The sequence below is a fragment of the Hungatella sp. SL.1.14 genome (assembly GCF_024460495.1).
Taxonomy (GTDB): Bacteria; Bacillota; Clostridia; order Lachnospirales; family Lachnospiraceae; genus Hungatella; species Hungatella hathewayi.
In genome coordinates this window covers 1-57671 of record NZ_JANFYJ010000023.1, presented here as the reverse complement: position 1 = coordinate 57671, position 57671 = coordinate 1, and the positions used below count along the sequence as shown (strand labels likewise).

The window sequence follows — 57671 nt, the reverse complement described above, 5'->3', positions numbered from 1 at the left end:
AATCAGCCAACAAGGCGAAAGCCGTAATTCACGCCATCGAGGCGGCAAGCGAGGTGAATGACTGATGATATTACTGATCGATAACTATGACAGCTTTTCTTACAATCTGGTCCAGCTTTTCGGCACGCTCTGTCTGGAGAACAGGATAAGTCTTACCCCCTCTCGTCCGGGGGAATCTGCCGGATCCGAGGCGGCCGGGCTGGAACCGGATATCAGGGTAATCCGAAACGACGCGATGACCACAGAAGATATCCGGAACCTTCATCCGGACCACATCATCCTCTCTCCCGGACCCGGATATCCAAAAGATGCCGGTGTCTGTGAGGATGTGGTCCGCCAGATGAAGGGAGAGGTTCCGATCCTGGGCGTGTGTCTCGGTCATCAGGGCATCTGTGAGGTATTCGGCGCCGAGATCGTTCATGCGGCTAAGCTGATGCACGGCAAGCAGAGCACCATCACCATTGACAACAGCGACCCCATTTTCCAGGATCTTCCGGAAAGGATTCCTGCGGCCAGATACCACTCTCTCATCGCCAGACGCAGTTCTCTCCCTGATTCTTTAAAAGTAATCGGTGAGGATGATATGGGAGAAATCATGGCGGTCCGCCATACCGATTATCCGGTCTACGGTCTCCAGTTTCATCCGGAATCGATACTGACTCCGGACGGCATGACGATACTCAGGAATTTTCTCAACATATAACAGGCAAACGAAAAACGAACAGCATTCATTCTTATAAATGGAGGTAACAGACTATGATACAGCAGGCAATTCACGATGTAATTGAAGGACAGGATTTAAGCTTTGAAGCGGCAAAAGAGGTGATGAACGAAATCATGAGCGGCGAGACGACTCCCGCACAGATGGCTGCATTTTTAACAGGACTTCGGATGAAAGGAGAGACCATCGATGAAATCACGGCATGTGCGACGGTCATGAGAGAAAAAGGGCTTAAGCTGGAACCGGATTTCGCAGTAATCGATATTGTAGGCACCGGCGGCGACGAGGCCGGCACCTTTAACATCTCCACCACCAGCGCATTCGTGGTAGCGGCAGGCGGGGTTCCGGTGGCAAAGCACGGAAACCGCAGCGTCTCCAGCAAGAGCGGAGCCGCCGATGTACTGGAAAACCTGGGTGTAAACTTAAAGCTTACGGTGGAACAGTCAGAACAGATTTTAAAAGACACGGGCATGTGCTTCATGTTCGCACAGTCCTACCACTCTTCCATGAAATATGCAGGGCCGGTCCGCAAGGAACTGGGAGTCCGCACCATTTTCAACATTCTGGGGCCTCTGGCCAATCCGGCCGGAGCCACCATGCAGCTTTTGGGCGTCTATGATGAGAAGCTGGTGGAGCCGCTGGCAAAAGTGCTCAGCAATCTGGGTGTCAACCGGGGACTGGTGGTCTGCGGCAACGACGGACTGGATGAAGCTACCGTCACCGGACCGACCCATGTATGCGAAATCCGTTTCGGAGAGCTGACCATGTACGAAATCACCCCGGAACAGTTCGGTTTCTCCCGCTGTGACTTATCAGAACTGGTAGGCGGAAATCCAGAAGAAAACGCCCGGATTACCAGGGATATCTTAACCGGAAAGCTCACCGGACCCAAGCGCGATATCGTGGTATTCAACTCCGCCTTAAGCCTCTATCTCGGAATTGACGACTGCACCATCGAAGACTGCATTGTTCTGGCAAACGATTTAATCGATTCCGGAAAGGCAGCCGCCAAGCTGGAGGAATTTGCAAAAGCAACAAATCAATACAACATTTCGTCTGCTGCCGGCGAAACCGGGAAGTCCCCCTCCCAGCCGTTTGGCGGAATGTAACAGGAGGCCGCCATGATTTTAGATACACTGGCTGCTTCCACCAGGAAACGGGTGGAGGCTGCAAAAGAAAAAATCCCCCTGGGGACCATGATGAACCTGGCCTCCCAGGCGTCAGAAGCCCGGCAAAATGGTGCGAAGGAAAGCGTATTTTCCTTTGAAAAGGCGTTAAAGGAGCCGGGAATGTCCTTCATCTGCGAGGTAAAGAAGGCATCCCCTTCCAAAGGCCTGATCGCCCCGGATTTCCCCTATGTCGATATCGCCAGGGATTACGAGGCCGCCGGAGCCGCCGCCATCTCCGTTCTCACCGAACCCGAGTATTTTCTGGGCAGCAGCGACTATCTGAGGGAAATCCGAGGGCACGTCTCTGTGCCCCTGCTTCGCAAGGATTTTACCATTGATCCCTACCAGATTTTCGAGGCAAAGGTCATCGGGGCTTCCGCAGTCCTGTTGATCTGCGCCCTCCTCGACACAGAGACGCTTCGCACCGGAATTCATTTGTGCGACAGCCTGGGAATGAGCGCACTGGTCGAAGCACACGATGAAGAGGAGATCAAATCCGCACTCCGGGCAGGCGCCCGGATCATCGGCGTCAACAACCGGAATTTAAAGACCTTTGAGGTGGATTTCTCCAACTCCATCCGCTTAAGGAACCTTGTGCCGGAAGGCGTACTCTTTATAGCGGAGAGCGGAGTAAAATCAGCGGAGGATATCCGGCTTCTCCATAACGCCGGGGTGGATGGCGTACTGATCGGTGAAACGCTGATGCGTTCCAGCAGCAAGAAACTCATTCTTGATTCCTGGAAACAGGCGTGTGAGTAATGTAAGAAATGCAGAAGGAGTCTGAATGATGAAGATAAAGATTTGCGGCCTGTCACGGCCGGAAGATATCGCGGCAGTAAATGAGTACCGACCCGACTACATCGGTTTCGTCTTTGCGCCCAGCAGGCGGAACGTGAGCGAGATGAGGGCCGCCGGACTGAAAAAGCTCCTGTCGCCGGAAATCATGGCTGTTGGCGTATTTGTCAACAGTCCCATAGAAGACATTGTGCGGATCGCCAGCCGGGGAATTATCGACGCAGTCCAGCTCCATGGAGATATGGATAGCTTTGAGACAGCACGGTATGCAGAGAATTTAAAGAAGGCGCTGGCCGCGACAGGGCTGGCCGCTTCCGTTCCCCTCATCCGGGCAGTGCGCGTAAAGGACAGAGACGATATCCAAAGGGCCGTAAGTTATCCGGCCGAATATCTGCTGTTTGATACCTTTGTCAAGGATCAGTACGGCGGAAGCGGGGTCCGTTTCGACTGGTCTTTAATTCCCCACATCGAAAAGCCGTGGTTTCTGGCCGGCGGACTCTCTGCCGCCACCATAAAAGAAGCATTGAAAACAGAGGCCTGCTGCCTCGACTTAAGCAGCGCAGCCGAGACCGACGGACGGAAAGACCCGAAGAAAATCCAGGAAATCATACAAACAGTAAGGAGTGCTTAATCATGTCAAAAGGAAGATTTGGACAGCACGGAGGACAATTTATCCCCGAAACGCTGATGAATGCAGTAAATGAGCTGGAGACAGCCTATGAAAAATACATCCACGACGAGTCATTTCTCGCCGAACTCGATGAGTTAAACCGCACCTATACGGGAAGACCGTCTCTTCTCTACTATGCTGCAAAGATGACCGAAGATCTGGGAGGCGCAAAAATCTATTTAAAAAGAGAAGATTTAAACCACACCGGTTCCCACAAGATCAACAATGCGCTGGGGCAGACGCTCCTCGCTAAGAAAATGGGCAAGACCCGGGTCATCGCTGAAACCGGCGCAGGCCAGCACGGCGTTGCAACCGCTACCGCCGCCGCACTCTTAGGGCTGGAGTGTGAGGTCTACATGGGAAAAGAGGACACAGACCGTCAGGCCTTAAACGTGTTCCGCATGGAGCTTTTAGGCGCCAGGGTTCATCCCGTCACCAGCGGTACGCAGACATTAAAGGATGCGGTCAATGAAACACTGCGCGAGTGGACGAACCGGGTGGAGGATACCCACTATGTACTGGGTTCCGTCATGGGCCCCCACCCGTTCCCCACGATCGTCCGCGATTTCCAGAGCATTATCGGCAGGGAAGTAAAATCCCAGCTTCTGGAGGCGGAAGGCAAACTTCCTGATATGCTGATCGCCTGTGTCGGCGGCGGCAGCAACGCCATGGGGCTCTTTTATGATTTCATCGATGAACCGGGTGTAAAGCTGGTGGGATGTGAAGCCGCCGGGCACGGCATCGATACGGATAAGAATGCCGCTACCATTGCCACCGGAAGCCTGGGAATCTTCCATGGCATGAAATCCTATTTCTGTCAGGATGAATACGGCCAGATCGCTCCGGTCTACTCCATTTCCGCAGGGCTGGATTATCCGGGAATCGGGCCGGAACACGCTTCCCTGCACGACTCCGGCCGGGCTCAGTACGTTCCTGTCACCGATGCCGAAGCCGTAGACGCGTTCGAGTACTTATCCAGAATGGAGGGAATCATCCCGGCCATCGAAAGCGCCCACGCAGTGGCTTATGCCAGAAAAATCGCTCCGGCCATGGGGAAAGATCAGGTAATCGTCATCAATCTCTCCGGCCGCGGAGACAAGGATGTGGCTGCAATCGCCAGATATAAGGGGGTAGAAATCTATGAGTAGAGTAAGAGATGCATTTGCAGATGGAAAAGCATTTATCCCGTTTGTCACTGCCGGTGATCCGGAGCTTGCCGTCACGGAAGAGCTGATCGTCGCCATGGCAGAGGCAGGCGCAGATTTAATTGAAATCGGAATCCCATTCTCTGATCCGGTAGCCGAGGGTATCGTCATACAGGAGGCAGACATACGGGCGCTGGCCTCCGGCACTACCACCGATAAGATTTTCGATATGGTGAAGCGGATCCGCGAAAAAACAGAGGTCCCGCTGGCATTTATGACGTATATCAATCCGATCTTTGTCTACGGAAGTGAGAAATTCATCCGCACAGCTGCTGAAACCGGCATCGACGCGTTGATTGTCCCGGATATGCCTTTTGAAGAGAAAGGCGAGCTCCTTCCCCTCTGCCGCCAGTACGGATTAGATCTGATTTCTCTCATTGCACCCACATCGAAAGAGAGAATCCACGCCATTGCGAAGGAGGCCGAAGGCTTCGTCTACTGTGTTTCCTCCATGGGTGTTACCGGAGTCAGAACAGAGATCACCACCAACATCGGAGAGATGGTTTCCTTAGTAAAAGAGGCACAATCCATTCCCTGCGCCATTGGCTTCGGAATCTCCACACCGGAGCAGGCAAAAAAGATGAGCGAACACGCCGACGGCGTTATTGTGGGAAGCGCAATTGTCCGAATGGTGGCTAAATATGGAAAAGACTGCGTTGAACCGGTCTGTCAGTACGTCAGAGAAATGAAGGCGGCTATCTCTTAAAAAGAAGACACCTTTGCAGTTTCTCTTCAGCAAAAAAGAAAGCGGAACCCATGCGGCCCGCTTTCTTTTTTGGGGATGATCATTTCTGAACCTATGGGGAAGTTCACCCCTCCTGCCTCTGCTCCAAAAGAATCCCAGCAATCTCCAGATCCGTTCTTCCAGTCTCTTCCGCCAGCAGATACAGCACTTTTTTAACGTAACCTTCCTCCAGCCCCAGCATGTCCGCAATCGCTGACGGATCAAGTCCTTTACCTGCCATATTACGGATAATCGTTACTTGTTCCGCTGCACGGCCCTCTTCTCTCCCTGCTGTACGGCCCTCTATTCTGCCCTCTATTCTGCCCTCTTCTCTCCCCGCCTTCATCGCACCCTCCCGTGCAATTGCCAGCTGCCTCTGCTCATCATATTCATATAGAATCAAATTGCACACCTCCGCTCTGTTCTTTTTCAGAATGTCCGCCAGGATCCCCTCTTCGATACAGGAATGAACAGCCTGCTTTACCGCCTCATCAAGAGCCATGCCTCTCTTCTCATTATTCCTTATCCGGCTTACAAACACCGCGTAGTCTTTCAGCCGCCTGCAGCGGTCCATCAGCTCTTTATTATGTCCATAATTAATATTAATCATGGTCGCTCTGCATTCGAGGCAGCCCTTTTCCTCCGGATTCTGACACAAAAATGCATCCGAAAGCCGAAGTTCGATCCGATCCGGTTCCTCTTTCGTCCCATTGTAAAAGACGATATATTGCGGCATCGGAAGACGGATCAGCTTTTCTCCATAGATGTCAAATCCGTTTCTGTCAATGTATTCCCGGTAAGTGTCTGCAAAATAATTCAGACCGCGAACAGGCATATTAGGATTAAAGCTGCTCTGATGCTCATATAAATTAAGCACATCCGATACCAGAAAAGATATATCATTCTTCATTCCCAGATAAATCACATCCGCGAGCGTGGTAATGATCAGATCATCCGGATTTGTATACTGTCTGCCGCTTACGGCGTTATACAAATCCAGCAGATCCTTTTTCTCCTGAAAGGCCAGTCGGAACAATCTGTCTTTATAGTTTCTGTTTAGTTTGATCTGCTGCATATTTCTACCTCCATTATAAATGGTTTTATCTGTAGTTGCAAGGAAAAGCACATTTTTATGTAAACTTATTTTTCACTATAGACAGACCTCCCCTCCGTAATTGCGGTTTTAATTGACTGAGAAATTGTGGCTGAAACGCCGTGATGATTTTTCATGGTGAATTCACATAAAGAAACGCCTGATATCCAGCCGCTGTGATACGGCCGAAACAGAAAACAGATCATTGCTTCACTCTTTTATTATAGCTCTAAAAAAATAAAAAACAAGACTCGGCTCCAGGTATCCAGGATAAACTTGTAAACTTACAAAATTATAAAAAGTTGCTTTCGTCAATAACTTTAGCCGGAATTTCGGTGTTTTCGTTTCGCCAGGGAGCCGGGGCCGGAGCGCTTCCCCCAGTTTCGGCGATTTTTGCAGGACGTCGGCAGCTCTTAGGTCGGAAGGATGCAAAAACAAGGGGAAAAATCTGACCTCAAAGTCAGATTTTTAGAGGACCTGAATCGAGAAGTCCTTCAGGAGTTCTCGATGAATGTCATCGGTACCCTTGTTTTTGTATCCTTCCGGCCTTAGAGATGCCCCGGCCGAAACCATGAGCCGAAACTGGGGGAAGCGCTCCGGCCCCGGCTCCCTGGCGGAACGAAAACACTGAAATCTCTCTCAGCCTCATGAGGAACCACAATTCTTAATAATTTTGTAAGTTTACAAGTTTATCCTGCCAGGTATCATAGCTGCTTTTAGAAAATATTAAGAAAATTATGCTCTGTTTTTTCCTTTCAATCTGTTATTCTCATAATACAGATAAATGGAAAAACCGGGAAAGGGGGATTTACCATGAAGCATACTGCACTCGTTACCATCCTTATGATATTCTGTCTCTCAACAACCGCCTGTGCTGCTGATCCGAATCATCCAACCAACGCCCAGTCCAGTATCTTTCATTCGCTGAACGTCACACATACGGACCGATCCATCATCGTGAAAGCGGATGCCTACGTCAACATCACCGACGCCGCATTTCTGACAATTGAAGTTTCTGATGAGGAATCCGTTTCCCTCACCTACACATTGACAAAAAATACCGGGGATATTACACTCTCCTGCCGAACTCCGGAAGATGAGACGATTCTCCTTGCGGATACCGAAGACAAGACTTACGGAGAGGAAACAGTCACTTTGAAGCCGGGCACTACCACATTTTTCCTTGCAGGTACGGACTCCTCCTTCAATGTATCTTTTTCAATCAAGGATATCGATATCTCAAAGGTTCAGGCGATCAACGGCAGTGCTCCGGAATTATAAGAACAGATTAAGAGGAGAAAGAACCGTTTTATGTGGTCTTTCCCCTCTTTTCTTTTGACATCGAATGACCCAGCTGCTTTTTATAAACACTGTAGAGATAATGCCAGTCAGAATATCCCACCAGTTCTGCAATCTCATAGATTTTCATATCCGTGTTAATGTACAGGCTTCTGGCCTTCTCCACCCGGAGTCGGGTGATATAGTCGATGAAATTGACGCCCATAACCTCCTTAAATATTCGGCTGAAATAATTCCGGCTGATTCCCACCTGATCCGCCACCGTCTGAAGTGACAGATCCTTATCTCCCAGATGATCCCGGATATAATCCAGGGCAGCCCGCATCTCCTGTTTCAAACTGCCGGTATCCGGACCACCGGCATAGAATATCCCCGTTTCACTTTCCCTTCCATTGTCCGCAGCCTCCGTGTATCCCTGACAGCAGTCAAACAGGCTGGCAGAGCTGCGGCTGATGCCGATGGAAAACTCCAGTCCGTAATACCTGCTCAAAAAGTCTGCCGCTGTCCGGATCAGCGCTTCCAGCCGTTCATAAAACTCCTGTCTTCCATCTTCCCGTGCCTCCCAGACAATCCACACGTACTCATCAAACTTATTGCACAGAAACTGGCAGTCCTTTTCGGAATCCAGCGCCTCGGACATGACATTGCAGACAGAAGCTCGAAGCAGTGAAACATCATTTTCGAAGATTTCCGCCATGCTTTTCCGGTACCGGATCAGCCGGAATACCACAACTGCATTTTTTCCCACCGGCTCCGGAAGTCCAAACGCGGCGGCCCGCTCTTCAAACCAGGTCCTTCCGATTCCAGCCGCGCTTATGAGATCCCGAAAAAACTGTTCTCTGTCTCTGGAAAGCCTCTTTCTGTCAGATTCCGCGATCCTGCTGCTGCTCTTTTCCCGCTGTTTCTGCAACGCCTTTTTGACCACCTCGATGATATCCGGCGGAAGCATGGCAGGCTTGAACAAATAGTCAAACGTGCCCAGCTTCATAGCCTGTCTCACAAGATCAAACTCATTATAGCTGCTCAGTATGATAACCTCCATAGAAAGCCCCCGCTTTCTTACCTCTGCCAGCAGTTCCAGGCCGTTCATACCAGGCATTTTGATATCCGTCATCAAAAGGTCAATCTCTTCCCTCTCTAAAATTCTCAGCGCCTCCAAGGCTCCTCTGGCACTGAAGACTTCTATACTGCTCCATTCGGCCCGAAGAATGTCTTCAATGGCTGTTCTGGAAAACATCTCGTCGTCAACAATTAAAATCTTCTCCATCTGCCTCCTCCGCCTTTTGGCAAACCGGTATTTCCACCGTCACTGCAGTTCCCTCTCCCGGCTTACTTTCCAGCTCCACACCGTAGTTGTCTCCATAGTTCAACCGGATTCTGTCCTGAATATTATGGAGCCCTACACCGGTAAGCTTATCGAAGCCCTCATACAGAAATCCCTGTCCATTATCCCGAATTTGAAACTGTACCCGATCTCCTAAAAGCCTTCCGGTTATCAGGATCCGGTTATCAATATTATCCTCTCCAAAGCCATGCTGCATGGCATTTTCCACCACCGGCTGAAGCAGCATTTTTAAGATCAGGCAATTCTCCAGCTTCGGATCGATATCAAACTTTATATGAACACTGCTACAGCACCGCCCTTCCTGGATGCACACGTAGTTTTTGATAAATTTTATTTCCTCTGGGATGAAAACGGGCATATCGATCTTTTTGCAACTGTACTCTAACATATTGACCAGGGCCACTATCATCCGCGCGATCTCCTCATTCCCCGCCCGCACCGCCATCCACTTCACGGTATTTAAGGTATTATACAGAAAATGGGAATTGATCTGGGAATTGAGAGCTGTCTGCTCCATGGTCAGCCGTTCTCTCTCTTTTACTATATTTTCATGCATCAGCTTATCCACCTCAGCCACCATGGTGTTAAAGCTTAAGGCCAGCTCAGATAAGTCTTTATCTTTCGGTGTCTCCACTTTTGTGGAAAAATCACCGCGGCTGACACGGCTCATGCTCCTTATTAAGCTGGTGACCGGTTTTACAATACCAGCTGACAGGCTTGAGGCGAGAAGAGCCGCGGACACCATACAGGCACCGACCACGGCCGCCCATACCTTACGGAACCGGTCCAGTTCCTGCTTAAGCATTCGTCCGCTGTTGATCTGAATAATCGAGAATCCGCTGTTTCCTACGCGGCGTTTCCGAATCGTACCGCTGTCTCTTCCATAGTCCAGATGAATGGAAAAGTTTCCGTCCTCCTCCACGCCTCCGTCGACTGCAGATAGAATCTGCGCCAGATTATACGCCCCCAGGGAAACGTCTGCCGCAGGAAGTCCCGCCATGGACTCCTTCGGCGCAAAGATTACCCGTCCTTCTTCATCCACGACAAACGCCATATCGCTGTCATCCATCTCCATACAGTCCATGGCCTCCCTGATCTTTTCATAGCTCAAATCAATCTGTACCAGCCCGATGACGCTGTTTCCCGTATATCGGTTTAAATACGTTACGATACTGACCACCAGAGGATCCGCTGCTCCGGGGTTCAAGTATTTGTAAGCGGCCGGATGCGTTGGTACGGTAATACTTTCGCCTGGCTGGTCTTCCCGAATCTTCGTCCAGTCATTTTCGGCATATTCACGTTTATTCCAGCCAGCATTGGACGAATAGGCGCCTCCGTCAAACGCCAGCAGATAGATGTGATCGATGGAATTATTGGCAATCCGGATGTTCGACAGCGTGCCGTTTATATTGCGCATCAGGTTTAAGCGCTCATAGGCATTCATCTCTGTATAGCCGGAAAACAGGTCGGAGGTAACAGAAAGTCCCAGAACCTGGTTCAGCACCACCTCACTCTGCTTGACGATATCCTGCATCTTCGCCTCCATCAGCCTCAAGGTGTTCTCCTGATACGTCCAGGTCTTATCCTGGTAGAAGTCCTTCACATTCCTGTAGTAAACTACCGCCAGTATCAGCCCCGGAATCAGCGACATCAGTACCATGGCAAGCGTAAATCTCACCTTCAGCGAACTCCTGTTTCCCTTCTCTCTCATCCTTATCCCCCGTTGTTAAAACCAAAATATCCTTTCGTTAGTACGATATTCCGAAAGCTCCATACAGAATACTTCCGGCTTCATCCTGTATTCCTTCTCTATTAATCCCTGAATCTTATCATAATCTCGTTCCCCGCCATATCTGTCCGATGTGGAGATTCCCACCAGTCTCCCCCTCTTCATCTCCAGAATACAGTTAAAATACAGCGTCCTGTTGTCCGTAATCCACAACAGATATACATGATCTCCATCTTTATCCCCCAAAAGCCGTCTCAACGATTCAAAATACCATCGCTCGCCCGTTTCCTTTCTCCGCACTGCAGTCATTCCAGCCGTATGCCCGAAGATACCATAGATTTTAGATATTGCCTCGTCAATATCGAGACGATACAGCTCCGCTTTCTGGCTTTCTGCGTAACACTGCCGCAGACCCTCCAGCGTATAAATCCTGATTTCCATAATATCATAAAAATCCCGAAAAATCCGCTCCGTATTTAATTCTTCTCCTTCCATATACTGGGAAAGATCGAGAAACGGGCAGCCAGCTTCACTCTCACACACTGCGGCTGTCCCCCTGCTGCACTTAACAGCCCGGTACAAACCGGAAGACAGCCTTCTGACATGCAGGACCTGTCCTTGCCCGGATAAAGGCTGAAGGATTTCTCCCAGATGAGTCCAGAGCTCCGGATCCAAATATTCCACTTTTAAACCACTGTCTATCATACATTCTCCTCCACATACAAAATAGCCACAGTATAAGCGGGGATCTGTACAGTTATGCCGTTTTTCTCCATGTTTATTTTCACAGGCCCCTGCAGCACTGAAAAGCGGCGCCTTTCCGCACTGGCATTCAACGCCCCCGCCGTCTGCAGCGGTGATTTCGAACCTCGCGGCAGTCGCCAAATGGATTCGCTAATGTGTTCATTTGGCTCGTCGCTAACGGAAATAAATGCCGTTTTCTCTTTTCCGGAAAGATTGGCTGTATAAAGCAGATGATCTCTGCTATTCTCTCTCCGGTGAACGGCCAGCTCGATCTCCGGATCCCCACAGCCGTATTCTCTGCTCCGCCTTAAATGCTCCCAGAAACCGGCACCGATCTCTCCCGGCTCTTTTGCAAACAGAATTCCGGAGTCCTCCCCCTCTTCCACCATGTGTTTCAGTATTTCACAGGCTTTTAAGGTTCTGTCGTACCTGGGAATGACTGGCCCCAGAATTACCTTCTTTCCCGGCATACTGGCAAAATCCGCCAGGCGCTTTTGCGTCTTCGCATCCATGATATCCCCCGATGCCGCCGCAATCACATCGTATTGGAGCCATCTGCCATAATCCAGATATTCATCAGAATAATCATAGATTTCATGTTCTTCGTCGAAGCGCTTCGCCAGTCCTTTTACCCATGCATCATCCCAGTAATTTAATTCCCTGTCCAGATAATATTCCGGTTCCCCCTCCGGCAGAAACAACGCCGCTGGAATATCCGGCCCCTTGATAAAACAATTTGACGAGAATGTATTACAATCCATCACGGAATGGAGAGCCTTCAGCCTCCCCATATCGTAATTTTTTAAAATCAGCACGCGGGGAGAGCGGTTAAAATGATATATTTCATGATCTTTCAACAGTCTCAGCAGATCCGAGAACATCTCGTAATACGGCTTCCTGATTCTTCCGTCGTTAGTCACAGGACAGCCAGTCCACCGGTCCCGCTCCGCCAGCATATAAAAATTCACCCCCTTTAAACCATTCATCACAGAATACAGGTATCCGAACCGCTCTTCCTCTGCGGTCAGAAGCATTTCCCGGTCAAACCAGGAGCCGGAACCAAATTCCGGCACGAACGGAAAACGGCTGCTGCCGGCCAGATACCGAATTCTCTCCTTCAGCATGGCCGCATCTCCCGGCTCCGGATAGGCATCGATCCCAGCCACCATAAGGCCTGGTATCTCCTCATCTCTCTGAACCGAGACAGGCGTATAGTTCTGATATGCGCAGTTATGGAAAATCGGTACCGGAAGCTCCAGGCGGTTTATGATGTCCACCAGCCGCCCCAGAGCAGCGAGAATCTGATACTCCTTAAATTCTACCCAGTCCAGATAATAGCAGAGCGACGAAAAATCGCCTTCTTCAAAGCCGCAGGGCGGTTCTGTTTCCTGAAATCCGCTGTAATTTCTGTGATACCTCTCGTTCATGGCCGCCACGGTACCGTATCGCTCCACCAGGAATTTATGATACTGTGCCTTCGAGCAGTCCGAGTAATCCATAATATACGGCCTGTCCCGGAAGAAGTTGCACGTCTCGTTATCCGCCTGGATCAGGCAGATACAGCCGCTGCCGCCGCAGTGCCGCTGCAGAATCGGCTTCAGTTTCTGAAAATAAATCTCTGTCTTCTCATACAGCTTGTCACTTGCATAGGAAGGAATAGGAAAGGGACCTGTGGCATAGGGATACAAAACCGTGGTTCCCCATGGATTTTTCGCCTGAATCTCCTCATCCATCAGAATCCACTCTGGATATCCGAAACCGGTCATCTCTGCATTGATATGAGGCCCTGGGCGAACGATGACGGCCAGGTTCATTTCCTCGCAGAGGGTTAAAAACAGGTCCAGATCTTTCTCTTCCTCAATCTCTCCAAAATCATACTTTCCTTCCTCATATTCATGAACCGACCACGGAATATACGTTTCCACGATCTCAAAACCCATGCCCCTGATCTGTGACAGAACAAGCCGCCAGTCCTTCTTCTTCGTCCTCCAGTAATGTATCGAGCCACTGTACAGAGGCCTTTCCACTCCGTTTATCCGGATTCCGTCATGTGTGAATTTCACCATGTTATTTCCTCCTCCGGCGCTTCCTTTCCGGACGCGCCTAACCCTTGACTGCTCCCGCTGTCATACCCGCTATCACCTGTTTCTGGAACAGCAGATACATAAAGACTACCGGAACGATCGAGATGACGAAACCGGCGCAGAGGAGACCGTACTGTGTCACGTAAGATCCCTTCAACGCGGAGATTGTCATGGAAAGTGTCTTTCTGGCAGGTGTTGAGATCAGCACCAGCCCCAGAAGCAGATCGTTCCAGCAGTTTAAAAATGTGATGGTAGCCACCGTGGCGATTCCCGGTTTCGCTACCGGAAACACAATGTGAAAGAAGATTCCCGCCCGACCGCACCCGTCGATCGTAGCCGCCTCATCCAGCTCCCTGGGGATCCCCTCCATGAACCCGTTCATAATAAACATGGCAAAAGAGATGTTCACCGCCGTGTATACGATCATCAGGCCGGACAGATGGTCGATCAGATGAAGCCTTTTAAAGATCAGTACGGACGGAATCAATAGCGCATGCACCGGAATCATGATTCCCAGAGAAAAATACACGGACAGCAGTCTGCTCTTTGTAACCCTTGTGAGAATATAGCTGGCCATGGACGTAATTACGGTAAGCACCGCCAGCGTTATCAGGCAGACGAGAATACTGTTTACAAAACTCCGGCCGACTCTGGCTCCTTTCCACGCCTCCGCGTAGTTTGACCACACCGCCGTCTTCGGAAGACCGAAGGAATTGCTGTAAATCTCATTGTTATCCTTGAGCGAGGAAAAGACCACCCATATAAAAGGGTAAAGCGCTGCCACCGCCGATATGCTCATGATGGCATAGCACAAAACAGCGGTAACCCTGTATTTCAGAGATCGTTTTAAAAATCGTTCCACAAGCCTCACCCCTTCTTTCTGTCTGCAAACCAGTTAAACAGTATGGTAACCGTTAAGGACACCGTCACAATGGTAATCGTCACCGCGCTTCCGAGGCCAAAATCAGAATTCACAAAGGCTGATTTATACATGAATACCCCCAGATATGCGGAGCGCACTCCCGGCCCGCCTCCGGTCATGATCCAGGAATGATCGAATGCCTTTAACGATCCGGTCAGACACAGGAGGATGCAGATATTCATAAATCCGGTGATCTGCGGCAGGATGACGTGGAAGAATGACTGTAATTTCCCGGCTCCGTCGATCTGCGCGCTCTCGATTAAATCCTCCGGTACTGATTGAAGTGCTCCTAAAAATATGGTTACATAAAGGCCTATGTACTGCCATACCTGCGGCGCCATCACCGCATATAACAGTGTACGCGGATTGGACAGCCAGTTCGTCGCAAATCTCCCCAGACCGACCGCAGTCAGGATTTTATTGAAAATACCGATTTCGCTGTTATAAAACAGGGAAAACATCAAACCGATGGCAACCGGTGCGATAACCACCGGAAGAAAATAGATGGTGCGGAAGATCTTCATCCCCTTCGTCCAGCTGTATAAGAGGTAAGCCAGAAGAATTCCTGCTCCAATCTGGATGATGAGAGAGATCACAGTAAGCTTTACCGTGTTGGAAAATGTGAGCCAGTAGTCGCTGTCCGCCGCAAGCTCCCTGTAATTGGCAAGTCCTGCAAAGACCTTCGCAGAAACGCCGTTCCAGGTCGTCAGACTGTACCAAAATGTGAGAATCAGCGGCAGGAACAGAAAGACCGTGTAGATTAAAAATGCCGGTGCCAGGAACATTACAGTAACCGGCAGATTATGATATTTTTTCAAGTATTTTCTTTTCATGCGATCACCTTAAAACGGGGCCGTTCCTTTCGTCCCGGAACAGCCCCATTATTTCCCCGTTTACTTATTATTCTTGTCCAAAACCGCCTGTACTTTGTCAATCAGCTCCTGCGGCGTCAGCGCTTTGATAAAGAACTCGTCTAAGCTGGAATCCATCATATTAACGGCATCCTGATCGGGCATGGTTGTATAGTGGACGGAAATCAGCTTTTTATCCTGGGCATATTCCATCATTTTCTTAAAGATAAGCTTCTGGCTGTCCATGTCAATTTCAATATTCTTTGCCGGAATCATGCCGCTCTTCGTCAGTTCTGCGGATAATTCATCAGAAGCCAGGAAATCGCAGAGCTTCACCATGGCATCATGCTTTGCCGCATCCTCAAAGGAAGCCTTATTAATTTCAAATCCGTATACCGTAAATCCGGTCATGATACCGGCCGGATCGATATCCGCGTCAGGGAGCATGGGCAAGGGTACGATCTCACTGGCTTCCTGAATCTCTTCCGGTATGGACTCAAACATCCATGGATACGTATAGGTCATAGCTGCCTTCCTGTCGGTATAAAGCTGAAGGCTCGCAGCCCATCCCCCATTTGCCACCGTATCCGCAGGAAACATCTTCTGATCGATCATATCCTTTATATTGTTCGCTACCTTAAGCGCATTCCCGGTATTGAAGGTCCTGGTCGCGGCCAGCTCCTCCAGCTCCTTTGCCGCCCCGTCATACTGGCCGTACAGTTCACTGAAAAAGAATTCAGATGGTGTTCCGCCGTTGCTGCCGATCGCGATTGGGATTATGCCCTTTTCGTTAAAAGTCTTTGCTGTCTTTAAAAGCTCCTCATAAGTCTTTGGAATGTCCAGACCGTTCTCTTCAAACAGCTGTTTATTAGCCAGGAAAATCCCCCTGGTAGATTCAATCGGGATTCCGTAGGTCTTTCCGTCGGAAGCCGTATAATATCCGAAGGAGGTCGGTTCAAATCCGTCTCTCTTTACATGATCCGACGCGTTAAAGTACTCTTCCACATCGAGCAGCAGTCCCGCTTCCACCATATCGGTCATCATCGCACCGCCCCAATAGGTAAACACATCCGGCAGATCACCGGAAGCTGTCTGTGTCTTAATCTTTGTCTTATAGTCTTCTGTGCTGTAAGTCTCCAGAGTAATATCCATCGTATCGGCATTCGCTTCCTGAAATTCCTGAAACTTCGGATAGAAATAGTGATACTTGGAGTCCCCCTCACCCCAGTTTGTTGCAAGAACCAGTGATACCTTCTTCTTTGGCGCGGCACTCTCTTTCCCCGCTTCCGAAGCCTGTTCCTTTCCTGTTTCTCCGGTCTGCACCTCCTTTGTGTCCTGAACCGCCGTCTCCTGGACCTTTGTTTCCTGAGTCTTTCCACCGCAGGCTGTTAGGCCCACGCACATTGTTCCGGCAAGAATCAGGGCTGCCGCTTTACAGATACTTTTCCTCATAGTATAAGTCCTCCTCCTTATAGTAGCATCATTCTATTTGAACCTGCGCAGGTATTTCTGATGGTTTTATTATAGGGGAATAAAGGGCGGAAATAAATAGGAATAAATTATGGGAAATGTTATAAATTATTACACTGTTTACATAAATAATATTATAGCCGCAGAAGAATCCCTGGCCGAATTTCTTCGAGCCAGGGATTCTTTCTCCATTATTGATCACAGCCTTCTCTCAGCCGGATCCTCTTTCAGGCAAAACCAAATCGCAGATACAGTTCCTCCGGAGCATCGTTAAGCCTCATAAGCCGAACCATGCTCTGCTCCATTTTTCCCACTATTTCTTCCGATAAAATCGGATGCTTCTGCCCCGGATCATTCCATAAATCAAACAGATAGTCTCCTTCCTCAATACACCGGATCGCCTTATCCGCATCAATCTGCATAACAGGACAATTTTTTGTAAAGGAAAAGGCTTCATGACGTTCCATAGATTCTAATTCCCTCGGTGAAAAGAAGTCCATCATATGTGTTGGCATTAATGTATACTCATGAAGGGGAATCTCTAAATTTCTCGGAGCCCTCATATATACGTATCTTCCATCCGTACAGCATATATGCGCCCCAAATATACCAAACAATCCGCATGAACGGCTGCCTTTATCTTCCCCTATAATCTGCGCTATATCCTGCCCCTGCATATCTTCGGCAGGATCGATACCAAAAAACTTCAGAATCGTAACCGGCAGATCTATGGTCTGCACAAGCGCTGTCCTGCTCGTTCCGGCAGATTCAGGGAATCTTGGATCCCAGATGAACAGCGGCGTATGGACAATCTCATCGTAGCACAGCATATAGTTCTTCGCCCAATACCCGTGCTCTCCCAACATGTATCCATGATCGGTATTGACGATAACCATCGTGTCTTCCCACAGATTCTTTTCATCCATGTAATCCAGCAGACGGCCTAACTGCTCATCGCACATTGTCAGATCAGCAAAATAAGAGTAACGTACCTCATCGATTTCATCAGGAGCTTCCTTTACCGGTCCATAATCCGGCCACTCATACTTTTTCCCTTTTACCTTCCCAGGATACATCTCTTTAAACTCCCTGCCCGCCATAAAAGGCTCATGAGGTGAAAACGACTCTATCTGTAAAAAGAAAGAATCCTTCCCTTCATTTTCTCTCAAAAATCCAAGGCCCTGGTCGAAGGTCTTCACCAATGGGTACTGGTCTTTTTCGATCACTCTTGTCCGGTTCGCCAGGTTCTGCCTGTACAGTTCGCTGCGCAGTCCTTCTGTAAATACGGCAAAATTCGGGTCCGTATCCTCTGCGCCTCCAACCACAGGGGCCCAGGGATCGCCCTCCTGTCCCCGTATATTTTCCCATGTGGTATATTGAGTGTGATACGTTGCACCTCCGCATTCCCAATAATGGCCGTGATCGCTGACCAGATGGCTGTGGATCCCATGCTCCCGCAGAATTCCCGGCATGGAATCATCAAAAGGCTCCAGAGGTCCCCAGGACCGGTGCAAAAAATTATACCGTCCCGTGTGCAGTTCTCTCCTTGCGGGAATACAGGGCAGACTTCCGGCGTAGCTGTTCTCAAACCGCACGGTTTTCTGTGCCAATCTGAGGAAATTCGGAGTGATTGTCTCCCGACAGCCATACGGTTCAAGAAATCTGCGGTTTAAGGAATCAAACATGATCATAATTGCTTTCATACCAGTTCCCCCTTTCAGCCCTCTCGAAAAGGACGAATTACCGGTCTCTTCTCTCCTGCCCGTTCCATACAAAACAGGAGCTTCTCACGCAGCATTCTCCTTGTCGTTTCACAGTCAGGGTCTCCCGCCAGATTGTATTGTTCAGCCGGATCGTGCTCTAAATCAAACAGGTACTGTTCATAATAGACATCTGCACCCGGGCAGTTCCAGCCATCCGCATCTGCAGCGATTGAGTATTTCCACCGATCTGTCCGGATTGCTCTGCCGACCCCGCTTTCACTGATCTGTATAAACACACAGTCCTCCCAGCCTTCCGATGTTCCATCGGCAAGGGATTTCAGCGAATTCCCCTGAAAATCCTCCGGTTTTTCGATCCCTGCACAGTCCAGCAGCGTCACCGGTAAATCAATCAGGCTAACCAGTTCTGAAATTGTTTTTTCGCCTTTAAATGGTCCGCCCACTGCAAGCAGCGGAATATGGATGCTCGCCTCATGGCAGGAGCGCTTATACTCGCTGTTCCTTGTGCAAAAATGGCAGCCATGGTCCGATGTGTAAAACAGGATCGTGTTCTCCCACAATCCCCTCGCCTTCAGCGTTTCGACCAGCCGTCCGACATTTTCATCCAGGCTGTGACACTGCCCTAAATAGTCCGGATAATGTTCCTTCCAATCCCCCCTGTCCACAGGAATGTCAGCCGGCAGCTCATAGCCGGTAAACTTCTCACGCGCGCCATCCGGCGCCTCAAAACGGCCATGATCATTCTGGTGATGAGGCTCGATTTGAGAAATAAACAGAAAAAATGGTTTCTCCCCGTCATACTGGTGGAGGTAATGTACCGCATAGTTGTTTATTGCATCCGCACGGTAACCGATAAACTCGCATTTTTTTCCTTCATCATCAAACACATATCCATCGTATCCATGGGAGGTCGCCTCTAAAACATCGGCCGCCATCCAATAATCCCGATACCCGCCCCTGCGTTCCGGCGGAATCGCCCTGGTCTCGTAGTTTTCTTCATCAAACGGAGCCGTATAACTGCTTCTGTTTGAGGCCAGATGCCATTTGCCGACGTAAGCCGTCTCATATCCGGATTCATTAAAATGATCTGCCAGGGTCTTTATATTCTGCGGCAGGGCCAGCGCATTTCTATGGCAGTTCACCTGGGTCGCATATTTTCCGCTCTGCAGGCAGGCCCGTGCAGGCCCGCAAACCGGCTGACAGGTAAATGCATTCTCAAATATAACGCCTTCCTTTGCAAGACTGTCAAGGTTGGGGGTTACATTCAGATGCTGGCCATAGCAGCCTAAGGTATCCCAACGCTGCTGATCTGAAAAATAAACAATAATATTAGGTCTTTCCACTGCAGTTCTCCTCTCTGCCGTCTACTTTAATCCAGTAGAAACGACTCCCTGTACAAAATATTTCTGGGCGCATAAAAATAACAGAATCATTGGGAGAGAAATTAACGTTGCCGCAGCCATCATAGGTCCCCAGCGCACGGTACTTTCATCTCTGAACATCGTAAGCGCCAGCTGTACGGTCCTCATATTTACTGAATTTGTCATGACCAGAGGCCATAAATAATCATTCCAGACTGCTGACCCTTTTAACAGTGCCAAGGTCGCAAGAATAACCTTTGAATTGGGGAGATAGATATAAAAGTATGTCTTCCACTTTCCCGCCCCGTCCAGCATGGCTGCTTCATCCAGTGATTTTGGAAAATTCTCGTAAAACTGCTTTGACAAAAAGACACCAAAGGAGCCGGATACCAGGGGAATAATTACGCCGGGAAAGGTGTTCATCAGACCTGAACCGCCAAATCCCAGAATATCATTTCCTCCTATCATCGGAAATCTTGCCATAATCAGAAACGTTGGCAGCATCGTCACCTGAGGCGGCATCATAAGACCAACTAACAACAGCGTAAAAAGCACCTTTGACCCTTTAAAATGCAGTCTGGCAAACGCATATCCCGCAATGGAATTAAACAGCAGCGAAAATACGATGCTGACCAGAGTAATGATTAAAGAATTTCTAAAATAGATCAGCCAGTTTCCGGTAGACATGGCAGTTTTATAATTATCAAAATTAAGAGAATCCGGAAGGAAATGGAACACCGCCGAATTAATCTCTCCGGTCGTCTTAAACGACGTCAAAATCATCACAATAATCGGAAGCAGAATAATCGCAGAAACAACCGTCATACAAACGATCCAGATGATATGATTTCTTTTTTTCTTTTTCATGTTTGCTCCTCCTAAGATACATCCACATCCTGACCTTTATTGCCAAATTTAAAGACCATCATTGTAACGAATAAAGAAAACACCAGCAGCAGCACCGCCATAGCACTTGCGTACCCCATCTTGAATTCCAGAAATCCTCTCCTGTAAATTTGGTGGACAATCGTAGTCGTTCTATTTAAGGGTCCTCCGTTTGTCATAATATTAACCTGTTCAAACACGGCAAAACTGTTTACGATTCCTGTTACAAGCAGGAAAAAGGTAGTGGGGTACAGCATTGGCCATGTGATATAGAGAAATTTATAAAAAGCACCTGCGCCATCCAGCTCTGCAGCTTCATATAAAGATTGCGGGATTCCGGTCAGGCCTCCCAGAAAGATGACCATCGAATATCCGCAGTTTTTCCAGATTCCTATTATAATGATACACAGCATTGCCTGATTCGGATTAATAAGCCACTGCTGGGCCGGTATACCGATCAGTCTTAAAAAACTGTTGAGAATTCCAAAATTGGGATTATACAGCCACAGCCACACCATAGACACACATACCATGGACATAATATTTGGCATGTAAAGGGCCGTGCGAAAAAAAGGGACGGCTCTGGATTCCCGATAAAGCAGTACTGCTAATAAGAGCCCCAATGCCATTTGTATTGTCAGGGTTACTACCGTATACAGCAGCGTATTTCCAACAGATGTAAGAAATTCCGAATCATGAAACAGCTTCATATAATTTTTCAATCCTAAAAATTGGGGAATCTGGTACATGTTAAAATCGGTCAAACTATAATATAATACCATTCCGATTGGTATCAGAATAAATATGGTAAAAATCAGGTAAGCAGGCAGAATCATAATATATGCCTCTTTATCGCTGTGCGTTTTACTTCGTACTTTCTTTCCAGCCATCTTTCCTCTCTCCTCATTTCTATTTTATACAGGCCACGGCTGCCTCTCGAAAACCGCCTTTCCAGCCCGCTGTACGCGCGAATAAATAATGCGGTCTATTTATACCAAACAGACCGCATTGCCACAGTTATTGATTATCAATTTCCTCCTGTACCTTTTCTGCAGCTGCGTTTAACGCGTCCTGGGGAGATGACTGCCCATAGAATACCTGTTCCATCGCATCGTCTACATAGGTAAATACGCTGTTAAAGTACGGAACCTTGGGCGATCCTTTCCCAATTTCAATTGCTTCCATAATCATTGGGCCGTTCACCGGATTCTTTTTCAAGTAAGCCTCCTCCAAAGAAGCCCTTACCGGAGCTGTTTTCGCCGTATCCATCCAGATCTGCATGGACTCCTTGCTGCTCATGTATTCGATCAGTTTCCAGGCCGCCTCTTTATGTTTTGAGTTCGCATTCATAAACATAAAATGCATCCCACAGAAGGTACCGCTGTTTACTTTGGAAAACATTGGAACCAGTTTAATTTTTCCTTCTAAATCCCCGGTATTGATATTATTAAACTCATTTTCAGAAACTACTGTCATGGCCGCGGTTCCATTATAAAATGGATTCTGGTCCTGCTGGGTGTTATTCCAGTCTACCAGTCCTGCCTCCTTTAACTGTCTTAAGAAATCCATGGCTTCTACTGCCTCCGGCTTATTAAACAGGATTTCATTACTTGCCTCATCCACAAGATTGCCCAGGCCATTCTGAACAAGGAATATTTCCAGGTATTGATTAATATTTCTTCCGCTGGTGGGAACTCCAAAACCACACTGTATTACATTGCCGGAATCATCTTTTACCACAAGTTTCTTATGGGCTTCCAGAAGTTCATCCCAGTTTGAAGGCGGTGAATCAGGATCGAGCCCGGCCTTTTCAAATAATTCTGTATTGATAACAAACATTCTTGCATCCGGAGTGTATGGAACACCATAAAGTTTGCCGCCAATACTTCCGGCTTCTTTTACGCTGTCATACATATCATCCATACCTTCCCATCCTTCTGTATACGGGTCAAGGCATTCATACTGTCCCATGGGAACTCTTGCACCAATGGATGCCAGAGAGTAATGGATTACGTCCGGAGCAGTCCCGGAAGCAAAGCCGGTATTCAGCTTCGTCTCAAAATCATCTCCCCAGGGAGCTTCCTGATACTCTACCGTATAATTCGGATACTTTGCTTCAAAGCCTTCAATCATCTGAGTAAACGCATCCTTCTTATAATCCTCTGTTCCTGCCCTGAGAAAAACCAGTTTTACATTTTCATCACCGGTATCCTTTCCCGCATCAGAAACCAGATCTTCATTACCACCACCGCAGGCAGCCAAAGACAGCACCATGCAACCGGCTGCTACTGTACTTAAAACAGCTTTCAAATTTCTTTTCATTACTTACCTCTCCTTTTGTTTATGGTTGTTGTACTCCAGGAACTTGATAACTATATTATACTGTTTCCCAGTTCTTTTACTATGTACTATGTATATTTATTTCTGGTTTTTATTTATTATTTTGTATTATTTTTATAATACTTTTTGTTTTTCCCTGGAAAACGTTCGTGAATTTTAAAATTATTTTGTTTTTTTTGTAATTTATTTAGTATTTTTGTCTTATCAGTTTGTTGTTAAAAGGGTAAATCTCATCTGCAGATTTTACTGTAAATAAAAGACGCATCAGTTCTCATTGCTGATGCGTCTGAATTCGATCGGGGTAAAACCGGTATATTTTTTAAATACTTTACTAAAGTAGGCGGAATCCGGTATCCCTATCTGGCAGCATATATCCTGGATATTATGGTTGCTGCTCTCCAGAAGAATTTTTGCTTTTTCCATTCGAAATTCTAATAAATAAGCATTAATATTTCTGCCTGTTTCTTTTTTAAACAGATGAGAAATATAACTCCGGTTCATATGGACATGATTGGCCAGTTCATCAAGGGTAACAGGTTCCGCGTATCGCGCTTCCATATACTGCATAATCTTAAAAACAGAATCACTGTATTTCTTTTGTTTCCCGATTAACAGCCTGATGATCTCTTCCGCCTGTATCAAAACCATATTTTCAAGCCGGTCAATATCCGTACAATTCGTCACTTCGATAATCTTGTCGATCGAAAATGATCTCCTGTCTGCTTCTTCCAGACAGCTCCAGTACAGATTCAGTAAACTGTTTAAAAACAGCCTTTTCATACCGGCCGGCTCTGGCTCCGACTTTCTGGCGTAATCGAATATTTGATTCATCTCTTCCAGGATAAGATTCCACTTACGGCTGTTTATCAGTAATTCAAGTTTTTCAAACATCTCTTCCAGGAGCACTTCTATACGGCCAATCCGTTTTTTCATAGTTTCATAATTGAGGCCGCCAATGTGTTGATAAAACAGCTGATATGCCAGGGTATCCCGCGAATGGTCATACAATCCCTCCAGCTCTTCTACCGTTTTACCGGCATCGGAACTGCTGATATACATATTAATCCCTCCAAAGGAGGCGATTGTCTCATATAGATTCTCCGTGAATTTTTGGAGATCGCCGTCGATCATTTCCGCAAGGACGACAGTCTCCCGTTCATTCTTTGACAGGCAATACAGCCCCCGTTTCTCATCCGGAAAAGCAATTGGCAGGATTTCCTTCAGCTGATCCGGGTTCGATATTCTATCGGTATCGCGAATCAGGAATACCGCATACTTTCCCCTGATCCCGCAGCAGTTATTCCAAACCTGTCTCACGGCATCTCTGGAGATATAGTCCGGTTCTTTCAAATACTGCAGCAAAACTTTTTCCAGTTCTTCCTCCGGAGAGGATTGCTTTTGCTCAGCCTTCCCGTTATTTTTTATTCTTTCCTTTGCAGTCTGCAGACACTTTTCCAGCTCATCCTTCGTAATCTCCGACTTTAGCAGGAACTCACTTACCCCCAGTTTCAGACAGTCCCTTGCATAGGAAAAATCATCATAAGCACTTAAAACAACCGTATAAGGCAAAACATGATTCTGATTCAGTTTCTTAAGCAATTCCATCCCATCCATAACCGGCATACGGATATCAGTAAACAGCACCTCAACCGAACCATTCAGGCAGCAGTTCAATACCTGCATTCCATTTATACAGGAAGCAATCACATGATTTTCCGGCGACAGTGCTTCAATATTCTTTTTCATCCATTTCAAAATAATCTCTTCATCATCTGCGATTACGATATTCAACTGTTTACCCCCTCCATTTGAATCACAGGTATATTCATTCGAAAGGTAACGCCTCCTGATGAATTTACCTCTACACTCAGTCCATATTGACTGCCGAAGTTCCGTAAAATCCTCATTTGTATATTGGAAAGCCCGATTCCATTCAGTTGGTCTCTTGCTTTTACAGTCTGCTGATTATGTATACTGTTGTTTATCTTCTCCAAATCTACTCCCACACCATCGTCTTCCACTTCAATGATGACGCTTTCCTTTATTCGATATGCGCATATGACGATATGCCCCATATCATCCTTCATATTAAAACCGTGTGAGATACTGTTTTCAACCAGAGGCTGGATTACGTTCTTCAGAATTCCCAGTTCCATCACATCTTCTGCAGCAAGAATTTTCCACTGGAATTTATCGCGATAACGGAGTTTCATTAATTCCAGGTAATCCTCCACCATGGCAAGCTCTTCCCTGATGGGAATGATCTTCTGTGAATTCACAAAAGATTTTCTCAGTAATTTTGAAAAAGCCAGCAGCGCTCTGTCCGCTTCATTATACTCTTCCATCTGAATCATGAAGCGGATTGTAACCAGTGTATTGTGAAAGAAATGAGGATTAATCTGTGCCTGCAATGTCTGAATTTCCAGGGCATGCTTTTCTTCCTCCTCCTTTTCCAACTGCTTCATAAGATTTTCAATATGGTCCAGCATATAATTAAAATTGTGGCAGATTTCATGGAACTCTACTTCATAGTCCTCCTGAATCCTTGTCTTCAAATCCCCATTCGATACCTCCAGAATATTTTTATTTAGTTTTTCCATCCTTCTTGAAATAAAGCTGCAGTTGTAAAAAACGATTATCACCAGGACGCTGAACATTGCCGCTCCCAATACAAGAAACAGAATCACATAGAAGGAGGACCAGCCATGCTGATACGGTTCATAAGAAATCAGCTTCCAGCCTACCCCCTCAATACTGGCAAAACGTATGTGACAGTATTGCTTCTTTACATTACCCAGAAAAAAACCTTTTGAATAATTTGCGATCTGATCATAGTATGAATTGTTCTCTACTTCATACCCATACATTTGGGGATCAGAAGAAAAGATAATCTTTCTGTACTGATCGATGACCATGGTATTTACATCGGAATCCTCGTCACTGAGAATAACATTTCCCCAGATATCCCGGGAGATGGCGACAATCATGATGCCGACATTTCTGCCGCTGTTTAAATTACGCATCTTTTGAACGGCAAACAGCGTATCTTCCCGAAATAATTTTTGCAGTGCAGGACTCCTGTACTTTGGAAGGAAATAGACGGAATCATCCTTTTCCATGGCTTCCTGATACCAGCTCTCCTGATCCAGCATTTTGAGTGTAATCATATCCTGGGTAAAGTTTAGAGACGATTGAAAAAAGTTCATTCCATTTTCGCAGAGCAGCATCACCTGATACTGTCTGTCGGGAAACAGTTCTGTTAATTCCAGCATCTTGCTCTGTATACTGTCCTGCGCACTGATATACTCATAGCCAGTCAGTTTATTTTTCTTCGAGATCAGCCGGTTAATATTCTGGTCCAAATACATCCCAACAGAAATTTTAATGATCTCTGTATTTCGATTTGCAATATTACTGCATTTCTCCTCCAGAAGACTCAATTTACTGTTATTCAATTTATAATTGCTGTCTTCAAACACATAACTCATAAGAATACAAAACAGTACGAACAATGGAAAAACAAATATCAGATCTAAAAAAATGACTTTTTTTCTAATACTGTTAAAATGCGGCAATTGTTTCATAATCTCATGCCCCTTCTGTAAAATATATGGTATAATCATAAAAATGGATTATTGCCTCTGTGTTTCATTATACAGGATTTTTGTGGGAAATGGTAGCATCCGCTTATATGGCATTATGAAAGATAACTTATTGATCCGGTATCCGGAAAAAGGGAGGGTCCAAATGGCAGAAAAACAGGGAGTTTCCGATTTATACAAAAAGAACGCCGAAAAGGCAGGAAAGGATAAGCGGCTTCGCGACGCAGTCTCCCTCTTCTTTATCCTATTCGGAAGTGTTATCGTAGCAGTGAATCTCAACACCTTCGTGGAACAGGGGAAACTGGTTCCGGGCGGTTTTTCCGGACTCGCCAAGCTGATTCAGAGGGTGGGGCTGGCCTTTTTTGGCGTGAAGATCTCCTTCACCTTCTTGAACGTGGTTTTCAACGCCATCCCTGCCGTCTTTGCCTACCGCATTGTCGGGAAAAAATTTACGATTTTATCCTGTGTGAGCCTCTTAACCGTATCCATTCTGGTTGACCAGCTGCCCGTGATCCCCATCACCGGAGACCTTCTTCTCATCTCCGTATTCGGCGGAATCATCAACGGTCTGGGCATGAGCCTCATCTTAAACAACCGGGCCAGCGGAGGCGGAACGGATTTCATCGCCATGTCCCTGTCGGCCAAATATAAGATTTCCACCTTCAACTACATGCTGCTGTTCAGTGCTGTTATCATCCTCATTTCCGGAGCCATCTTCGGCATGGACATCGCACTGTACTCCATCATCTATCAGTTCTGCAACACGCAGGTGATCAACACACTTTATAAAAAGTACAAGAAAAAGACGCTGCTCATCGTCACGGACAATCCGGCAGCTGTGTCGGCCGATTTAATGGAGCTGACCAACCACAGCAGCACCATCCTGAAGGGATTCGGTTCCTACTCGGCCAACAAAAAGTATCTTCTTTATACAGTCCTCTCCGACAGCGACGTAAAAAAGATGAAAAAGCGCATCCGCGAGCAGTACCCCGACACCTTCGTCAACGTCATAAACTCCAGCGATGTCGTGGGCAATTTCTACATACAGCCGCTGGAATAAAAACAGATGGTTTTTCGCTTGACATCCCCCATAAAATCCAGTAGAATAAACGGAAGATGAGGGAGTAATCAGCACGCCTCCCACGGGTCAGGGATGAGGGAAGTCCCCTCACATTCGTTGGAATGCGGTGTGCAGCAGGGTCAACATACTGATAGCGTTCGTCTATCTGGTCCTGCTTGACTTGCTTTTACGCAAAAAAGATGAGACTTATCTGCGGGCTTTTTGCCGCCTGCAGATAAGTCTTTTTTTGTTCCCCGCATCATATACTAATTAAGCTTATACGCAGGAGGAATATCACATGTCATTAATTGAGCTGTTCATCATCGCGGTGGGCCTTTCTATGGACGCCTTCGCTGTTTCAATCTGCAAGGGGCTTTCCATGCAGAAGATGAGCTGGAAAAATGCAGTCATTGTCGGACTCTATTTCGGAGGCTTTCAGGCGGGTATGCCGCTTATTGGTTACATACTGGGATCCCAGTTTAAAAATGCCATCACGTCCATCGACCACTGGATCGCATTTATTCTTCTGGGCATCATCGGATTTAATATGATTCGCGAGTCTCTGAATCAGGAAGAGGAATGCGTGGACTGCTCCGTATCACCGGGCAATATGATCCTGCTTGCCATCGCAACCAGCATCGACGCCCTGGCCGTCGGCGTCACCTTCGCCTTCCTTCAGGTACGCATCGTCCCGGCTGTCTCCTTTATCGGCTCCACCACCTTCATCCTCTCCATCATCGGTGTCAAGGTCGGCAATGTCTTCGGTACAAAATACAAGTCCAAGGCAGAATTCGCAGGAGGGTTAATCCTGGTGATTATGGGAGTGAAAATACTTCTGGAGCATACGTTGGGAATTTAGGGCTCCCTGATCAGCATGACTGCACCATATGGAGCAAGGCGGATTCCTGCCGCACTCCGCAGGAGCCCATCATTGGCGATCAGGGTTTTGTATTCCGTCAGTTCTTCTTCCGAAAGCTTTATATCCGCCGCCTCTATGAACTGGCATGTGTCGGTGAAATTGGTCAGTACAATCAGCGTTTCACCGCCGTATATCCTTTTGTAGGCAAATACCGCCTCGTGATCTTCCAGAATCGGTTCATAACCGCCTTCGCTGATGACATCATACTCTTTCCTTAAACGAATCAGTTTCTGATAATAATAGAAAATGGAATCACTGTCCTCCAGGCATTCCTCTGCATTGATTGTTGTATGGTTCCGGTTGACTTCGATCCAGGGCACAGCGCTGGTAAAGCCGGCATTTACACCATCACTCCACTGCATGGGGGTACGGCTGTTGTCTCTGGAACGCTGTCGCAGAATCTCGCAGACCTCGGCTTCGTCTATACCGCTCTCCTTCAAAATATCGAAATAATGCAGGCTTTCCACATCACGGTACTGGCTGGCGGAGGTAAAACCGGCATTGGTCATGCCGAGTTCCTCCCCCTGATAAATATACGGCGTCCCTCTCATGCCGTGAATAGCCGTCGCCAGCATCTTGGCCGACTGTTTCCGGTATTTTGTATCATCTCCAAACCGCGATACGGCCCTCGGCTGGTCATGGTTACACCAGAATACGGCATTCCAGCCGCCGCCTTCTGCCATACCGCTCTGCCAGGTGTGAAATATCTTTTTCAGGCCCATGAAATCGCAGGGCATCAGTGACCATTTGTCCCCATTTTTATAGTCCACCTTCAGGTGGTGGAAATTAAAGCACATCTTGAGCTGCTGCTCCTGCGGGTTTGTATACTGAATACAATGATGGATTGTGGTGGAAGACATCTCCCCAACGGTGATGATATCATCCTCATACAGGCCGGTCTCCTTTACCATCTCCTTCAAATACTCATGGACCCTGGGGCCGTCTGTATAAAATCTGCGGCCGTCTCCCTCATCGTCGTCCTCAAAATACGCAGGCTTGGAGATCAGATTGATCACATCAAACCGAAAACCGCGGATTCCCTTTTTCTTCCAGTAAAGGAGCACTCTGCGGATTTCCTCCCGAACCCTGGGATTCTCCCAGTTTAAATCCGCCTGCGTCCGGTCAAATAAGTGAAGGTAATACTGTCCCAGCTCCTCCACATACTCCCAGGCACTGCCGCCGAACTTGGACTGCCAGTTGGTAGGGGGGACCCCCTTTTTCCCTTTCCGGAAAATGTAGTAATCCTGGTACTCCTTCTCTCCCTTAAGAGCCCGCGCAAACCACTGGTGATGGGTGGAAGTATGGTTAAACACCATGTCAAACATCAGGCCCATTCCCCTGTCGGCCGCCTCTTTGATGAGGCGGTCTAAATCCTCCATGGTGCCGAACAGCGGGTCAATGTGGTAGTAGTCTGCAATATCATATCCGTTGTCATTCTGCGGTGATACGAAGAAGGGGGTGAGCCACAGATAATCAACTCCAAGCTTCTTCAAATAGTCCAGCTTCTCCGTCACTCCGTTTAAGTCACCGACTCCGTTTCCGGTCGTATCCCGGAAGGACTTTGGATAAATCTGATATACACACGATTTTTTGAAGTCTTTCATATTCTCCTCCAGCATCTTACCGAACGTCTTTTTTCTTTCCAATGACAACCGTCAGCATAAACGGAACCACAATGGTAATGAGCATGCAGACCGCAAATCTTCCCATGTACTGCGGCTGAATCGACAAAATTCCCGGAATTCCGCCCACACCGATGGAATTGGCCATCACGTTGCTTCCCACGGATACCGTCGCCGCAATGGCGGAACCGATCATGGCGGAGATAAACGGAAATCCCCTCTTTAAATTGACACCGAAGATTGCCGGTTCCGTCACGCCCAGATAGCAGGAGATGCAGGCCGGAATGGAAATCTGCTTTGCCTCCTCATTATGCTTCTGCAAATAGATCATGCCCAGTACTGCGGATCCCTGTGCGATATTGGATAAAGCGATCATCGGCCACAGCATCGTGCCGCCAAATTCCGCCATCAGCTGCAAATCGATGGCATTGGTCATGTGATGAAGGCCGGTGATCACAAGCGGTGCGTAGATAAAACCGAATACGGTTGCAAATAACCAGCGGAAGCTTGAGGTAAGTCCCGCGTAAACCACCCTGGATACCCAGGAGCCCACAGCCCAGCCCACAGGTCCCAAAACTGCGTGAGCCGCAATCACAGCCAGAACCAGAGATAAAAACGGCACCACGATCATGGAAATCGCCTGAGGCGTAATCTTCTTGAAAAATTTCTCTAAATAAACCAGGACGAATCCGGCCAGTATCGCCGGTATCACCTGCGCCTGATAGCCAACCATCTGCATGGTAAAGAATCCAAAATCCCAGACCGGAACCTCCACGCCGGGTGCCATGGCATACGCATTTAACAGCTGCGGGGAAACCAGGGTCAGACCGAGAACAATTCCCAGAATCTGAGTCGTTCCCATCTTCTTCGTCACGGACCATGTGATACCCACCGGCAGGAAATGGAAGATCGCCTCACCGATCAGCCAGAGAAAGCTGTGTACTCCCGCCCAGAACTGAGACACCTCAATCAGCGTCTCTGTCCCGCCGTTCATAAACCGAATCTCTCCGATGATATTCCGGAATCCCAGAATCAGACCGCCGACGATGATGGCAGGAATAAGGGGTGCGAAAATCTCCGCGATATTGGCTACCGCCTTCTGAACCGGATTCATGTTTCCTTTTGCTTCCTGCTTTACTTCCTCCTTGGAAACTCCTTCGATACCGGATACAGAGGTAAACTCATTGTAAAACACGGAAACATCATTTCCAATAATCACCTGAAACTGTCCTGCCTGTGTAAAAGTCCCCTTTACGCTCTTAAGCGCTTCGATCTTTGCCACATCAGCCTTCTCCGGGTCGGCCAGAACAAAACGCATTCTCGTCATACAGTGTGTCACTGCCGTAATATTCTGTTTCCCGCCGACATAGTCCAGAAGCTTCTTTGCGTCATCCGAATACTTCCCCATAACCATTCTCCTTTTCATACACGTTTTTTATTTTTCTCTTCTTGTATGTTTATCTTGTGAATTTAATATAACATATACGTATATGTTTGTCAACATGTTTGGAAAAATAAAAACAAAAAATCCCGATTCCCAGTAAAATTCATTTCTTATCTGCTGGTTTTCGGGATTTTGTCATTCTTGTACGTATACCATGGTTTGTTTCACGATCCGGCACTCACACAGGCGCCGCGGCACGCTCCACCTACAGCTTCCGCCTCGCAAAGTCCACAAACTTAAACTTGTCCGGGCGATGGCGGGACTCTGTAAACTGGAACAGTGTGGAATCTTCCAGATACGTATAACTCTTCACCACAACGATCATGTCATAATTCTTCATATCCAGAAGGCGGCGGTCCTCATCTCCCGCCATCTGTACCGTGATCTCTTTCATGGCGAAACCGATCTTTAAGCCCACCTCATGCTCCAGATACTCATAGACAGAATCCTGGGCCGCCCGGAGCGGAAGATTTTCCACTACTTTTCTGGAGAAAAAATCCTTATCGATAATAATCTTTTCCCCTTCTATTTCCCTGACCCGTTCCAGAACAAACGCCTCATCCTCCGGGCCGATCTGTAAGGCCTCCATCAGCTTCGGGTCATTTTTAACAATCTCTAAATTTTCCACGTACGTTCTCGGCTTTGAATCCGAGAAGCGGTATATCTCCTTAAAACTGGCAATCTCGGATACCGGAAAATTGAATTTGTTCTTATCCAGTACAACCGCCGGCTTCCCCTTTGCTTTCCTGATAAATCCGTCCTGCACCAGTAAGTCCAGCGCCTTTCTCACCGTATCCCGGGATGCGCCGTATATTTCCATCAAATCGCCTTCTGAGGGAAGCTTGTCCCCCGCCTTATATTCCCGTTTTTCAATCTGATCCTGTAACTGATTGTAAAGATGTTTGTATTTACTCTCCATGGGTGACCTCGCTTTATTCGAATCAAGACCATATAACTCCTGTATGTATTTTAACATATACGTACATCTTAGTCAATGCTCAATCCGAACCTCCATCCGATATCACTACGTCAGACGCGTGAAAGGAACCCTCTCCGCCTCCGTCACCCCCTGCAAAGCCCAGTCCATCTCCGCTTCCGGCCTCGCCCTGAAGCGCCTGTTCCGCCCGCATTTCTTCCCGGGTCCGATGCCTTGCGGCTCCCAAAATCCAGCAGGTATCCGCAAGTCCCTCCCGCACCAGACGGTAGTCGGCCCCATACCGGGCGGACCGGCTCTTCTTCATCTCCAGCCTGATCTGCAGCACCTTTTTTTCCTTCCGTGCCTTCTCCGCGTGCTTCTTTTGCCGCTTCAGGCTGCTCTCCCGGTCCAGACGCCTGATTTTCCTGTTTCCCCGTGCCAGAAGCTTCTGGAGAGAACGGATCGCCCTGCCTGCTTTCATCCGCTCCTCATCATCTCCAAAGCAGGCCGCCAGCCTTAAATTCCCGATACTCCGGTGAACATCTCCCAGCACCTTCTGTACCTGGCCTCTGGTGCCCGCCCTGGCAAGACTCCCGTAGTGACCGCTGACAGCATAGGAAGCAGCCGAAGTTTTTCTCAGATTCCATTCCGATTCCCAGCTTTGTTTTCCCGGACTTCCGGGCAATCCCGTCTCTCCCGGTGTTGTCTTCTTCGGACCGGAATCCTGTTTTCCTGCTGCCGGTACCACCCATGTCCTTTTGCCCGACGCATCGAGACAGACACCTTCACTCACGCTGGCACTTCCGCCCTGCGTCAGCCTGCACGCCGTCTCCTTAAGGACAGTCCTGCAGCGCTCATACTCTCCGGCATCCCGTCCCATCCGATCCAAAAAATCCCTGGTAACAACCAGAAACCGTCCTTTTCCCAGCGCAGCCGCCAGCTGTGCCAAGTCGGCCGCACCCTCCCGTTCCCAAATCACGACGTTCATTCCCGGATAATCCCGTTCGAGGATGCGCAGACAGTCCATCACCGCTTCTTCCGAAACCGCCTCGCTGTCTGCAGAGCCGAATTCCACCGTATCCAGAGCTCCGGGCCGCAGCCCCTCCGCTGCTGTGTCTCCGGCTCCTGCTGCATGTTCCGTCTTTCCCACGGCTGCCGTACTGCGGGTTTCCCCATGATACGGAAGTCCCTTTTCCACATTCCTGTTCTCCGTCCTGCAAGTCCCCGCCGGCCAGGCATACCGGCCAGACGGTCCCCATTTCACACCCTCCACCTCAAACTCCCTTCCGGCGGCCGCAGCCCCAGGCGTTCCGCTCTTTCCGGCGTCACATTCCTATACTCTGACCTTAATGACCACTTTCTTTACCCTGCATGCCTCTTTTGCCTGGCATCTCGGCTTATGGGCGTCCTCAGGAGCCACAACAATACAGTCCCCAGCCTTCAGCAGGACCGTTCCCGCTTCCTCGGGTTCACGGAAAAATACGATGTCATTCGTCTCATCGTAAGGAGCATCTTCCGTCAGATCCTCTCGTTTCGCATAGCCGAACTGTTCCTCCCCTTCCACCACATACTGGATGTCGAAATACCGGTTGTGGGCCTCAAACTTGCACGTATCCGCCTTCAGAGAAGTGTATTCCTGAACACTGGCGTAAATGTCGTCGCCTTCAATATCCGCTCTTCCAACAGGCAGTGCCTTCAAATCCGCCGTCCGTAAAAATTCATAGCCCTTGCGGAATTTCTCAGCCAGATAGTCGTACTTCTCCACCACATTTAAATTACTTGTCAGCATATAACTCCCTCTACTTTCCCGCCGTTCTCCCGGCGATTTCCATATTTTTCAAAAAGAGCCCAGGCAGTTCTTTCCCTTCTATTCTACAACTGATTCTTCCCGTCGGCAATCATTCGCATGACTTTTTTCCAAAACTATGCTACACTTATACTCATGATTACTACAACGAAACCAGGGGAGAACAATTATGCAGTATACAGATCCCATCGACAACCGTGGAATACTGGAAATCATCCGCCGTTCCTGCAGCTATGTGGACGCCCGCCTGATGAATCACGGCTACAGAGTGGCCTATATTGTATCAGAGATGCTGAAGCCATATTTTCACGATGACGCCCGCAAAATACGGGACGTCTGTTTTCTGGCCCTTCTTCACGATATCGGCGCCTATAAGACCGACGAAATTTCCAAAATGCTTCAGTTTGACACCGATGACGTTTTGGCCCACTCCATCTATGGCTATCTGTTCATCAAATACTTTTCCCCGCTTAAAAAGCTTGCCGGAGCCATTCTTCTGCATCACGCAGCCTGGCAGGTCCTGGAGCATTTGGAGGCGTTTCCGGAGGAAATCCGGCTTCTTGCACAGGTTCTCCACGCAGCCGACCGCATTGACGTGGCCATGGAGGTACAGCACCTGACCTGGGAGGAGACCCTGGCTCTCTTAAAAAAAGACAGCGGCACAAATTTCGCGCCCGTAATCACAGATCTCGCTGCAGCCTGTGATTTCCACACTCCGTTTGAGGGAAATAACGACGCGGAAGCTTTATTTTTCCAGATGCTTTCCGAGATACCGCTTACCCAGGATGAGATCACAGATTACTTAAAGATGCTCATCTTCACCATTGATTTCCGCAGCCGCCACACCGTTACTCACACCATCACCACCACAACCATCAGCTCGGAACTGGCAAAGCGCATGGGGCTGAGCGAAAAGGAATGCAATCAGGTCGTCTGCGGTTCCATGCTTCATGACCTGGGAAAGATCGGAATTCCGGTGGAAATCCTGGAGTATCCGGGGAAATTAAGTCCGCAGGCCATGAATATCATGCGCACCCACGTGGACATCACAGAAAAGATATTCGGGGATGTGATCGAGGAGACGGTCAAATGTCTTGCCCTCCGTCATCACGAAAAGCTCGACGGCTCCGGTTATCCGAGAGGCCTGACCGCCGCTGACTTAAGCACCGGAGAACGGATCGTGGCGATTGCCGATATTATCAGCGCGCTTTCCGGTACCAGGAGCTACAAGACCGCGTTTTCCAAAGATAGAATCTGCTCCATTATTACAGAGATGAAGGACGACGGCCTGATCGACGCCGATATCGTGGAGCTCATGATTTCCGACTATGATGAGATCATGGAAGCGACCAGAATCCAGTGCCAGCCGATTCTTGATATTTACGTCCGGATTCAACAGGATTTTGACCGGATTTCCCGGGCCATGACCATGGATGACATCGCGGGCATGAAGGCAGTTTTCTAAAACTGTCCTCATGCCCGCTTCTTTTCATGGTCATCTGCCGGATTTAAAGATCATCTACCAGAGCGCTGCTTTTCGCATAAGCCGTACTTCTGGCCTCAAAGAAATCCGTCTTTATCATATTGGCATTGCTGTACTGGGATACCCAGGCCATACTTTCCGGTTCCTTTTCATGTCCCTCATAAATCGGTTCAAAGCCAAGGCTCATACACCGCAGGTTGCCAAGATACTGAATATAATCCGTTATCATGTCTTTCGTCAGTCCAGGCACCTTGTCTCCGATGGCGTAATGGCCCCAGGCGATCTCCTGGCGGCAGCCCTCCTTAATCATCTCTCTGTAAACCTCCACCCGATCGGGGGTAAAGAGCTCCGGCTCCTCATTTTTCAGTTCCAGAATCATGTTGCGGAACAGCCATAAATGAGTATTCTCATCCCGGTTGATATACCGGATCTCCTGTGCGGAACCCGGCATCTTATGGTTCCTGCCAAGGTTATAGAAGAACATGAACCCGCTGTAGAAGTAAACTCCTTCCAGAATGAAATTGGCTACCACGGTCTTCATGAATGTGAAGGGACTCTTGTCCTTCTGGAATTCGTTATAGAGATTCCCGATAAAGGTATTTCTGGCAAGCAGGTGTTCATCATTTTTCCACTGGTAGAGTACCTCATTCCTGGTCTGCGGCTCGCAGATCGTGTCCAGCATGTAGCTGTAGCTCTGGCTGTGGACGGCCTCCTGGAAGGTCTGGATGGACAGGCATAAGTTAATTTCATTGGCCGTAATATATTCGCCGATGGCCGGTAAATTGGCGGTCTGAATGCTGTCCAGGAATACGAGGAATGACAGAATCTTGTCGTAGGCTCTCCGTTCCCCCGCGTCCAGCATGGGGTAATCCTTCACGTCAGGCCCCAGGTTGATCTCCTCCGGCACCCAGAAATTGTTCATGGCCTGCCGGTACCAGTCGCTTACCCAGGTGTATTTCATATTATTAAAATCGTTGAGATTCGTTGTATTGCCGCCGATTATGCGGCGGTTTCTGACATCGGTATCGCCGTCCGGATTGAATAACGGCTTTCTGATTAATTGTTCCATGATCTTTCCTTTCCTCTTTTACAGTCTGCTGTATTTAACTGGAGCATACCTCACACTCTTCTACCTCCAGGCTTCTGGAGCGGATATAGTAAATCGTTTTTACCCCGCACTCCCAGGCCAGAATGTAAAGATTCAGCACCTGCCTTAAGGTATATTCGTTGGTGATGTAGAGGTTCATGCTCTGCGCCTGGTCCACATGGCGCTGTCTGATTCCTCCCGCGCGGACGGACCACTGCTGGTCAATATAATGGGCGTTCTTGTACTGCCAGAATGTTTCGGGAGACAAATCCGGAGCCACTCTGGGCACCAGCCCGTTTTTCTTTTCTTCCAGATAATAGCGGTTCATGATCGGATCCAGACCTGCCGTCGTACCCGCCAGCATGCTGGTGCTGCTGGTCGGCGCTATGGCGATCAGCCAGCCGTTTCTCATACCGTTTGCCGCTGTCTTCTCCTTCAGCCGGAGCCATTCTTCCGAATGATACTTCCGCTTCTCGAAGTAGGCGCCCGTCTGCCAGTCGCTCCCTTCAAACAGTTCGTAGCCCCCCTTTTCCCGTGCATTATCACAGCTGGCCTCAATTGCCGCGTAATTAATCCACTCAAATACCCGGTCAGTAAATGCCAGATGTTCCTCGGATTCCCAGGAAATTCCGTTTTTAGCCAGCATATGATGGTAACCGCTGACGCCAAGGCCAATGGGCCGGTACTTCATGTTGTTAATCCTGGCATACGGCACAGGGAAAAAGTTTAAATCGATTACGTTATCCAGCGCACGCACCGCATACTGTGTCAGTCTGGTGACCTCTTCCCGATTTGTCACGTCGATCTTGCCCAGGGAAAGGCTGGCCAGATTACATACCACAAAATCCCCCGGTTTCGTCACGGTCACTACCACTGTCTCGCCGTCTACTGTCTCGATGCGCTGCTCCACCTGCTCCACCGGGCTCATATTCTGTGCAATCTCCGTGCAGAGATTGCTGCAGTAAATGATTCCCTTATGGCTGTTTGGATTCGCCTCATTGACCAGATCCCTGTTAAAGGTAAACGGGGTTCCCGTCTCCACCGCACTCTTTAAAATCAGGCGGACCAGTTCTTTCACCGGAATCACGCGCTTATGAATCCTGTGGTCGGCAACACATTCCCAGTACCGTTCCTCCCATTCCCTTCCATAGGAATCTTCCAGCGAATAGCCCTTTACCGTAAGGATCTCATGGGGACACATCAGGTACCAGTCCGCATCGATGTCCTCCTTTGCCAGCTTCCAGAACAGGTTCGGATAGCAGACTGCCGGAAATACGTCATGCGCCTTCATACGATCGTCTCCATTGTTGGTGCGCAGTGCCAGGAATTCCGGAAGATCCTTATGCCATGCATCCAGATATACGGCCACTGCCCCCTGGCGCACGCCCAGCTGGTCCACCGCCACCGCAGTATCATTCGCCAGCTTGATCCAGCGTATCACACCTCCGGCCGCGCCTTTGAAGCCCCGAATCGCACTTCCCGCGGCTCTGACTTTACCGAAATACAGCCCCATGCCGCCGCCGAACTTGCTGACCTTTGCAAAGCTGTCAATACTGCGGTAAATCCCGTCCAGACTGTCCGGAACCGTATCGATAAAGCAGGAGGACAGCTGATGGTACGGCTTTCTCGCGTTGGAAAGGGTCGGCGTCGCCATGGTAACCTTAAGCGTGCTCAGCATATCGTAAAAACGTCTCACCCATTCCAGACGGTCGTTCTTTTCCAGCATGGCCAGATGCAGGGCGATGCCCAGAAACATTTCCTGGGGGGATTCTAACGGGACGTTCTCCCGGCTGCGGATCACATATCGGGAGAGTAGCAGCTCCAGACCGGAATACGTAAACAGCTGATCCCGTGTGCCGTCCAGAAAGCCCTCACACGTCTCGATCTCTTCCCTGGTATAATGCTCCAGAATATAGTCGCCGTAAAGCTGCCCGGCAGTCAGAAAATACAGCTTATCGTAAAAGCTGCTGATCTGATACTTCGCCTCCATGGATCTTAATTTCTTCCTGAAGCGGACCATTAAAAGGCGGGCTGCAATATACTCCCAGTCCGGCGCTTCCTGAGTGGTCAGTTCCACGGCGGCCTGAATTAAGGCGGACAGCTTCTCCGCCTCCGTCATCCCCTGTTTATAGAAGGCTGAAAACTTCATAAACAGGTGCTCCAGCCGATATGCAGTGCCGGTCCACTTTTTCTGAATCTCCTTTAAAACGGCTTCCATATCGGGAACATCAGGAAAATACCGGACCAGATCCTGTCTCACACCGCGCTCCTTACTCCGCTCATTCCGATAAAGGATGAAACTCTTAAGCGCCTCGTAGCATCCGGCTTCCATCAGAGACTGCTCCACCATGTCCTGAATCTGTTCTACGCTGAGAGGACTCCCATCCTTCACCGCGCCATCCACTTTCTCTTCCACCAGGCTCATGATCCTGTCCATCCGCTCCCTTCCAGGCTCCTGATTCACACTGGCAAACGCACACAGGATGGCACTCTTTATCTTTCCGCACTCGTATGCTTCCGGCTGACCGTTTCTTTTTCTGATATCCATTTCTTTTCCCGCCATTCTCCAAAGTTTTATCATTTTATTTCGTTTTTTCAACAATCAGTATTAATAACTGTTATCAATGCTCACCAAATGATAATACCACAAGATATAGTTTATTACAAGATTGCGATCGCAAAATCTTTGATTTTTTTACCATTCCATTTCCCCTTTATCATTGTAAGTATTTGTAAACCTTTCTTAATTTTCATTTTTCTTCCAACCTGCTATAATCTAATTGGCAGCAATCGAAAAACACAACGAATTTAATGGAGGTCTTCAATGAAAAAATTAACCGGAAGTCTGCTTCTCTCACTTTTATGCGTCACAGCCGTCTTCGCCTCTGGATTTGCGTTCCGATCAAAGGCGGATACAGGTACGGCTCCTTCTTCCGTCAGGATCTATGGAACGGTAAATCAGACCAGCAACGGCCGACTGTCCATTACCCGCCAGGACGGAGATTTTGCAGGACAGGAGTTTATCATCAATGTATCAGAAGAAACCAGAATTTTGGACGCAGTAAACGGATATCCCGTCTCACTTGATGCACTGACAAGCGGTGAAACCATTTACGCCTATATCAGTCCGGCCATGACGTTAAGTCTTCCGCCGATGTCCCATGGAGAGATGATTCTCTGCAGCATCCCGGCCGACTTCAAAGTCCCGGACTATATTACAGTCGATGCGTTAACGGTTGCCGGCGACGGCGTTTCCGGTACCATCAAGGCGGATAACCAAACGACCTATACCGTTCAGTCCGACACACAGATTCTCCCTTATCTCACGAGAAATATCGTCACCCTGCAGGACCTGGTAAAAGGCAGGAAATGTCTCGTCTGGACACAGTCCGGTTCCAATACTGCATATAAAATCGTAGCCTTTGCCGGCTCAGCCGGTACAGACGGCACAGGTGACGTGCTGTTACCTCGCGGCTGGTCTTCCAGGGACGGAAGCTGGTATTACTATGACAGTACCGGAAGCCTCCACAAAGGCTGGTTAAACGACAGCGGCGACTGGTATTACTTAAATCCGGAAACCGGCGTCATGCAGACAGGTTTCCTCACGCTTGACGGAAAAACCTACTACTTACAGGAAAACGGAAAAATGCTGACCAGGGCGAAGACCTTCACCCCGGATGCAGACGGCGTTCTTCATTAAGATATACGTACCACTCAGCACAGACAGCTGAAAACCGGAAAACAGAGGGAAGCGGTAAACGCCACAAGCATTTACCGCTTCCCTCTGTATCTTACATACCTTACAGATTCTTATGGAGCTGCAGCTCCATAAAGCGTCCCATTTCCCGGTTCTATTTTGCAATTACCTTCACAAATTTCTTTTTACCGCGCTTCACTACGACGCCTTCTCCCTGCAGACTCTCTTTTGTAAATACAGCCTTCACATCATTGACTGCATTGCCGTCAACAGATACGCCGCCCTGTTCCACATTGCGTCTCGCCTCGGAACGGGAACCGGCAAGGCCGGATTTATGAAGAATATCCAGAATATCGATGGTTCCGTCTCTGAAAGCCTCATCCGTCAGTTCACAGGTTGGCATATCAGCCGCATTCCCGCCGGTAAACAGCTCACGGGCGCTCTTCTGAGATTTTTCCGCCTCTTCCTCGCCGTGAACCAGTTTTGTCAGCTCGTAAGCCAGGATTTCCTTTGCCTGATTTAACTGGCTTCCCTCCCACTGATCCATCTCATTGATCTGCTCAATCGGCAGGAAGGTCAGCATGCGGAGACATTTTAAGACATCTGCGTCTCCTACATTTCTCCAGTACTGATAGAAGTCAAACGGCGTGGTCTTGTTTGGATCGAGCCATACTGCACCGGACTGCGTCTTGCCCATCTTCTTGCCCTCGGAGTTGAGAAGCAGGGTGATGGTCATGGCGTGGGCATCTTTTCCCAGTTTCCGGCGGATCAGCTCTGTGCCGCCCAGCATGTTGCTCCACTGATCGTCGCCGCCGAACTGCATATTACAGCCGTAACGCTTAAACAGCTCATAGAAATCGTAGCTCTGCATGATCATGTAGTTGAACTCCAGGAAGCTTAAGCCTTTCTCCATACGCTGCTTATAGCACTCCGCCCTCAGCATGTTGTTGACGGAGAAATGTGTTCCTACCTCACGCAGAAAATCGACGTAGTTCAAATCCAGCAGCCAGTCTGCATTGTTGACCATCATGGCCTTTCCTTCAGAAAAATCGATAAAACGGCTCATCTGCTTCTTGAAACAGTCACAGTTGTGCTGAATCGTCTCCACAGTCATCATCTGGCGTAAATCACTGCGCCCTGACGGATCGCCGATCATTCCGGTACCGCCTCCGATCAGCGCGATCGGTTTATTTCCAGCCTCCTGTAAACGCTTCATCAGGCAAAGCGCCATAAAATGTCCTACGTGAAGGCTGTCCGCGGTTGGATCAAAGCCGATATAGAATACAGCTTTCCCTTCATTGATCATTTTACTGATCTCTTCTTCATTCGTCACCTGGGCAATGAGGCCGCGGGCTTTCAGTTCTTCGTATGCTGTCATAATTGTTTTCTCCTTTTCCTGTAATTATTTTGTGATACAAAAAAAGTCCCATCCTGTTCAAAGGACGAGACTGTAATCCCGTGTTACCACCTTAATTTATAAACGGCTCACGCCGTTTACCTTTTCAAGTACGATTCTTATACTCTAGCACGATAACGTGTGCAGGAATCCGTCACAGTCTACTCACCGGTCCACAGGACCTTAAGTCCTTTTTCCATCGGCTTTCAGTGTGAAGCTCAAAGATGTATTCATAATCCGCTTTCCACGCGCCTCTCATCGGCCGGCTGCTTTCTGTGTGCTTTTGCGTATTATTACTTGTTCTTATCAACGCCTGTTTAAACTTATGAAGTTATTGATTAGTATATGAGGTTTCGATTTATTTGTCAAGAGCCTAATTTTATTTCCGGCCCGCTATCTGTCATAAACCAGCTTTGACACCGATTTCTCTTTTGCGAATCCCGGAATCTGATACAGCACCAGAACGTCCGTAATCTCCTGTTCCTCCATCCACTCCTTCAAATTCAGGTTCAGATACCGCAGATCCGCCATATAAACGGTTCCGAAATGATTGGCGGCAAACACCGCGAAGCTGTGGGCATAGGAGTCTTTGATCATGAGCAGTTTCTTCTCCTTCTGATCTCCCGTGATACTCCTGTTTTCGATTTTGGTTATGGCATGATTGCCGTCGAGGTACACGGCGTATTTGTCCTTCCCCTCCAACGCACCGGGAAAGTAAAGGGAATCGTATTCTTTCGGCTCGCCATCGAAGGATACCCGGTAATCCTTTTCTTCCTTCGGCTGCCACACTTCAATGGTGTCGTACCGCCACGGAACATTGAGTTTAGAATATACCGTCCCGTGAAACTCGCTGTTTACCGTCTGAATATCAAACAGCTCTTCCGTCCACGGAGTAAGCCCCACGGACTCCGCCCACAGCCGGTATCCCAGATATGCTCCTCTGGCTGTCCAGTGATGGTCCGTACGGTAATACAGCGCTTCTTCCCGATACCGTTTTAAATATTCTTCTGCCGGAAGCACCGTCTCCCGGGAACCTCCCGCTTCCTTTAAGCTTCTGCACAGCATCCCGGTCACCCGGCCCTGATCGTAGGGTGCAGCGAGAAACGGCAGGCGTTCTGTGATGATCTGAGACGCAGACGGTACCAGCATCACCCTGACATGATCCTTCCCCAGAGATTTCTCTGCGGCCCCCGTAAATGCGGCCAGCTTTCCGATATTTTTATTCAGCTGCTCCCCTTCCAGGTCCTCTGTGTCAAACTTCTCAATCAGATATCCGTCTTTTCCGAAATACACGCCGTTTACATCTTCCTGCAGGGCAAGACGTTCTGTCGTGACCTTCATTCCGATCCAGACGTTTCTACCCGGGAACTGATCGCTCAAGTACTGCTCGTACTTCTCTCCATAGCTTCCATTCAGCAGGGATTTCACCGAAAATTCCGGTTTTTTCTGCAAATACCGGTTCTCCGAATCGGAAAAAGCCTTCTGCGGTGTGACGATACTCAACAGCGACAGCACTCCCAAAAAGCCCAGAAACAGGAATGTCACTCCTCTGCCTCTGCCACTGTGTTTTTCTTTCTCCATAGTTCTCCTTATTACCAGCCTTTCGCCTTCTTCTAAAACCTGAAATACAGGAACGGATTATAGCTGGCATCTACCAGAAATGCCACAGACAGCACGAGAACAACAGCTACAAACAGAAGCTCCGCCGTCTCCCTCACCCGTCCCTTCATCTTCCTGCACAGAGTGCCCGGCAGCGGTGTGGAGCCCAGAACAGACGCCGCGATAAGAGGCAGACTGGTCACCAGCAAATACCACGTTCTCCGGCTTGTAAAGGCAATGCCTCCGGCACCGGCCATCTGCATCAGATACCGAAGCCCACCGCCCATATCTTCATGCGCGAACAGGACCCATCCGAGAAAAACAAAAATCATGGCGTATGCGCTTCTGACCGGGGAGGGCAGTTTCTCCAGATACGGTTTTAACAGCAGCTTCTCAAGCAGCAGAAGCACGCCGAAGTAAAGCCCCCAAAGGAGATAATTCCACGCCGCTCCGTGCCAGATTCCCGTAAGCAGCCAGACGATCAGAATGTTCCGTATCTGCACCGCCGCGCCCTTCCGGTTGCCGCCCAACGGAATGTACACGTATTCCTTAAACCATGTGCTTAAGGTAATATGCCACCTGCGCCAGAAATCCGTGATGCTTTTCGCTGTGTAGGGATAACGGAAATTCTCCGGAAAATGAAAGCCCATCATCGCTCCCAGTCCCATGGCCATATCCGAATAGCCGGAAAAATCAAAGTAAATCTGCATGCCAAACGCCAGAATCCCCAGCCACATCATCAAAACGGTACGCTCGGCATCCGGAACGCCCGAAATCTGTGTCCACAGAGCCCCCGTGGTATTGGCAATCAGCACCTTCTTGCCCAGACCCACGGTAAACAGAAACACTCCCCTGGAAAATCCGGCGAAGTTCTCAGTCCGCTCCCGCAGTTCCTCTGCAATGGTGTGATACCGCACGATCGGCCCGGCGATCAGCTGGGGAAACATGGAGACATAGGCTCCGAAATCAATGATATTCTTCTGTGGAGCGGCCTCTTTCCGGTAAATATCGATGGTATACGACATGGTCTGAAACGTATAAAAGGAAATACCGATCGGAAGCGCCAGCCCCGGCAGGGGAAGCGGGATCCCTAAAAGCCGCCCCACGGTCTCCATCAGGAAATCCGCGTATTTAAAAACTCCTAAAAGTCCCAGATTGATGATGACGGAGGAGGCCACACAGAGCCTGGCCCGCTGCTGTTTTCCCTCCTCCATAAAACGCCATACCAGCCGCCCATGGATGTAATCGACCAGAGTGGAAAACAGCAGCAAAGAGATATACACCGGTTCTCCCCAGCCATAAAAAATGAGGCTCCCAAGGAACAGAACCCCATTGCGGTACCTCCTGGGAGCGACAAAATACACAATCAACAGAACCGGCAGAAACCGGAATAAGAATAACAGGCTGGAAAATACCATGTTTACCCCTCAAAAAATGCGTTAATTGCATCGACAGCCTTCTTGTTTTCTTCCTGTGCAGATTGAAGGGCCGCCTCTTCGCCCTCGGCCTGCGCTTCGTCTGAAGCAGTCCCCAGCATCACAAAGAAGACGTAATCTCCGTGGCGTACGACTTCGGAAGCCTCCACCTTGCTGATGTTCATAGGATACTGCACGGAATCTTCCACGAGACGGGTGCGGTAAGCCTCAAGAAGCTTCGCTACCTCCTCGCCCTTTCCCTCCTTCGCCTTAATGGCGGCAAAGGTGTCCACATGAACACTGATCATCGGTCCTTCCGCGATGAATTCCTCGTATAAATCCTCCGGAACTCCGAATATATCGTTTAATGCCTGGGCGTCATAAGGCGCGCTCGGAATATAGTTTTCTCCATATGCCTCTTTTACAGCCTGGTGTACCTTCTCTAAATCCACCGTTACCGCCTGTGTGCTCTCAGCCACGGTTCCAGAACTGCCGTTATCCGGGCCCTTTCCGCCTCCGCAGGCTGTAAGACTTATGGCTGTCAGAACCATTGCAGTTACATATACTGATTTTCTCATAATTTTCTCCTTTTTCTGTTCTGCTTATGCGGATTCATTATAATATAAAAACAGTAATTTATCTATAGCATATCTCCTACAAAATACTGACAGATCTCTTACGAACCCGGCGTCCTGTGTCAGATGCGTTACCATTCAAAATCGTCAAATCCATAGATTAACGGATAAGGTGCACAGTCCCGCAGGGGAGCCTGGATCGTGCCCTTCACACTTCTGCTGAACGCGGGCCTGCGCGTGGCTGACTTCGTCCTGTTCCTGATCAGCCGGTCGTTTCTCCCCAGTTCACCCACATAATATCCATCCTGATCATAAATATCTCTGCCGAAAAACTTCCCCAGCACCGTGCCGTCACAGGCCACCAGATACTCCTTCTGTCTGACTCCCACATATTTGCCGCCCCAGGTCCAGAATCGTTCCATACTCTCACACCATTTCCTTTTCTCAAATATTTTCTCATATCATACACTATTTTTGTAAAAAAAGGAACACCCGGATTCCCATGTTTGAACACATTTCCTAAAATTTCGGTCAGGTGTAGATTTTTCCGATATTCTGGTATATAATGGGCAACAACAAAAGAGAAGAATCTAATCTTCAGGAGGATACCATGGGATTTCAATATGTTAACAACCTTCCGACCCCGGATGAGATCAAAGAGCGCTTCCCTCTTCCCGCTGAATTAAAAGAACGGAAAGCAAAGAGAGATCAGGAAGTCAGCGATGTCCTGACCGGCAAAAGTGATAAATTTCTCGTGATCATAGGTCCTTGCTCCGCGGACAATGAGGATTCTGTATGCGACTATGCAGAACGCTTAATTAAGGTACAGGAGAAGACCGCGGACCGCCTCATTATCATTCCGCGTGTTTACACCAACAAGCCGCGTACCACCGGCGAGGGCTACAAGGGAATGCTTCATCAGCCGGACCCGGAAAAGAAACCGGATATGCACGAGGGGCTCATCGCGATCCGCAAGATGCACATGCGTGTATTTGCCGAGACAGGCTTCCCCACAGCCGATGAAATGCTCTATCCGGAAAACATGACCTATCTGGACGATATCATGTCCTACGTAGCCATCGGAGCCCGTTCCGTCGAGAACCAGCAGCACCGTCTGACCGCCAGCGGCTGTGACGTGGCTGTCGGTATGAAGAACCCGACCAGCGGCGACTTATCCGTTATGCTGAACTCCGTCGTTGCGGCACAGCAGGGCCATGATTTTACATACCGTGGCTGGGAGGTAAAGAGCGGCGGCAATCCGCTGGCTCATACCATTCTCCGCGGCGCGGTCAACAAGCACGGCCAGTGCATTCCGAACTACCATTTTGAAGATCTGGTTCTGCTTCAGGAGCTTTACGCCAAACGCAGCCTGGACAATCCGGCCTGTATCGTGGATACCAACCACTCCAATTCCAATAAGAAATACATGGAACAGATCCGCATTGCCAAAGAGGTTCTTCACAGCAGAAGACACGCGGCTCCTATCAAAGATCTGGTCAAGGGCCTGATGATCGAGAGCTACATCGAACCCGGCAGCCAGAAGGTGGGCGAACACTGCTACGGAAAGTCTATCACCGATCCCTGTCTCGGATGGGAGGATTCCGAGCGGCTGCTTTATGAGATTGCAGAAAACGCATAAAAAAGAGAAAACTGCCGCCCGCATGATTTTTTTCATGCGGGCGGCAGTTTTTATTATCTTATCTTTCGCATCGTATCAATTTTCATCCGTACCGGTCATACAATATTTGTATGATCCGCCACTTTTACAGGAAGTCTGCCGCTCTGTTGTCTGATAGGTCTCCGCATATCACCGGCTTTACGGGACACATTAAGACTCCCCCTTGTTTTTACACATATTTTACAAAAATTTCATCATTAAACTGTTTATTTTTCTGCTTTAGTCTTGTATCGCATTAAAATATATGGTAGAATATAGATAGAATGATTTATCTATATTTCACAGTTCACTAACCATTTCCTGGAAGAGTATCTTAATGTTTTGTCACCCGACGTACGGATTATCCGCCCGCCATAAAAAGGAGGCTGGGATATGCGAACGAAACAAGTTGACATTTATCAGCGTTATACCCCCATCCCCATAGCTGTTTTAATTACGGCGGCCAATTGTTTTGACTGCGACATCTATATCGATAATGGCAAGTCGAAAGTAAATGTAAAAAACTATGATGAGATGAAGAAAGGACTGGTAACGCGGAACAGAAATTTACTATTTTACTTTGACGGCAAGGATGAAAAAGCCGCCGAAGGACGGATTGAGATGTTGTTTCAACCATAATCTGTCAGAAAGGACACTCATATGCCACTGTACACCGATAATTTCAGACCACTTGACACCATATCCGGTTTTTCCGTAAGACCCGGATTGTACGAAGAATTTGGAGCGCGTCTGATACCTAGAGGAGTCAGCTTTACTCTTCATTCACAGGAAGCGACATCCTGCGAGCTTTTATTGTTTCACCATAACGAACGCGAACCGTATGCAAGAATCCCCATCCCGGACCGTTACCGGATCGGGAATGTCTACTCCATCATAGTATTTGATCTGGATACCCGGGATTTAGAATATGCGTTCAGCATTGATGGGCCGTATGATCCAAAGAAAGGGCTTATCTTCGACAAAACAAAATACCTTCTGGACATTTATGCGAAAGCCGTTACCGGCCAGGGCACATGGGGCTCTAAGCCGGAAAGCGGCTTTCAGTATAAAGCGAGGGTAGTCTCAGATAATTTCGACTGGGACGACTGCTGCCATCCTCCAATCCCCATGGAGGATTTAGTTATTTATGAGCTCCATGTCAGAGGGTTCACCAGGGATGCCTCTTCCGGCGTCTCGGCTCCCGGCACCTTCCAGGGAATTATCGAAAAGCTTCCCTATCTGGAGGACTTAGGCATCAATGCCATCGAGCTGATGCCCGTCTTTGAATTCGACGAAATGCGCAACGAACGCAGCGTAAACGGGAACATGCTGCTGGATTACTGGGGCTACAATCCCGTCAGTTTCTTTGCCCCCAACACCAGCTACGCCTCAAAAAGCGAGCATAACCACGAAGGCCGGGAACTGAAAACGCTGATCCGCACCATAAAGGAACGCGGCATGGAGGTCTATCTGGATGTCGTCTTCAACCACACGGCAGAAGGCAACGAAAAGGGCGGCTTCTTCTCATTCAAGGGCTTTGACAATCAGATTTACTATATGCTCACTCCCGACGGCTTCTACTATAATTTCAGCGGCTGCGGCAACACCTTAAACTGCAACCATCCGATTGTGCAGCAGATGATTCTGGACTGTCTCCGGTACTGGACCATCCATTACCACGTGGACGGCTTCCGCTTTGATCTGGCCTCTATCCTCGGCCGAAGCGAGGATGGCACGCCCCTTCACAAGCCGCCGCTCCTGGAATCCCTTTCCTACGATCCGGTACTCTCCAGCGCCAAGCTGATCGCCGAGGCCTGGGATGCGGGAGGCCTATACCAGGTGGGTTCCTTCTCGTCCTGGAACCGCTGGGCAGAGTGGAACGGCAAATACCGGGACGACATGCGCCGTTTCCTTAAGGGCGACGACAACATGGCTGCGGCTGCCGTCAGCAGAATCACCGGTTCCCCGGATCTCTATCCGCCGGCCACGCGCGGCTTCAATTCCTCTGTTAATTTCTTAACGTGTCACGACGGCTTTACCCTGTACGATCTGTACAGCTATAATGAGAAGCACAATGAAGCCAATGGCTGGAACAACACGGACGGAGACAATAACAACAACAGCTGGAACTGCGGCGCAGAGGGGGAAACCGACGATCCCGGCATCCTGGAGCTCCGCTTCCGAATGATAAAGAATGCCTGCGCCGTCTTAATGTGCAGCCGCGGAACGCCGATGTTCTTTGCCGGCGACGAATTCGGCAACACCCAGTTTGGCAACAATAACGCCTATTGTCAGGACAACGGCATCTCCTGGCTGGACTGGACCCTGTTACAAAAGAATCACGAACTGTATGAATTTTTTCGGCGCATGATCGCCATACGCAGATCCCATCCGGTGATCCGGCGGGAGACGCTCTCTTCCAGCACCGGTTTTCCCCCGGTCAGCGTACACGGAACCGAGGCCTGGAAAGGGGAAACCACCTCGTATACACACTACGTCGGCATCATGTATGCCGGCAAACACGACGACGGAACGGAGGATATCATCTACCTTGCCGTAAATACCTACTGGGAACCGCTTACGATCACGCTTCCGCATCTCCCTGAAGGGTTCTTCTGGAATCTCCTTGCAGATACCGGACGGGGCAGCGGCAGTATTCCTGAGACCGTCGATGGCTGGGAGGAGGTGATCCGCTATTCTGCATTGGCCCACCCCCGCTCCGTTATGATCCTGAGGGCGGTCCAGAAAGAGCTTTCTTAATTGCATAAAAAATCCATAACTGCTTAACCTGTGCATGTAAGCAGTTATGGATTTTTGTCAGTCTCATATCAGCATATCTTCTTTTAACCAATCAAAGCCGTAATCCCAAAGTAAACCAGGACGATCACTCCAAGGACAATTCTGTAATAACCAAAAAATTTGAAATCGTGTTTTCTGATATATCCCATCAGGAAACGGATTGCGTACACCGATACGATGAACGCCACCACCATACCGAGAAGCAGATAAAAGACCTGCGGACCGGTGAAATGAAGGCCGTATTTTACAATTTTTAAGAAGCTGGCTCCAAACATGACGGGGATTCCCAGGAAGAAGGAAAACTCGGCAGCAGCGCCTCTGGAGCAGCCAAGGATCATGGCGCCCAGAATCGTGGAACCGGACCGGGAGGTACCCGGAACCAGGGACAGGAGCTGGAAAAGGCCGATATAAAGCGCCGTCTGGTAGGAAATATCCCCCACCCGCTGCATCTCAAAATTACGATTCCGGTTCGCATTCTCTATGACGATGAACAGGACGCCGTAGATAATTAAAGTGGCTGCAACAACATAGCCGTTCATGAGGTATTTTTCCATAATGTCATCGATCAGAAGACCTATGACAGCCGCCGGGATACACGCGAGGATAATCTTGGACCACAACTCCAGTGTAGCCCGCTTCTGCGCAGGTTTCTTCGTCGGAGAAAATGGATTCAGCTTATGGAAGTACATGACCACGACCGCCAGAATCGCCCCCAGCTGGATCACGACCATAAACATGTTTTTAAAATCCTCCGGCTGTTTTAAATGGATGATTTCATCTACCAGTATCATATGGCCCGTACTGCTGATGGGGAGCCATTCGGTAAATCCCTCCACAATTCCAAGTACGATTACCTTTAATGTCTCAATTATGCTCATCTTTTATTTTCCGTCTCCATTCTTATATATTTTCAATCTGCCAGTCTATGGGCTCCAGCCCGTTGGCTTTTAAATACTCATTGGTTTTACTGAAATGCCTGCAGCCGAAAAATCCACGGAACGCCGATAACGGACTGGGATGAGGCGCCTCCAGAATCAGATGCTTCGGATTGGTCAGCATACTCTTTTTGTTCTGTGCCGGCCGGCCCCATAATAAGAATACCATGGGACGGTCCTGCTCGTTTAAAATCTTAATAGCCGCGTCCGTAAACGTCTCCCATCCGATTCCCTGGTGGGAGTTAGCCGCGTGAGCACGGACTGTCAGCACCGTATTAAGAAGCATAACCCCCTGATCCGCCCACTTCTTTAAGTACCCGTTATTGGGGATATCGCATCCCAGATCATCATGCAGTTCCTGATAAATATTGACCAGGGACGGTGGAATCTCCACATCCGGCTTAACAGAAAAGCAGAGGCCGTGCGCCTGCCCGTAGTTGTGGTAGGGGTCCTGCCCCAGAATCACCACCTTTACCCTGGAAAGGGGTGTAAACTGAAACGCATTGAAGATGTCATCCGCCTCCGGGAAGACTCTTCTCGTCTCGTACTCATGTTTGACCTTCTTATAAAGTTCCCTGTAATATGGCTTTTTAAACTCCACGCTCAGTGGCTCCAGCCAGTCATTATCGATCGCACCCATATTGCTGTAATTTCCTTTCGTATTGTTCTGTATTACCTGCCTGATCCCCTCCGCTATAATCTCATGGGCAGTCCCCGGGCCGCCAGGAAACGTTTTAACTCCATGATCTCCAGCTCCTTATAGTGGAACAGGGAGGCCGCCAGCGCAGCGTCTGCCTTTCCCTTCGTCAGGGCATTGTAAAAATGCTCTGTCGTCCCTGCGCCGCCCGATGCGATAACCGGTACGGATACAGAGTCTGCAATAACTGCGTTCAGTTCATCGTCATATCCGGCCTTTGTGCCGTCGCAGTCCATGCTGGTAAGGAGAATCTCCCCCGCGCCCATGCGGTCCGCCTTCATGGCCCATTCCACAGCATCGAGCCCCGTATCGATACGGCCGCCGTTTTTGTATACATTCCATCCGCTTCCGTCTTCCCGCCTTCTGGCATCGATGGCAACGACCACACACTGGCGCCCGAATTTATCTGCAGCCTCGGAGATCAGTTCCGGTGTATTGATGGCAGAGGAATTGATGGATATCTTATCCGCCCCCTCCCGCAGAAGCAGTTTAAAATCATCAACCGTACGGATACCGCCGCCCACGGTAAATGGAATAAAAACCGTTTCCGCCACGCGGCGCACCATATCCACCACCGTGCTCCGGTTATCGGAGGAAGCCGTAATGTCCAGAAAAACCAGTTCATCCGCCCCGGCCTTATCGTATGCGGCCGCGATCTCCACCGGATCTCCTGCATCCTTTAAATTCACGAAATTGACGCCCTTCACCACGCGTCCGTTATGTACATCGAGACATGGAATAATCCTTTTCGTCAGCATCCGGCCACCTCCTATGGTAATTCAATGAAATTTTTCAAAATCTTTAATCCAGTGGTACCGCTCTTTTCCGGATGGAACTGGCAGGCAAATACGTTGCCGTGCTCCACGGAGGCGTGAAAACGGACACCGTAAACAGAGGACGCCGCCACATCCTCTTCCTTCTCCGCCTTTAAATAATATGAATGGACAAAATACACATATTCCCCGGAAGCCAGTCCTTTAAAAAGCTTTGCATCCGGACGGATGTCCAGACAGTTCCAGCCCATGTGGGGCACCTTAAGCCCTGGCGTATCCGGAAATCTCACAATCTCCCCTGGAAGAATTCCAAGACCGGAGACCCCTTCGCTCTCCCCGCTCCGTTCAAATAAAAGCTGCAGTCCCAGACAAATCCCCAAAAACGGAGTCCCCTGGTCTGCCACGCGGTGAATCACCTCCACCAGTCCATATTGGCGGAGCTTCCCCATGGCGTCTCCGAACGAACCAACCCCAGGCAGAATCACCTTATCCGCAGAAAGAATCGTCTTTTCATCCCGGCTGATGACCGGCTGTTCTCCCAATGCATCCAGCGCCTTTTCCACACTTCTCAAATTTCCGGCATCGTAATCAATAATCGCTATCATGGCCGTCACCTCGTATCGCCTTTTTTCAACATTCTATCACAGGAACCCTCATTGTTCAACATTCAACCGCCGATTACACCAATTCCGGCTGCAGCCGCCTCCTCCGGTGTCTCAGACGGCCACTCCTCTATAACGTCCTTATAAACTCCACGGAATTCATCGGAACAGACACGGCACGTTCCCCCATTTCAGAGGAAAGCTGCGCAAATTTCCCATGTATCCGGTACATATGAGCCTTTTTATTCAGTGATACCGTCTTCTCAAACGGCCACCGGATCACCGTAGGCGTGCCAAACCCCACTCCCAGCTCCAGGATCAGCAGTTTCTTATTAAGAGTACCGGCCAGCCAGGCCGTATACCGGTTCCACTGAGGCAGATATCCCTCCTCAATATAGGTTTCCGCCTGAATGGTATTTCCCGTAAGCGGAGCGCCGCAGTGGGGGCAAATATCCTCCGGAATCTCCCCCGGCTCCCAGATATCCTTCGTACAGGAGCGTGAGCACTGGCGCCACGTCTCATTTCCGCATGGCGCCACAATCCTCGCCGCCTCGATCCCTGACTCAAAAATCCTGGCGTCCGTCACCGTAGTCACCAGAAAAAAATCCTTTCCCTCCGTCAACTCCGCCAGCTTCCCATACCCCTCATCAAGATCCGGAACAAGCTCCGCCCTCCACTCTTCCCCCAGACCGATCAATAACTTCTCACACTCATCGATTTCCTGTCTTATATTCTGATTTTCTTTCATTCTTATCTCCCTTTCCCATCCTGCTCACTCACCAGCCCTGCCTCATCAGCCCTGGTGCCTGCTTACCAATTACCCCTCATTATACATCATGCCCTCCCACTCGAAAAGTCTTTTCTTATTACCAGCCACCTGTTTTATTCTTCCCCTCCCTCATACAGCCAGTACACAGCCCCATAGCTTCCGGGCGGCGCGGGGAGTGGGAGGGACGGGGGAGCGAACTGTTTCCTTTTCTGAGGTTCGCAGGAACTTGAGCAGACAGGCAGGAAAAAGGGGTGGTGAAAGTTGGCCTCAAAGCCAACTTTCAAGAGAACACGGAGGCGAAGTCCTTCAGGAGTTCGGCGGAGTTTTCTCGATCCGCCCCTTTTTCCTGCCTGTCTGCTCTAGTACCTGCCACCGAAGAAACGAGAAACGGTTCGATCCCCCGTCCCTCCCACTCCCCGCGCCGCCCGGAAGCTATGGGGCGTTGCCTCCCTCCAAAAAAGAATCAACATCTCCCTCATTTTTCTTGAGTTTCCCCACCTCCCTATGCTATACTTAGTCAGAATAAGATTTCAGATGAACAGAAGGAAGACTTTAATGATGAATACAGACAAACAAAGACACAAGAGACTGAAACGCCCCTCCCCGTTTCTGGGGGCCTGCGTAGCGGTTGCCGTGCTCGCACTGCTGCTGGTTATCTATAACATTTCCAAACCGGTTCCCATGGTTGGAAGCAAGACCATCACCATCGATGTGGTTTACAAAGACGGAAAAGAAGACAGCTATCACGTCACCACCGAAGCACAGTACTTAAAAGGAGCAGCGGACGCCATTCCGGAGCTCACCCTGGACGGCACAGTCACAGAAGAATACGGTCTGATGATAACCACGGTCAATGGAGTGCGGGCGGACTACACACAGGATGGCGCCTACTGGGCGCTGCTTCTAAACGATGAGCCCTGCAACTACGGCATCAGCATGCAGCCCATTAAAGACGGCGAACACTACAAACTTGTCTATACACCGGCGGACCAGTGATGGAACCGCCGTTTCTTTGGCCGCTTACAGGTTCGCAGTGAGGAGGAAACCATGAAAACAAAGGAACTTGTCCGCGACGCGTTTCTTTCCGCTCTCCTTCTGGTGCTGCAGGTCAGTCTCTCCTGGCTTCCGAATATTGAGCTGGTGTCTCTCCTGATGATTCTGTATACACTCGTATTCCGCCGCCATGTCTGGATCATCCTCTACGTGTTCGTCATTCTGGAGGGACTGATCTACGGCTTCGGCCTCTGGTGGTTTTCTTATCTCTACGTATGGGCATTCCTGTGTACAGCCGTGTTTCTCATGCGATGGACCGGTAAACCGCGGACAATTTCCGCCGCACTGCTTGCCGGAATCTTCGGCATGCTCTTCGGGCTGCTCTGTGCTGTTTCCTACTTTTTTACAGGCGGTCCCGGAGCCGCCCTTGCCTGGTGGACAGCCGGAATTCCCTTCGACATCATCCACGGCATCAGCAACTTTACCGTGACACTTCTGTTGTTTGAACCGCTCTATCATCTGTTAACCAGATTGAAAAACCAGTTTTAATATATCAAAGGAGAACTAAAATGGAATCTGCAGTTGTAAGGATTAAAAAAGGCGAAGGCCGCTCACTAAAGGCCGGAGGCATGTGGATTTATGACAATGAAATCGACACCATAAAAGGGGATTTCACCAACGGGGACATGGTATTCGTGGAAGACTTTGACGGTTATCCGCTGGGCCACGGCTTCATCAATACCAACTCCCGTCTGACGGTCCGCATGATGTCCCGAAAAAAAGACGCCGTTATCGATGACGCCTTCATCGAAATGAGGGTGCGCGCCGCGTGGGAGTACAGAAAGACGACGACAGACACCTCCAGCTGCCGCATCATTTTCGGGGAGGCTGACTTTCTTCCCGGAATCGTCATCGATAAATTTGCGGACGTTCTCGTTGTGGAATCACTTGCGCTGGGCATTGACCGGTTCAAGACCATGATTCTGGATCAGGTAAAGAAGGTTCTGGCGGAAGACGGAATCCACATACGCGGCGTCTACGAACGGAGTGACGCCAAAGTACGCCTGCAGGAAGGCATGGAACGCTTCAAGGGCTTTATCGGCGATCCCTTCGACACGAAGGTGGAAATCGTAGAAAATAACGTACATTATATGGTAGATGTAAAAGACGGGCAGAAGACCGGCTTCTTTCTGGATCAGAAATACAACAGACTGGCCATCCAGAGACTCTGTCCGGGCAAACGGGTATTAGACTGCTTCACCCACACCGGTTCCTTTGCTTTAAATGCCGGTCTGGCCGGCGCTTCCTCCGTCTTAGGCGTTGATGCCTCCGAGCTGGGAGTCGCCCAGGCAGAAGAAAACGCAGCGTTAAACGGCCTTTCCGACACGGTTCACTTCCGCTGCGCAGACGTCTTCGAGCTGCTTCCCGAACTGGAACGCCAGGGTGAAAAATTCGACGTCGTCATCCTGGATCCTCCCGCCTTCACCAAGTCCAGAAGCTCTGTAAAAAATGCGGTAAAAGGCTATCGGGAGATCAATTTACGAGGCATGAAGCTGGTGACGGATGGCGGCTACTTAGCCACCTGCTCCTGTTCTCACTTTATGACTCCGGAACTGTTTGAAAAGACCATCCGGGAGGCGGCCTCCAATGTCCATAAACGCCTCCGCCAGGTCGAATACCGGACCCAGGCCCCGGATCATCCCATACTCTGGTCTGGAGATGAAACCTCTTATTATTTAAAATTCTTCATCTTCCAGGTGTGTGACGAGAAGTAAATTATAACAGCTCTGCCGGGCGCAGCCCCGCCTTCTGTACCAAAGCCGTCTCCTATTCCACGCGGCTGATTCGATACAGGAGGTGGGGCATGTCCAGTCCGTAATAATGCTTGATGATGCTGCCGCAAACGGTCATTCCGTTTCGCTCCGCAACCGCTCTGGATGGACCGTTGTTCTCCCGGATTATGGAGTAAACCGCTTCCGCTCCCAGCTTCTCAAACGCATAATCCCTGCATGCGGCTGCCGCTTCCAGCGCATATCCGTGGTGCCAGAACTCCTTTCTGAACAGGTACCCGACTTCCAGCACCTCGCTGTCTCCAACCTCCTGCATGGTGAGCCCGCACTGTCCGATCACTTCCCCCGTCTCCTTTAAGACCACGGCCCACAGGCCGAAACCGTACGTTTCGTAGCGCATAAGCTGGCGGTCCAGCCAATCGGCGGCCTCCCAGTCCTCGAACGCGTGCTCATAGGCGTACATCACCTCTTCATCTTTTAGCATCAGGCAGAGTGCACCGTAATCTGACCTCCGCAGCAGCCGCAGGATCAGTCTCTTTGTTTCCAGAATGATCTCATCATCTGTATTTTCCCCCGTAACGTTCCCCATAATAGCCTCCTCCTTCTTCTCTTCGTGTCTGTATTTCATCGCCTGTCACTGTTCCCAGTCCCTGTTGTCTCCTGCTCCCCGGTCAGTCCCGGCAGGCTCATGCGGCCTTTCCTGTTCCGGTTTCGGGCATAAGAAGTTCTAAACGTGCAGAATTTTTCTAAAAACCAGGGGAAATGCCCAAACTCGCATTCGCTCAGACGAGGCTGCTGAAAAAGGCTGGCTTTATCCACACAAGAATGTATTGGTATAAGCCAGCCTTACTATCTGATAATAATACAGCTTTATAACCATAAGACCTGGCTTTTTCGGAGCCTTTT

General features: G+C 49.1%; 51 protein-coding genes and 1 other annotated feature (1 of these 52 running past the window's edge). Of the genes, 18 read left to right on the top strand and 33 right to left on the bottom strand.

Annotation, left to right across the window (positions count from 1 at the left end):
- The 7 genes in view from NE473_RS22235 to trpA are tightly spaced (at most 53 nt apart) and all read left to right on the top strand, a layout consistent with a single transcriptional unit that may run on beyond the window.
- Positions 1–65: the final stretch of an anthranilate synthase component I family protein gene (locus NE473_RS22235; protein WP_055650940.1), read on the top strand. 1417 nt of this gene lie to the left of the window's left edge; only the last 65 of its 1482 coding nucleotides appear in the window; its start codon lies beyond the left edge, outside the window; its stop codon occupies positions 63–65.
- A complete protein-coding gene (locus tag NE473_RS22230) occupies positions 65–703 on the top strand; it encodes an anthranilate synthase component II (RefSeq protein WP_006777178.1) in 639 nt (212 codons plus the stop codon). The genes NE473_RS22235 and NE473_RS22230 overlap by 1 nt, the downstream gene beginning before the upstream one ends.
- A gap of 53 nt (positions 704–756) precedes the next feature.
- A complete protein-coding gene (gene trpD / locus NE473_RS22225) occupies positions 757–1830 on the top strand; it encodes an anthranilate phosphoribosyltransferase (protein ID WP_055650941.1) in 1074 nt (357 codons plus the stop codon).
- 12 nt (positions 1831–1842) lie between these two features.
- Positions 1843–2649, top strand: a complete 807-nt coding sequence (gene trpC / locus NE473_RS22220) for an indole-3-glycerol phosphate synthase TrpC (protein WP_055650942.1) — start codon at positions 1843–1845, stop codon at positions 2647–2649.
- 25 nt (positions 2650–2674) lie between these two features.
- Positions 2675–3316, top strand: coding sequence for a phosphoribosylanthranilate isomerase (locus tag NE473_RS22215; protein ID WP_055650943.1), 642 nt, complete (start codon positions 2675–2677; stop codon positions 3314–3316).
- Between the two features lie 2 nt (positions 3317–3318).
- Entirely contained in the window at positions 3319–4503 is a 1185-nt protein-coding gene (gene trpB, locus NE473_RS22210) for a tryptophan synthase subunit beta (RefSeq protein WP_055650944.1), read from the top strand.
- A complete protein-coding gene (gene trpA, locus NE473_RS22205) occupies positions 4496–5266 on the top strand; it encodes a tryptophan synthase subunit alpha (protein ID WP_022030084.1) in 771 nt (256 codons plus the stop codon). Before trpB ends, trpA begins: the two co-directional genes overlap by 8 nt.
- 103 nt (positions 5267–5369) lie before the next feature.
- Here trpA and NE473_RS22200 read toward each other — a convergent pair whose 3' ends face one another.
- A complete protein-coding gene (locus NE473_RS22200) occupies positions 5370–6359 on the bottom strand; it encodes an RpnC/YadD family protein (protein ID WP_055650945.1) in 990 nt (329 codons plus the stop codon).
- Between the two features lie 831 nt (positions 6360–7190).
- Between NE473_RS22200 and NE473_RS22195 the strand changes: the two genes are divergently transcribed.
- A complete protein-coding gene (locus NE473_RS22195) occupies positions 7191–7658 on the top strand; it encodes a hypothetical protein (protein WP_055650946.1) in 468 nt (155 codons plus the stop codon).
- 28 nt (positions 7659–7686) lie between these two features.
- On the opposite strand, the gene NE473_RS22190 is transcribed toward NE473_RS22195, so the two are convergent.
- From NE473_RS22190 to NE473_RS22125, 14 genes are all read right to left on the bottom strand, one after another.
- Entirely contained in the window at positions 7687–8943 is a 1257-nt protein-coding gene (locus NE473_RS22190) for a response regulator (RefSeq protein WP_055650947.1), read from the bottom strand.
- Positions 8921–10732, bottom strand: a complete 1812-nt coding sequence (locus NE473_RS22185; RefSeq protein WP_006775718.1) for a cache domain-containing sensor histidine kinase — start codon at positions 10730–10732, stop codon at positions 8921–8923. The genes NE473_RS22190 and NE473_RS22185 overlap by 23 nt, the downstream gene beginning before the upstream one ends.
- Before the next feature lie 15 nt (positions 10733–10747).
- Positions 10748–11455, bottom strand: a complete 708-nt coding sequence (locus NE473_RS22180; RefSeq protein ID WP_006775717.1) for a hypothetical protein — start codon at positions 11453–11455, stop codon at positions 10748–10750.
- Positions 11452–13560, bottom strand: coding sequence for a beta-galactosidase (locus NE473_RS22175; RefSeq protein ID WP_055650948.1), 2109 nt, complete (start codon positions 13558–13560; stop codon positions 11452–11454). The genes NE473_RS22180 and NE473_RS22175 overlap by 4 nt, the downstream gene beginning before the upstream one ends.
- Positions 13561–13597: 37 nt before the next feature.
- A complete protein-coding gene (locus NE473_RS22170; protein WP_050797844.1) occupies positions 13598–14440 on the bottom strand; it encodes a carbohydrate ABC transporter permease in 843 nt (280 codons plus the stop codon).
- A 5-nt stretch (positions 14441–14445) separates the two neighbouring features.
- A complete protein-coding gene (locus NE473_RS22165) occupies positions 14446–15333 on the bottom strand; it encodes a carbohydrate ABC transporter permease (protein ID WP_055650949.1) in 888 nt (295 codons plus the stop codon).
- A gap of 60 nt (positions 15334–15393) precedes the next feature.
- Positions 15394–16803, bottom strand: coding sequence for an ABC transporter substrate-binding protein (locus tag NE473_RS22160; RefSeq protein WP_055650950.1), 1410 nt, complete (start codon positions 16801–16803; stop codon positions 15394–15396).
- 245 nt (positions 16804–17048) lie between these two features.
- On the bottom strand, positions 17049–18524 hold the full coding sequence (locus NE473_RS22155; protein ID WP_055650951.1) for a sulfatase: 1476 nt from the start codon (positions 18522–18524) through the stop codon (positions 17049–17051).
- A gap of 14 nt (positions 18525–18538) precedes the next feature.
- Positions 18539–19885, bottom strand: coding sequence for a sulfatase family protein (locus tag NE473_RS22150; protein WP_055650952.1), 1347 nt, complete (start codon positions 19883–19885; stop codon positions 18539–18541).
- Positions 19886–19906: 21 nt separating this feature from the next.
- Positions 19907–20770, bottom strand: coding sequence for a carbohydrate ABC transporter permease (locus NE473_RS22145; RefSeq protein ID WP_022030117.1), 864 nt, complete (start codon positions 20768–20770; stop codon positions 19907–19909).
- 11 nt (positions 20771–20781) lie between these two features.
- Positions 20782–21678, bottom strand: coding sequence for a carbohydrate ABC transporter permease (locus NE473_RS22140; RefSeq protein ID WP_022030116.1), 897 nt, complete (start codon positions 21676–21678; stop codon positions 20782–20784).
- Between the two features lie 127 nt (positions 21679–21805).
- Complete coding sequence (locus tag NE473_RS22135) at positions 21806–23110, bottom strand: ABC transporter substrate-binding protein (protein WP_055650953.1); 1305 nt, start codon at positions 23108–23110, stop codon at positions 21806–21808.
- 282 nt (positions 23111–23392) lie between these two features.
- The gene (locus NE473_RS22130) at positions 23393–24919 is read right to left on the bottom strand and encodes a response regulator transcription factor (RefSeq protein ID WP_055650954.1); all 1527 of its coding nucleotides are present in this window, start codon (positions 24917–24919) and stop codon (positions 23393–23395) included.
- A complete protein-coding gene (locus tag NE473_RS22125) occupies positions 24916–26712 on the bottom strand; it encodes a sensor histidine kinase (protein WP_242866184.1) in 1797 nt (598 codons plus the stop codon). Before NE473_RS22125 ends, NE473_RS22130 begins: the two co-directional genes overlap by 4 nt.
- Before the next feature lie 163 nt (positions 26713–26875).
- Between NE473_RS22125 and NE473_RS22120 the strand changes: the two genes are divergently transcribed.
- Together NE473_RS22120 and NE473_RS22115 are read left to right on the top strand one after the other, a co-directional pair.
- Positions 26876–27790, top strand: coding sequence for a YitT family protein (locus tag NE473_RS22120; RefSeq protein WP_039892366.1), 915 nt, complete (start codon positions 26876–26878; stop codon positions 27788–27790).
- 298 nt (positions 27791–28088) lie between these two features.
- Entirely contained in the window at positions 28089–28649 is a 561-nt protein-coding gene (locus tag NE473_RS22115; protein ID WP_006775356.1) for a manganese efflux pump MntP, read from the top strand.
- Here the strand turns inward: NE473_RS22115 and treC are convergent.
- The 5 genes from treC to NE473_RS22090 all read right to left on the bottom strand — a co-directional run bounded on the left by treC (position 28646) and on the right by NE473_RS22090 (position 34480).
- Positions 28646–30313, bottom strand: coding sequence for an alpha,alpha-phosphotrehalase (gene treC / locus NE473_RS22110; RefSeq protein WP_055650971.1), 1668 nt, complete (start codon positions 30311–30313; stop codon positions 28646–28648). The two genes, NE473_RS22115 and treC, sit on opposite strands and share 4 nt — an antisense overlap.
- Before the next feature lie 16 nt (positions 30314–30329).
- Positions 30330–31739 (bottom strand): PTS system trehalose-specific EIIBC component, encoded by a 1410-nt coding sequence (gene treP / locus NE473_RS22105; protein ID WP_022030110.1) that lies wholly within the window; start codon positions 31737–31739, stop codon positions 30330–30332.
- Positions 31740–31980: 241 nt separating this feature from the next.
- Entirely contained in the window at positions 31981–32694 is a 714-nt protein-coding gene (gene treR, locus NE473_RS22100; protein WP_055650972.1) for a trehalose operon repressor, read from the bottom strand.
- Between the two features lie 79 nt (positions 32695–32773).
- Entirely contained in the window at positions 32774–33964 is a 1191-nt protein-coding gene (locus NE473_RS22095) for a hypothetical protein (RefSeq protein WP_055650956.1), read from the bottom strand.
- 60 nt (positions 33965–34024) lie between these two features.
- Positions 34025–34480, bottom strand: a complete 456-nt coding sequence (locus NE473_RS22090; protein WP_256265386.1) for a NanQ anomerase/TabA/YiaL family protein — start codon at positions 34478–34480, stop codon at positions 34025–34027.
- Positions 34481–34667: 187 nt separating this feature from the next.
- Here NE473_RS22090 and NE473_RS22085 point away from each other — a divergent pair, with 187 nt between their 5' ends.
- Entirely contained in the window at positions 34668–35963 is a 1296-nt protein-coding gene (locus NE473_RS22085; protein WP_055650958.1) for an HD-GYP domain-containing protein, read from the top strand.
- Positions 35964–36006: 43 nt separating this feature from the next.
- Here NE473_RS22085 and NE473_RS22080 read toward each other — a convergent pair whose 3' ends face one another.
- Positions 36007–37050, bottom strand: a complete 1044-nt coding sequence (locus NE473_RS22080) for a ribonucleotide-diphosphate reductase subunit beta (RefSeq protein WP_055650959.1) — start codon at positions 37048–37050, stop codon at positions 36007–36009.
- A gap of 34 nt (positions 37051–37084) precedes the next feature.
- A complete protein-coding gene (locus NE473_RS22075; protein WP_055650973.1) occupies positions 37085–39616 on the bottom strand; it encodes a ribonucleoside-diphosphate reductase subunit alpha in 2532 nt (843 codons plus the stop codon).
- A 276-nt stretch (positions 39617–39892) separates the two neighbouring features.
- Between NE473_RS22075 and NE473_RS22070 the strand changes: the two genes are divergently transcribed.
- The gene (locus tag NE473_RS22070; protein WP_055650960.1) at positions 39893–40768 is read left to right on the top strand and encodes an N-acetylmuramoyl-L-alanine amidase family protein; all 876 of its coding nucleotides are present in this window, start codon (positions 39893–39895) and stop codon (positions 40766–40768) included.
- 151 nt (positions 40769–40919) lie between these two features.
- On the opposite strand, the gene tyrS is transcribed toward NE473_RS22070, so the two are convergent.
- The 5 genes from tyrS to NE473_RS22045 all read right to left on the bottom strand — a co-directional run bounded on the left by tyrS (position 40920) and on the right by NE473_RS22045 (position 46172).
- Positions 40920–42143 carry a tyrosine--tRNA ligase gene (gene tyrS, locus NE473_RS22065; protein WP_055650961.1) on the bottom strand — a complete coding sequence of 408 codons (1224 nt, stop codon included), beginning with the start codon at positions 42141–42143 and terminating at the stop codon, positions 40920–40922.
- 57 nt (positions 42144–42200) lie between these two features.
- Positions 42201–42480: a binding site (T-box leader), on the bottom strand.
- Positions 42481–42554: 74 nt separating this feature from the next.
- Positions 42555–43742 (bottom strand): DHHW family protein, encoded by a 1188-nt coding sequence (locus NE473_RS22060; protein WP_055650962.1) that lies wholly within the window; start codon positions 43740–43742, stop codon positions 42555–42557.
- A 32-nt stretch (positions 43743–43774) separates the two neighbouring features.
- On the bottom strand, positions 43775–45178 hold the full coding sequence (locus tag NE473_RS22055; protein WP_055650963.1) for an MBOAT family O-acyltransferase: 1404 nt from the start codon (positions 45176–45178) through the stop codon (positions 43775–43777).
- Between the two features lie 2 nt (positions 45179–45180).
- On the bottom strand, positions 45181–45753 hold the full coding sequence (locus NE473_RS22050; RefSeq protein ID WP_022030099.1) for a DUF4358 domain-containing protein: 573 nt from the start codon (positions 45751–45753) through the stop codon (positions 45181–45183).
- Between the two features lie 128 nt (positions 45754–45881).
- The gene (locus tag NE473_RS22045) at positions 45882–46172 is read right to left on the bottom strand and encodes a hypothetical protein (protein ID WP_055650964.1); all 291 of its coding nucleotides are present in this window, start codon (positions 46170–46172) and stop codon (positions 45882–45884) included.
- A 188-nt stretch (positions 46173–46360) separates the two neighbouring features.
- Here NE473_RS22045 and NE473_RS22040 point away from each other — a divergent pair, with 188 nt between their 5' ends.
- The 3 genes from NE473_RS22040 (at position 46361) to NE473_RS22030 (ending at position 50167) form a co-directional block, all read left to right on the top strand.
- Positions 46361–47389 (top strand): 3-deoxy-7-phosphoheptulonate synthase, encoded by a 1029-nt coding sequence (locus NE473_RS22040; protein WP_022030097.1) that lies wholly within the window; start codon positions 46361–46363, stop codon positions 47387–47389.
- 411 nt (positions 47390–47800) lie between these two features.
- Positions 47801–48046, top strand: a complete 246-nt coding sequence (locus NE473_RS22035) for an HPr family phosphocarrier protein (protein ID WP_006773888.1) — start codon at positions 47801–47803, stop codon at positions 48044–48046.
- A 21-nt stretch (positions 48047–48067) separates the two neighbouring features.
- Positions 48068–50167 (top strand): glycogen debranching protein, encoded by a 2100-nt coding sequence (locus NE473_RS22030; RefSeq protein WP_155560905.1) that lies wholly within the window; start codon positions 48068–48070, stop codon positions 50165–50167.
- 83 nt (positions 50168–50250) lie between these two features.
- Here the strand turns inward: NE473_RS22030 and NE473_RS22025 are convergent, their stop codons facing one another.
- From NE473_RS22025 to NE473_RS22005, 5 genes are all read right to left on the bottom strand, one after another.
- Complete coding sequence (locus tag NE473_RS22025; RefSeq protein WP_006773886.1) at positions 50251–51084, bottom strand: undecaprenyl-diphosphate phosphatase; 834 nt, start codon at positions 51082–51084, stop codon at positions 50251–50253.
- A 22-nt stretch (positions 51085–51106) separates the two neighbouring features.
- The gene (locus NE473_RS22020) at positions 51107–51781 is read right to left on the bottom strand and encodes a uracil-DNA glycosylase (protein WP_006773885.1); all 675 of its coding nucleotides are present in this window, start codon (positions 51779–51781) and stop codon (positions 51107–51109) included.
- A gap of 53 nt (positions 51782–51834) precedes the next feature.
- Positions 51835–52596 (bottom strand): imidazole glycerol phosphate synthase subunit HisF, encoded by a 762-nt coding sequence (gene hisF / locus NE473_RS22015; RefSeq protein ID WP_055650966.1) that lies wholly within the window; start codon positions 52594–52596, stop codon positions 51835–51837.
- A gap of 11 nt (positions 52597–52607) precedes the next feature.
- Complete coding sequence (gene hisH, locus NE473_RS22010) at positions 52608–53216, bottom strand: imidazole glycerol phosphate synthase subunit HisH (RefSeq protein WP_022030094.1); 609 nt, start codon at positions 53214–53216, stop codon at positions 52608–52610.
- A gap of 127 nt (positions 53217–53343) precedes the next feature.
- Positions 53344–53961: a hypothetical protein gene (locus tag NE473_RS22005; RefSeq protein WP_055650967.1), complete on the bottom strand. Its 618-nt coding sequence runs from the start codon at positions 53959–53961 to the stop codon at positions 53344–53346.
- A 576-nt stretch (positions 53962–54537) separates the two neighbouring features.
- Here NE473_RS22005 and NE473_RS22000 point away from each other — a divergent pair.
- The 3 genes from NE473_RS22000 to NE473_RS21990 are packed head-to-tail and all read left to right on the top strand — an operon-like array spanning position 54538 to position 56750.
- Positions 54538–54978, top strand: a complete 441-nt coding sequence (locus NE473_RS22000) for a DUF4430 domain-containing protein (protein ID WP_242663966.1) — start codon at positions 54538–54540, stop codon at positions 54976–54978.
- A 51-nt stretch (positions 54979–55029) separates the two neighbouring features.
- Positions 55030–55524: a hypothetical protein gene (locus tag NE473_RS21995; protein WP_055650968.1), complete on the top strand. Its 495-nt coding sequence runs from the start codon at positions 55030–55032 to the stop codon at positions 55522–55524.
- 20 nt (positions 55525–55544) lie between these two features.
- Positions 55545–56750, top strand: coding sequence for a class I SAM-dependent rRNA methyltransferase (locus tag NE473_RS21990; protein ID WP_006773879.1), 1206 nt, complete (start codon positions 55545–55547; stop codon positions 56748–56750).
- A gap of 52 nt (positions 56751–56802) precedes the next feature.
- On the opposite strand, the gene NE473_RS21985 is transcribed toward NE473_RS21990, so the two are convergent.
- Positions 56803–57354 carry a GNAT family N-acetyltransferase gene (locus NE473_RS21985; RefSeq protein WP_055650974.1) on the bottom strand — a complete coding sequence of 184 codons (552 nt, stop codon included), beginning with the start codon at positions 57352–57354 and terminating at the stop codon, positions 56803–56805.
- Positions 57355–57671 lie beyond the last annotated feature (317 nt).

Coding starts and splice junctions, on each gene's coding strand:
- NE473_RS22230 (WP_006777178.1), top strand. CDS start 65: ATGATATTACTGATCGATAACTATGACAGCTTTTCTTACAATCTGGTC.
- trpD (WP_055650941.1), top strand. CDS start 757: ATGATACAGCAGGCAATTCACGATGTAATTGAAGGACAGGATTTAAGC.
- trpC (WP_055650942.1), top strand. CDS start 1,843: ATGATTTTAGATACACTGGCTGCTTCCACCAGGAAACGGGTGGAGGCT.
- NE473_RS22215 (WP_055650943.1), top strand. CDS start 2,675: ATGATGAAGATAAAGATTTGCGGCCTGTCACGGCCGGAAGATATCGCG.
- trpB (WP_055650944.1), top strand. CDS start 3,319: ATGTCAAAAGGAAGATTTGGACAGCACGGAGGACAATTTATCCCCGAA.
- trpA (WP_022030084.1), top strand. CDS start 4,496: ATGAGTAGAGTAAGAGATGCATTTGCAGATGGAAAAGCATTTATCCCG.
- NE473_RS22200 (WP_055650945.1), bottom strand. CDS start 6,359: ATGCAGCAGATCAAACTAAACAGAAACTATAAAGACAGATTGTTCCGA.
- NE473_RS22195 (WP_055650946.1), top strand. CDS start 7,191: ATGAAGCATACTGCACTCGTTACCATCCTTATGATATTCTGTCTCTCA.
- NE473_RS22190 (WP_055650947.1), bottom strand. CDS start 8,943: ATGGAGAAGATTTTAATTGTTGACGACGAGATGTTTTCCAGAACAGCC.
- NE473_RS22185 (WP_006775718.1), bottom strand. CDS start 10,732: ATGAGAGAGAAGGGAAACAGGAGTTCGCTGAAGGTGAGATTTACGCTT.
- NE473_RS22180 (WP_006775717.1), bottom strand. CDS start 11,455: ATGATAGACAGTGGTTTAAAAGTGGAATATTTGGATCCGGAGCTCTGG.
- NE473_RS22175 (WP_055650948.1), bottom strand. CDS start 13,560: ATGGTGAAATTCACACATGACGGAATCCGGATAAACGGAGTGGAAAGG.
- NE473_RS22165 (WP_055650949.1), bottom strand. CDS start 15,333: ATGAAAAGAAAATACTTGAAAAAATATCATAATCTGCCGGTTACTGTA.
- NE473_RS22160 (WP_055650950.1), bottom strand. CDS start 16,803: ATGAGGAAAAGTATCTGTAAAGCGGCAGCCCTGATTCTTGCCGGAACA.
- NE473_RS22155 (WP_055650951.1), bottom strand. CDS start 18,524: ATGAAAGCAATTATGATCATGTTTGATTCCTTAAACCGCAGATTTCTT.
- NE473_RS22145 (WP_022030117.1), bottom strand. CDS start 20,770: ATGAAAAAGAAAAAAAGAAATCATATCATCTGGATCGTTTGTATGACG.
- NE473_RS22140 (WP_022030116.1), bottom strand. CDS start 21,678: ATGGCTGGAAAGAAAGTACGAAGTAAAACGCACAGCGATAAAGAGGCA.
- NE473_RS22135 (WP_055650953.1), bottom strand. CDS start 23,110: ATGAAAAGAAATTTGAAAGCTGTTTTAAGTACAGTAGCAGCCGGTTGC.
- NE473_RS22125 (WP_242866184.1), bottom strand. CDS start 26,712: ATGAAACAATTGCCGCATTTTAACAGTATTAGAAAAAAAGTCATTTTT.
- NE473_RS22120 (WP_039892366.1), top strand. CDS start 26,876: ATGGCAGAAAAACAGGGAGTTTCCGATTTATACAAAAAGAACGCCGAA.
- NE473_RS22115 (WP_006775356.1), top strand. CDS start 28,089: ATGTCATTAATTGAGCTGTTCATCATCGCGGTGGGCCTTTCTATGGAC.
- treC (WP_055650971.1), bottom strand. CDS start 30,313: ATGAAAGACTTCAAAAAATCGTGTGTATATCAGATTTATCCAAAGTCC.
- treP (WP_022030110.1), bottom strand. CDS start 31,739: ATGGGGAAGTATTCGGATGACGCAAAGAAGCTTCTGGACTATGTCGGC.
- treR (WP_055650972.1), bottom strand. CDS start 32,694: ATGGAGAGTAAATACAAACATCTTTACAATCAGTTACAGGATCAGATT.
- NE473_RS22090 (WP_256265386.1), bottom strand. CDS start 34,480: ATGCTGACAAGTAATTTAAATGTGGTGGAGAAGTACGACTATCTGGCT.
- NE473_RS22085 (WP_055650958.1), top strand. CDS start 34,668: ATGCAGTATACAGATCCCATCGACAACCGTGGAATACTGGAAATCATC.
- NE473_RS22080 (WP_055650959.1), bottom strand. CDS start 37,050: ATGGAACAATTAATCAGAAAGCCGTTATTCAATCCGGACGGCGATACC.
- NE473_RS22075 (WP_055650973.1), bottom strand. CDS start 39,616: ATGGATATCAGAAAAAGAAACGGTCAGCCGGAAGCATACGAGTGCGGA.
- NE473_RS22070 (WP_055650960.1), top strand. CDS start 39,893: ATGAAAAAATTAACCGGAAGTCTGCTTCTCTCACTTTTATGCGTCACA.
- tyrS (WP_055650961.1), bottom strand. CDS start 42,143: ATGACAGCATACGAAGAACTGAAAGCCCGCGGCCTCATTGCCCAGGTG.
- NE473_RS22060 (WP_055650962.1), bottom strand. CDS start 43,742: ATGGAGAAAGAAAAACACAGTGGCAGAGGCAGAGGAGTGACATTCCTG.
- NE473_RS22055 (WP_055650963.1), bottom strand. CDS start 45,178: ATGGTATTTTCCAGCCTGTTATTCTTATTCCGGTTTCTGCCGGTTCTG.
- NE473_RS22050 (WP_022030099.1), bottom strand. CDS start 45,753: ATGAGAAAATCAGTATATGTAACTGCAATGGTTCTGACAGCCATAAGT.
- NE473_RS22045 (WP_055650964.1), bottom strand. CDS start 46,172: ATGGAACGATTCTGGACCTGGGGCGGCAAATATGTGGGAGTCAGACAG.
- NE473_RS22040 (WP_022030097.1), top strand. CDS start 46,361: ATGGGATTTCAATATGTTAACAACCTTCCGACCCCGGATGAGATCAAA.
- NE473_RS22035 (WP_006773888.1), top strand. CDS start 47,801: ATGCGAACGAAACAAGTTGACATTTATCAGCGTTATACCCCCATCCCC.
- NE473_RS22030 (WP_155560905.1), top strand. CDS start 48,068: ATGCCACTGTACACCGATAATTTCAGACCACTTGACACCATATCCGGT.
- NE473_RS22025 (WP_006773886.1), bottom strand. CDS start 51,084: ATGAGCATAATTGAGACATTAAAGGTAATCGTACTTGGAATTGTGGAG.
- NE473_RS22020 (WP_006773885.1), bottom strand. CDS start 51,781: ATGGGTGCGATCGATAATGACTGGCTGGAGCCACTGAGCGTGGAGTTT.
- hisF (WP_055650966.1), bottom strand. CDS start 52,596: ATGCTGACGAAAAGGATTATTCCATGTCTCGATGTACATAACGGACGC.
- hisH (WP_022030094.1), bottom strand. CDS start 53,216: ATGATAGCGATTATTGATTACGATGCCGGAAATTTGAGAAGTGTGGAA.
- NE473_RS22005 (WP_055650967.1), bottom strand. CDS start 53,961: ATGAAAGAAAATCAGAATATAAGACAGGAAATCGATGAGTGTGAGAAG.
- NE473_RS22000 (WP_242663966.1), top strand. CDS start 54,538: ATGATGAATACAGACAAACAAAGACACAAGAGACTGAAACGCCCCTCC.
- NE473_RS21995 (WP_055650968.1), top strand. CDS start 55,030: ATGAAAACAAAGGAACTTGTCCGCGACGCGTTTCTTTCCGCTCTCCTT.
- NE473_RS21990 (WP_006773879.1), top strand. CDS start 55,545: ATGGAATCTGCAGTTGTAAGGATTAAAAAAGGCGAAGGCCGCTCACTA.
- NE473_RS21985 (WP_055650974.1), bottom strand. CDS start 57,354: ATGGGGAACGTTACGGGGGAAAATACAGATGATGAGATCATTCTGGAA.